Below are 53488 nucleotides of genomic sequence, written 5' to 3'. Positions count from 1 at the left end.
AGTCCCTCAGTCAGCATTCCCTCAGTCAGCATTCCCTCAGTCAGCAGTTTAATCAATATGGAGATAAAAAAAATGAATCAAACCATCAATTTAGCGGATATTCGTAGTGGTCAAATTAAAGATTTAGCGGGGATAGATTTATCAGGTGCTAACTTATCGGGTGCGGATTTAACGGGGGCCAATTTACGGGGTGCTAATTTACGGTGTAACTTACGGGGTGCGGATTTGACGGGGGCTGATTTAAGAGATGCTGACTGTCGTAATGCGGATTTACGGGGAGCGATTTTATTAGATATAGTGGGCAAAAATATCAGTTTAGCAGGGGCTTTTCTGGCGGGGGCAGTATTAAGCCATTTAGACTTAACGAGGGTCGATTTTCGGGGATGTGATTTACGGGGAGCAACCTTAATCGGAACGATTTTACAACAAGCTGATTTAAGCAATACTAATTTATCGGGAGCAGATTTATCTCAAGCAGATTTAGAAGAAGCCATTCTCAATGGTGCGATCCTGAGAGGGACTAATTTCAGTGAGGCCAATTTATTCTGCGCTCAAGTTGAACGAGTTATCTTAGAAGGGGCATCATTAAATGATGCTTGTATTGAAGGCACTCCTTGGGATCTCAGTTTGTGACACTTATCAGCCTTTGCTATATTGTCTGAGAGCAGCAATAAACATCCTTTGGAACAAAGATGGTCAAAGAACCCTTAATTGAACTCAGAGGCGTTTCTAAGTCCTTTGGCGGTAATGTTATTCTTGATGAGATTGATTTAACCATTTATAGTGGAGAGGCCTTAGTCGTTATTGGCCCATCTGGTACGGGAAAATCAACCATTTTACGACTCATTGCCGGATTATTACCCCTAGATCGTGGCGAAATTTACCTGAAAGGAAAACGACGCAAAGGCATTATTGAAGACGGCCATCAACCGATGAGAATTGCCTTAGTTTTCCAACAAGCTGCCCTATTTGACTCCTTAACGGTGGATGAAAATGTGGGCTTTTTTCTCTACGAACATTCTAAACTACCCCGCCCCAAGATTCGGGGATTAGTCGATGCTAAATTAGCTATGGTGGGATTACAGGGAATGGGCGATCGCTATCCTTCCCAACTTTCCGGGGGGATGCGAAAACGGGTTAGTTTTGCCCGCGCTTTAATTGCTAACCCTGAAAATACCCTAGACAACCCCGAAATTGTCCTCTATGACGAACCAACAGCGGGCTTAGACCCCATTTCTTCCACCGTGATTGAAGATTTAGTGCGTCGTCTGCAAAAAGCTCCTGGAGGGTGTGATACCTATGTAATGGTTTCCCACCAAGATAGTACCATTCGCCGCACGGCAGATCGGGTAATCTTTCTCTACGGTGGCAAAATTCAATGGGAGGGGATGGTAGATGAGATTGATAGCACTTCTAACCCCATTGTGCGACAGTTCTTTAGTGCCAGCATCAAAGGCCCAATTAGAGTAATCGATTAAGCTATGGTATGAGGGGATGAAAGATGAACAATCTTATCTATTCCTTGATCATTTTTTGAGACAGTGTGAGGAACAACCATGCTACGAATGCGAACCCTTCAGGAAGGCTCAGTCGGGCTATTTGCTCTTTTAGGACTAATTATGTTTGGGGGATTGGTAATATGGCTTCGAGGGGGTGTCTTAGGCCAACAAACCTATCAAATTATTGCTGATTTTCAAGATGTAAGCGGCTTACAAATTGGGGCCCCTGTTCGTTATCGTGGGGTGGCCGTGGGGAAAATTCTTGGACTCCAACCGAGCAGTAACGGAGTCAAAGTAGCGGTAGAAATATCTTCCACAGAGTTACGCATTCCCAGTGGCTCAAAGATTCAAATTAACCGTGTTGGACTTATTGGCGAGGCCTCCGTGGACATTACCCCCTCCCGTAGTTTGTCGAAGGAGGCCTTAGCCATTGATCCTACTAGCAAAGATTGTGCTGCGGCTCAAAAAATTCTCTGCAATAATGATCAAATTGAAGGGCAGACAGGTTCCCAATTGGTTGAAGCTTTGACCCGTTTAAGTAATGCTTACAGTGACCCCGAATTTGTGGGGAATTTAAGTTCAGCCGCGAAAAATGTCTCGAAAGCAGGGGATAAAATTGCTACACTTAGTGAAGAAGTGACTCGGTTTTCTAAAGCGGCTCGCGGTCAAATTGGTGGGGTATCCGGTGCCATTCGTCGTGCAGATCAAGCGGCTCAAGATGCTTCTCAATTGATGCGAAATGTTAATACAGTCGTCACCGAAAATCGCGCTGATCTCAATCGCACTATTAGCGGTGCTGCTAATTTAATTAATAACCTTGATGGGTTGGTGGCGGAAAATAGAGGGAATGTTGTTAATACTTTGAATAGTCTTGAGCGTACCAGTGATGAGGCGCGAAAGGTAGCAATTAATTTAGGCACAACGGTTAATAGGGTTAATGCTGGCCTTGATGAAGTTAATGTTAAACAAATTGCTAAGGATTTAGAAGTATTGATGGCTAATGCTGCCGAAACTTCTAAAAATTTACAGAATTTTTCCCAAGCAATTAATGATCCACAAGTTATTTTAGGCATTCAAAAAACCTTAGATTCGGCTCGCTCAACTTTTGAAAATGCTCAAAAAATTACCTCTGATGTGGAAGAATTAACAGGTGATCCTTCCTTCCGTGATAATGTTCGTAAATTGATTAATGGACTGAGTAGTTTAGTCTCTTATACGGAACAATTAGAACAACAAGTTTACACGGCCCAAGTTCTTGAAGTAGTTAGTGATCAGGTGGAATATCAATTAGTAACTCAACAAAGGTTAGACACAACTCAAACCCCTCAAAATTACCCGACTGCATTACCTAAACGAATTTCACCCCTGAAACAACCTATCCCTAAAATTACCCTAGATCCGGTTCAAAAACAAGGAGAAACCAGCGAACAAAAAGATAAAATAGATAATTAACCCAATTCTAGACAATTTCATCAGGATTAATGCCCAGTTCTCGCAATTTTTGAGCTAATATAGCTTCACGTCGTTGTGATTCTTCTTTGGCTCGTCTTTCCTCCTCTTTAGCTCGTCTTTCCTCCTCTTTAGCTCGTCTTTCTTCCTCTTTGGCTAATTTTTCCTGTTCCTTGGCTAATCGTTCCTGCAAGGCGGATTCTTGAGGAGTAGGGACTAATTCGCCTTCATTGGTAAAATAGCGTAATTTACCGTCTAATACTCCTAAATATAATCCTAATTCCTTACTCCATAGATAGCCTTGCTCATTGGGTGCGATCGCTTCATATTGTCCATGGGTCAAACTAAACCCTTCAAATTCTAAGGTATTCGGGTCAAACCAGAAATAATCAGGGGTACGGAAAATATTTTGATAAAGGTCTTTTTTGCGGGTTCTATCCACATTTGCCGTAGAATCTGAGAGTATTTCCATAATTAAATTGGGATATTTGCCCCCTTCTCCCCAAACTACCCAACTCTTACGGGGACGTTTTTGAGTGTCTAAAACAACAAAAAAATCAGGGCCACAGAAATCTCGCTTTTTCAGTTGTTCTGCGTTGTAATAAATAGTCAGATTACCAGAAGCATAGTAATCCGTTCTTTCTTGCCATAACCAGTCTAAACAAGCTAACAATAAGATTATTTGTTGTAAATGTAAGTCACTTTCCAAGGGAGGTTCATCACTCCATAAATCGGTGGGAGGACAGATAATTTCAGAAGTCTGGTCTAGGGTTGTCATCTTTTTAACCCGTTGTAATCGTTAAATCAATCATAGCAAATTAAGCTAAAACAGTTTTAAATGTAATCAGTTTGATTGAATCGCTGTGATCGCAACCGTATTAATAATATCTTCAACGGTACAACCTCGACTGAGATCGTTGACGGGTTTTTTTAACCCTTGTAAAATGGGGCCGATGGCAATAGCTCCCGTTTCTCTTTGCACTGCTTTATAAGTATTATTTCCCGTATTTAAGTCAGGAAAGATAAAAACTGTTGCTTGTCCCGCTACTTTTGAATCGGGTATTTTTTGCGCTGCAACAGTCATATCAACCGCAGCATCATATTGTATTGGCCCTTCAAATAATAAGTCAGGACGGCGTTTTTTAGCGATGATGGTTGCTTGTTTAACTTTTTCTACATCTTCCCCTTTTCCTGACTCTCCTGATGAATAAGAAAGTAAGGCAACTTTTGGAATTATCCCAAAAGTTTCGGCTGTTTCTGCGGAAACAATGGCAATTTCTGCTAATTGTTCGGCAGTAGGATTAGGATTAATCGCACAGTCTCCATAGACTAAAACTTTGTCGGGTAAACACATAAAAAAGACTGAAGAAACGAGTTTGTAATCTGGTTTTGTTTTAATAATTTGTAGAGCCGGACGAATTGTATGTCCTGTGGTATGAATTGCTCCTGAAACCATGCCATCTGCATCGCCTTTGTACACCATCATTGTCCCAAAATATGAGACATCTATCATCATATCTTTGGCACTTTCTAAGGTGAGTCCTTTGTGTTTTCTGAGGTCATATAATGTCTGAGTATAATCTTCTAAATATGGACTTTCTACCGGATTAATAATATTTAAGTTATTAAGATCTAATTGAATCCCATTATTTTGAATCGTTTGTTCAATTCTTGCTTTTTCTCCCAATAAGGTTATATTTACAATATCCCGTGATGTTAAAATAGCAACCGCTTGCAAAATACGAGGATCTTTTCCTTCGGGTAAAACAAGATGACGTTTTTTAGATTTGGCCTGTTGAATTAGGTTATAGGTAAATAATTTCGGGGTAATTCCATCAACTTCAATATCATTAATCAGTTGTTCTAATTTTGGTAGATTAACAGATTCATCAAAAATTTCAATACTCCAATTAATTTTTTCTAAATCTCCCGCTTTTAAAGAACTATAAACAGTTTGCAAACGAGAAGCAGTAGGATAGGTATAAGTATCCACCCACAAAATGGGTAACGGATCAGCAAGTCCCCCAATTAATCGGTCAATTGAACTTTCTAATTGACATTCAGTGGTTAGGAGAATACCTGCTAAATTTGGGTAATTTGTAGACTGATGAGCTTGTAATGTTCCAATGATAACATCACCTCTATCTGATGGTGTTACCACTAAATAATTGTCATCTAAGTGAGTAATTGCGTGTTGCATTTGCATGGCAGCAACAAGATAATTAAAGACTAAATTATCTAAACGATTATGTCCATATAAAACTTGGGCTTTTAGTTGTTCTGCAATTTCTCTGACTCTGGGACTATCTAACTTTTTATCATAGGGAATGACTGAGAATAAATAATGATTATCTGTGTAAATTTTTTGTAGGCTATCTTCTAAGGCTTTGACATCATTTAGAGCTACTTTGTTAACAATAATTCCTAAAATCTTGCAGTGTTTTTCTCGGTAAGCATCAGCTACAATTTTGAGAGAAATACTAATATCTTCAATGGATTTTTGATGACCATTACCTAAGATCAAAAAAGAGCATCCTAAGTTTTTAGCAATAGCAACATTAAGATCAAATGCAAAAGCTGCATTTTCTGCTACATAATCAGAGTTTTCACAAACAATAAAATCACAATTTTTCTCTAATTTCTTATATTTAGTGATAATTTTATCTAAAATCTCATCTAGTTTTTCTTGTCCCATCAAATTATTAACTTCTGAATACAATAACCCAAAGGAATCATGGTATGTTTGGGGTAATTTAAAATGAGAGAGAATTAAATCAATATGTTTATCTGGTTGATCATCAATAGGATCTTGAATAATGGGGCGAAAAAATCCCACTTTAGTCGTTTTTCTGAGGATAAGTTCAATAATTCCCAAAGCGATCAGAGATTTGCCGCTTCTGGGTTCAATGGTGCTAATATATAGAGAATTCGTCATAATAAAAGTAATAATAAATGAGCTAAGTTATGGAATTTAAAAAGTTAGCGATCGCTGTTCCTATCCTGTTTAACTTAATTTAGCACAAATTGAGGTTTAAATATAAAAACTACGGTAATAATAAGATGACGAGTCAACTTAATCTAAAAAATTCCTCAACTTTTAAAACCATTCAATCGATAAAACTATTATCATTATCGTTATTATTGACATTTCCATTATAATTTTCTGTTGAAAAACCACCGCCAAATTTAGAATTTTGGAAGTTATTGATAATTTTACTATTATCTTTTGCTGCTAATGTTTTAATAATCTTTAACATTTCAGTATTTTCTTTTCTATTTGATTCTATTTCTTGTTGTAAAAAATTATTGTTAGATTCTAATGATTTAATGTGAGCATCTTTAGCATCTAAAAGAGGTTGATATTGTTTCCAGAAATCAGCTTCTATTGCTGATTTATCTGAATTTTGAGGAACTTCAACTTTAATAATAAATGCACCATTATATTTCTTCTCAATTGCGCTTACAGTAAGATCATCATTAGGAAAATTATCTCGTAATTGATTAAAAGATTGTAGAAATATATGCCAATCAATACCTTGTCCGAAAATTAAATCAACAGTTTCCCTTGAAGTTTCAATTAACCGTTGAAAGTCTCCAGGATTAAATATTTTAGTTTCATCTGATGGGCGACGTTCTAAATATATATAGTCCTTAGTAGTATATCCAGTTATCTTTCGATAAATATATTTACAAATTACGTCATTAAATTTCGTGTCACTATTAATATGCCAATCTTCGATACAAGCACCTGTCAAAGTCGCATTTTCAAAGTTAGTACCTAACGCTTCAACCCTGGCTAAATTTGCATCACTAAGATTAGCGAAATTAAAGCTCTGATCACTTATAATTTGTCCACTTAAATCAGCTTTATGTAAATTAGCTCTACTGAAGTTAGCTTGTCTAATGTTTGCTTGACGAAAAACATCTAATCCCTGATTTGGAACTCTTCCAATGAGACTTGCACTCTCCAAATTAGCTTGAGTTAAATTAGCAAGGTGAAAATTGGTATTGATAAATGTTGCCCCTAAAAAATTAGCCTCTGCTAAAATTGCGAACTGAAAATCAGTATACATTAAACTGGTTTTTCTTAAATTAGCCCTAATTAATTTAGCCTGTATTAATTTAGAACGTGCTAATGTAGAATCACTCATATCTGCATCATTTAAAATAGCTCCATTAAGATTCAAATTACTTAAATCAGCCTGACTAAGATCTATTTCAACATGAGGATTATCTTGTCGCCACTTATTCCATTCTTGAACACTAAGTTTAAGTATTTCTAACTGTTCTCGATTTGCCATTGCTTTCTTGCAATTAAACTTTGGAGTATAATCATATTATAGTTTATTTTATAATTTTTCTAGTTACTCAAACAGAAACATGATAGTAATTTGAAGATGAAAACACAACTTAATCTACGAAATGAAACGACTGATGAACAAATTTTTATCATCCCAGGATACCAAACCTCTGCTAACTCTGGTTTTACTGCTAATGTAGCTTCAAAACACTGGAGGGATTTCTCATACTCTTTCCTCTCTAATAACAATAATCCCTCTTGATAATTCACTTCTGCTAATACAAAAAAGGCTGCGAAGGCAGCCTTGATTTGTGTAGTATCAAATTTTAATCTGTTGATAATTGATTAATCAATTTCAGGGGCAATAAATACCGTTGAGGCTAATTCTTCCTGAATATTGTTAGGACGAGAAATATTTTGCTGTTGGGCAAAAGTTGGTAAAGCGGAACGAACTTTAGAGGCCACTTCTACGGTTTTTACATCATAGGTAGTCGTCGCTAATTTAGGATACAAACCTATACCAATGATGGGAAGTAATAAACAAGCAGTAATAAACACTTCACGGGGTTTGGCATCTAAGTTAAATTTCGGCAATGTTAACGCTTCATTCTTCTCACCATAAAAGACAACGCGCAACATGGAAAGGAGATAAATAGGGGTTAAAATTAAGCCCACTGCGGTTAAAAAGATAACCACTGTCTTAAATGTCGCACTGTAAGCATCACTATTAGCAACGCCTAAGAATACGGTTAATTCTGCCACAAAACCACTCATCCCAGGCAACGCTAAAGATGCCATAGAAGCTGTCGTAAATAAGGCGAAGGTTTTGGGCATTTTCTGAGCTAAACCGCCCATTTCATCCATCATCAGGGTATGGGTACGCTCATAAGTGCTGCCACAAAGGAAGAATAAGGCTGCAGCAATTAACCCGTGAGATACCATTTGTAATACTGCCCCATTCATCCCTAATTCGGTGAAAGAAGCAATACCAATCAACACAAAACCCATGTGAGAGATAGAAGAAGAAGCAAGACGGCGTTTGAGGTTAGTTTGACCAAAAGCAGTAAATGCGCCGTAAACGATGTTAATAACCCCTAAAATGACCAACAGAGGGGCAAATTTAATATGAGCATGGGGTAACATTTCAACGTTGAAGCGAATTAACCCATAACCACCCATTTTGAGCAAAACACCCGCTAAAATCATGGAAACAGGGGCTGGAGCTTCGCTATGGGCATCTGGTAGCCATGTATGTAGGGGAAAAATAGGCAGTTTTACCCCAAAAGCAACCAAGAAACCAGCATAAGCTAAGACTTCTAAAGCTAAGGGAAAATCTTTCATCCCTAGTTGGGCCATGTCAAAAGTCACGGTATCACCATAAAAGGCCATGGCGAGGGCCGCAACCAAGATAAAAATAGAAGCGAGGGCAGTGTATAAAATAAACTTGGTGGCTGCGTAGAGACGCTTTTGGCCACCCCAAATAGAAATTAATATATAAACAGGTACTAACTCTAGTTCCCACATAAAGAAGAACAAAAGTAAGTCTTTAGCCGCAAATACGCCCATTTGTGCGCTGTATAGCACTAACATGAGAAAGTAGAACAAACGAGGCTTTTTATCGACTTTCCAAGACGCTAATAAGGCTAAAGTCGTAATTAACCCCGATAAAACCATTAAAGGCATCGATAAACCATCGATGCCTACTGACCAGTTTAATCCGATTTGGGGAACCCAAGAATAGGTTTCTTCTAATTGAAAATTGCTGTTATTGAAGTTGTATTGATTAGAAACGGCGAATATAGTTAAGGCAAAGTTGAATAAACCTACGCCTAATGCGTACCAACGGACGGTTTTGCCTTCTTTATCGGGAATTAGGGGAATGGCCAAGGCAGCCAGTAGGGGAAAAAGGATGATCGCTGTAATCCAGGGAATTTCTGTGATAACCATAAGTCCTAGTAATAAATACTCAGGTTTGCTTCTGCTATTATATTAAGTTTTGTTGCATTTTGAAAAGAGGTGTAACAAAAAAAATTTTTATTCCTTTTAGATAGACAAAAGTCTATGGTTTATTTTTAATAAGTTGTTATAAATCTATAGTCAACCTATTTCAATAATAAACCATTACAATGGGAAAGCTTTTTTCACCTTCTTTCCTTAATTGTTGCCCCATGACTCCCCTACCCTCTGCTGGTTGGCTTCGCCCCGTGAAATCTGGAATATTTGGCCTTATCGCCTCATTAACCTTCGCTTTGCCGAGTTACGCTGCCGAAAAAATCTCCTTTGTTTTTGACTCCCTTATTCTTTCTATTCCCGTCAGTGACTTAGAAACCTACGCTACACAAGGGAACTTAAGTCAACAGTTAACCCGATATTTCAGCTTAGCGGGAGCAACGGAAGAAGATAAAGCCGCTTTTCGGCAAGCTTTGTTAAAAAAGGCTCCAGTTGACCCCTTATTAGTATCCCGTCTCCTGAATACAGAAGAAGGGGAACGTCTCCTGAGCTATTTTGGCAAAGTGATCAATGTGCAAGGGGGACGTAATGGCAAGTTTTTGCTGCGGGGGGCCATTGTCAAAGCAGCTTTAGATCCAGAAGGATTAACCTTAATCAATGTTCTTAATAACCTATCTACCAATGTACAGATCGATCTCAGACAAGCACTGAATTTAGCCCAACAGATAGATCTTATTGTTAATGCAACCTCTCTGTTTGTAGGGGAAGTGGATAGATTAGCGCAGGTAGAAGCAGAACAAACAAAAAACGTCAATTTTTCCCAATTAAGTGATCCCCGTCAACGAGGGCCTTTTGAGGTCAAAAAACAAACCTGGAATTTAACTGATGAAAAACGTCAGCGTAGATTTTATGTTGATGTTTATCAACCCCAAACATTGCAGTCTGAAAAAGTTCCTGTAATTATTATTTCTCATGGCTTAAGTTCTCGTCCTGAAGATTTTAGTAGATGGGCCCAACATTTAGCTTCTTCTGGTTATGTGGTAGCTCTTCCCCAACATCCAGGCAGTGATATTAAACAAACAAAAAACTTGATAGAAGGGTTATCTAGGCAGATTTTTGTGAGAAATGAATTTATTGATCGCCCTCTTGATGTTACCTATACAATTGATGAGTTAGAAAGACGCAATAAAAGTTCTTTTGAAGGACGTTTAAACCTAAATAATGTTGGGGTTTTGGGTCATTCTTTTGGGGGTTATTCAGTTTTAGCCGTGGCTGGTGCAATTCCTGATTTTGATCGCCTTGAAGAAGTTTGTAATTTAGAAATAGGATATTTGAATACAGCCTTAGTCTTACAATGTCGGGCCTTAAAATTGGAGCAAAAAGATTATAATTTTAAAGATCCTAGAGTTAAAGCCGTGTTTGTTATTAATCCGGTTAATTCTGGTCTTTTTGGTAGTAAATCCCTGGGCAAAATTGATGTTCCGGTGTTTATTAGTGCAGGAAGTTATGATCCGGCAACCCCTTTTATTTTTGAACAAGTTATCTCCTATCCTCGCTTAAATGTATCCGATAAATATCTTCAATTGCAAGAAGGACAAGCCCACGTTGATTTTTCTCAACTTGATGCTGGTATTACAGATATGTTAAAAATGGCGACGGATTTAACCCTTCCCAGTCCTCAATTATTGGATGATTATACCAATTCAATGACCCTATCTTTTTTTGAGGTTTATCTTCATAAAAATCCTGAATATCTTCCTTTTTTATCCTCTGCTTATGCAAACTATTTAAGTGAAGGACAAGAATTTAAAACTCATTTGATTACCGAAAAATCTTCCGAGAGTTTAAATATATCCATTGAAAAATTCATTCGAGATAATAATATAAAAGTTCCTCAAAATCGTTGATTTTTTCATGTTTGTGATATGGCAAAAGCCTGTTTAACTTTAGGTTGATAGAGATAGTATAGGATGAAACCTGCGATCGCAAGACTTAAGATTGAGCCTAGTATATTTCTACCATTCAGAATACTGGTAATATAAGTCAGTATGTAGACAAATTGTATGATGATCGCCATTGCCCAAGCCCAAGTTTTCATCATAAATAGACCATAACTAACGCCTAAAGAGAGAAAACTATTAATCACACCAATTATAGCTGTTATTACCATAAAAAAGCTTGTTCCGGCAAAGTCTGCTTGTCCAGAAACAAAACCGCCTAAAGTTCCCACGCTACCTAACAAGAAAAAGATAAAACCAAAGACAATACCTAGTATTCCTCCAAGTAAGTTCAGTATTGCTAAAATTATCACACCTTTAGGACGTTCCATCTTTAATTACTCCTCTGAATGAATAGTTTTAGGGTTGTAATGGCTAGTTTATTCTTAGTTTAGCATAATTTCCATCCTTCAATTAAATCGACAACAATTGCACCCACAGGGTTCGTTTTTAGTCCTTAGAGTAAACCTTAAAATTATTCACAAAATTTAATACTTATGTATTGACAGTATTCTTTTATCAAGTTATTTTGAAATTAATCCACAATCATTAAATAACTTGATTATCAACGATGTCTAATAATGATTATATTAAATCACCTTCTAGTAAACGCCTAGAAAAATTTTTAGAAACAGTTGTCAAAGAAATACATAATTTACAAAAGAATTTTGATGAAAAAATAGATTTAGAAAGTCCTTCTTTTCAAACAACTTTGATCTATGCACTTCAAATTGCTAGTCGTAATCATCAAGACGAAAAGATTAATGCACTAAAAAATGCAGTTTTAAATTCCATGTTAATTAACTCAATAGATGCAGATAAACAATCAATTTTTTTAACTTATATTGATGAATTAACTCCATCACATTTGAAAGCATTAGATATTATCAATAATTTCTCTCAATATGCTAAAACTATTATTGTTCCTTATATTTCTGAAGCAAAAGGGAAAGCAAGTAAAATAAGAACAAGTATACCTATTCTAAAAGAACTTAAAAATAATGAAGATTTTTATAATAAAATCATCAAAGATTTAGAAGATAAAAGCTTAGTAAACTTTGATGATTGTAGAATACGAAAAAATACATTCAGTTTAAGTCAAGAAGTTCGTAATATTAGAATACCCCAAGTCAACTCGTTAGATGATTCAAAATTGACAGAGTCAATCAAAAATATTATTGAAGTTCAGAAAAAACTAGCAGATTACATGGAATCAATTCCTGTTACTTCTCTAGCATAAAACCCATCTTACTAGAAGGCTGTGTTACTGTTTATATCTTAAGGGAAAATAGACGTTTTTATGAGAGTGATTAACATACTTAAAAGCAAAGAACCCAAGAGAATTCCAGCACACCAATAAGCTAAAATTTTACCTCCAATTATAGCAGTCATTCCCACTTTAACCATACTATTCATGGCGACAGCTAATAAAGTGCCAATCATGCCTACTTTTATAGACATATTATCATTAACTGCCTGGGCCAAAGAAATACCTACCGCGTCCACATCGGCCAGTCCAGAAATAGCCGATAAGACATAAACCCCTCCTTCTCCAAACCAATCTTGCGCCCCATGAACTAACACTGATAAAATAGCTAATAAAGCTGCATATTGTAGGGCTGCTCCTAATTCTACAGGATTTGATAACTTAAGAGGAGTCATAGACTTGGAGGGGGATAACCGCCAAACTAGAACCGCAGCACAAATTAAGGGGTTAATTCCTAACACAATTAAAGGTAACATCAATTGTTGGGCTAAAGCGGGATTAATGAGGGCAATTTCTATCAGTAAACGGGGGGCCATCATGCCATTAGCAAGTGCAATTCCTGCGGCCAATAAAATTGTTATATCCTCTCGTTCTTTAGCTAAACGAGAAAATGCCAAAGTTAAGGCAGTAGATGAAGCAATGCCGCCAAATAATCCCGTTAATAAGAGTCCAACATGACTACCTAAAATGCGAATCGAAAAATAACCAATATAAGAAATTCCGGCAATTAATAACACTAATAAACCGATAGAACGGGGATTAATCGCCTGCCAAGGCCCCATCGACTGATTAGGTAATAAAGGCAGAAAAACGGCTGCAATTAATAATAATTGTAGGGTGGCAATTAATTCTTGACGCTTCAGTAAAATGAGATAACGATGTAATTCTTCTTTGAGTCCCAATAACCAAGAGATGATCACTGCGATCGCCACAGCTTCCAGCATCCAACCACTAACCACCATGGCCCCTAATGCAAAGGTGATTAATAGGGCAATTTCTGTGGTTGTGCCGTAATCTTGGGATTTTTGAGCCGTTAAGAAATAGGAAATAGACACTAAGGCGGATAGTCCTAAAAAGATCACCCCTAGGATCATAATTCCCCATTTCGCAGCTAATAAGGCAGCAATACCGCCAAATAACCCGCTTAATCCAAAATTCCTTATTCCCCCATCTCCGTGGCCTGTGGGGTTTTCACGGGTCTTCCAGCCTCGTTCAATGCCAATAATTAACCCGATGATTAAGGCGATCGCTAATTGAGTCGCAATGGTTAAGTCCATTCTTCAGCATAGCTCACCAAAGGCACGATTAAATTAAATCGTGCCTTTAATGGCAATTTATGACATGACCTGAATCATGTAATCAAAGTAAGGAGCAGTTTCGGCTGCATCTTCGTTATTGAGCAGGCCCAAAGCCGCTTCTTTGAGACAGCGAATGGCTTCTACCATACCAGGAACAGGCACATTAAGGGAGTTATACATCTCCTTAACGCCAATTAACCCAATTTTTTCAATGGGTTCTTTGTCCCCTGCTAAAACCCCATAAGTGACTAAACGAAGATACCAGCCATAATCCCGTAAACATTGATTATACTGGCGTTGACCATAGGCATTGCCACCAGGGGCCCGGAAATCAGGACGTTTCTGAAACAACCGTTTCTGAGCTTGATCAACAATTTTCTTTTCGTTTTCGGCGAGAGTCTCAGCGATACGGACACGCTGTTCTCCGGTACGCAAAAAACTTTGGATACCCTTGAGTTCACCACTGCTAGGATATCGGAGTTCATCGTCTGCTTTGAGGATAACTTGGCTAACTACACTCATGATGGTATCAACAAAAATCTTATATCATACTGTAGTTTATCTTGAAAGGGGGGATAAACATAGAGGAATAGGGTTTACACTGTGGGTTGTCATTGCCAATCTAAGTCGTTGACTTTATGCATGACTGGGTTACTTGGTTTCAACGTCCCTAGTGAGTACATTTAACCTAATCCATAACTGGCGATCGGCTAACTTAACCAAAACTCATTTTACTTCCATCCATATCCCACACTGATAACTCAAAACTAGGGTATTTCAGGCTTCTGGTTCTATCCCTAATTCCCTTAATTGGGCAGCCAACTGCTCAGCCCTTTGTTGTTGCTGCTCAGCCCTTTGTTGTGCCTGCTCAGCCCTTTGTTGTGCCTGCTCAGCCCGTCTTATTTGTTGTTGTGCATCTTCTTCTGGTGTGGGAACAAGTTGACCTTCTAGGGTAAAATATCGAAGCTGTTGTTGATAGAGTCCCAAATATAACCCTAAGCTTTCACTCCATAACCAACCCGACTCATTCGGACTAATTTCTTCATATTGTCCTTGACTCAAACGAAAGCCAGCAAACTCTAAAGTATCTGGTGAAAACCAAAAATATTCTGGAGTACGAAATCGATTTTGATAAAGATCTTTTTTAACCGTTTTATCAACATCTGCCGTTGACTCTGACAATAATTCAATAATTAAATCAGGATATTTGCCTTCTTCTTCCCAAGTTACCCAAGATTTTCGGGGGTGTTTTTCGGTTTGTTTAATTAGGAAAAAATCAGGGCCACGAAAGTCTTTATTTTTGAGTTGTTGGCGATTAAAGTAGATAGTGAGATTAGCCCCAATAAAATAATCATTTTTATCACGCCACAGCCATTCTAAACAGGAAACTAATAAAGCTAACTGAAGATAATGTAAACTACTTTCCATTTCCGGCTCATCACTTTCAACTTGAGTGGCATCGGGCATCAACTCTGCTAATTGTCGGGCGGTTATAGACATCAGCTATTTTCCTATCGGATGTTGAGAGCTTTTCTTAAGTATAATCAATCTCAGGAATTTCTACCATTTATTCATGATTTGACTGATCAATAACTTCTAAAGATTCTGTTTCGGTTAACTCAGATTCAGTCTCAGACACTTCTTTTCGATGAAGACGAACTTGTAATAAACGAGGCCCTTCAGATGCGATTACAGTAAACTCAAAAGACTGATAAGCCAAAGTTTCCCCCACCGTCGGAATTTTTTGCCATTGATATAACAAAAAGCCCCCCAAGGTTTGATATTCATCAGTTAAGGGTAAATCTAACCCTAAAACATGATTTAATTCTTCTAAATTAATTTGTGCTTCCACTAAAAAAGTTTGTTCATCAATCATTTGTAAGGCAACTTCTTCTTCCCCTGTTCCTTCCAAATCATTGCCTAAAATTTCCGCAATTAAGTCTTGTAGGGTAATTAAGCCTGATGTTCCCCCAAACTCATCCACCACCATCACCATTTTTAACTGCGATCGCTGCATTAAGGCCAATAATTCATCAAGAGGCATGGACTCAGAGACAAATTTTACAGGTTTAATCCATTCCTCAATGGTAGAAGTCGGGGTTAATGCACCTTGAGCAAGGGGTTGGGCTAAATTCTTAAAATCAATCAGACCTAAAATATCATCGAGGGAGTCTCCCTCAACAGGGTAACGAGAATGACCAGCTTGAGCAACTTCTGCTAAAAATTCCTCAAAAGTTGCGGTTTCGGGAATAGCGATTAATTGAGTGCGGGGAACCATCACTTCCACTGCTGTCACTTCCCCAAATTCAAACACATTCTTTAATAATGCCCGTTCTTTGGCTTCTAACCCCGTTGACTCCCCCTCAGTGGCAATAATTAATTGCAGTTCTTCTGAGGTGACTTGATTATATCTACCTTCACCCGTGTAAGGAATGCCCACACTCCTTAATAACCAGCGGGTTGATTGATTTAAAATCCAGATAAAGGGGTTAAAAATTTGGGCAATTACCCCAATGGGTGGCCCTAAAAAACGGGCTAATTGTTCCGCATAAAGTAAGGCCACAGATTTGGGACACAATTCCCCTAAAACAATTTGTAAATAAGCTAGGGAAAAGAAGGTAATGGGAATGGCAAAACTATGAGAAATGCTGGTGGTTAATAGGGGAGGTAAAGGCAGCTTGGCCAAAACTTCCCCCACCAATTTCGCCATGGTACTTTCTCCAATCCAACCAAGAGCTAAACTAGAGAGAGTAATGCCTAATTGGGTTGTTGAAAGTAGACGCTCAATACTGCGTTGTAGGGATTGAACCGTTTGGGCCTGAATATCCCCCGCTTCCACTAATTGGCTAATCCGCGATCGCCTGACTGATACCATGGCAAATTCTGCGGTGACAAAAAAAGCGTTGATGGCGATCAGTAACAAAATTGATAATGCCCTGATTAAGATGTCTGGGGCTGTCATGAAGATTAATTATTTAGAGCATTTTCTAGATAACGGGATTATCTAACTACCGGAATTTTGGCTAAACTTAACTTAAGTTTTTGGTCGGGATAATCGGTTAAATTCAGGGAAAGGCTTGTACTTTTGCCCACTAGAGCGATGGGAATTTTAATCATACCGACAAAATTCTCGCTGTTTGGGGGTAATTCTTCAGGGAGTCCCTCGGTAATGGCACTCACCGCATTACCTTGAGCATCTTTAACTTCTAAAAAACTATAGAGAAATTTAACGGGTTTCGTCCCTTCATTTTTGAGATTAACTTTTAAAGATAAGGTTGTGCCTTGATTAGTCGCTTCATTGACTTCTAATTTAACTCCCTTATCTTCCGTCTTCAAGGGAAAGCCCGCAGCTAATTGAGTCGGGTTTTCCTGGTTATCCTTATTTTCAAGGGATTGACTGGTTTCTTTTTCCTCTTTTTTAACCTCTTTCTCTGGTTTTTTCTCTGAGTCACCCGGAGTAGGGGACTTTCCTTTATTATGGACGTGATCGTAAACTTTAACTAAAATTGTCTTTTCATCAACGGGTTTAAATTCCGTCGGTTCCGTGGAGGTTTTGGGCGCATCAGTCAGCTTTTTGGTAGGGTTAATATCCGGTTGACTGATTCCTTTCAGGGCTGCATGGCCAGCATGATAAGCAAAATAAGCACTGGCAGTTCCGGCCCCTGACATCACCAATAATAGTAATACTGTTAGTTTAATGGTTGAGTTAATCTTCATTGTGATAATAAATGAATAAAATTTCTCTTGATTATAAGTTAATTAGGGAATATGTCACGCAACGATTGATGCTCTAAGGGCTATAATTAGAAATGGCTCTCAGGAGAGAGCATTACCAGGGTTGGCCGAGCGGTTTAGGCAACGAACTCATAATTCGTGCTAGGCAGGTTCAACTCCTGCACCCTGGATCGGCAAGAGATGAACCTGATCAATTATCCTAGGGGATAATCGGAATTTGCTGTCGATTAATTTCCATCTGCCGTAAACTTGGGGGTTCCGTCTGGATATATTGAGGATTCCCGTTTAAGGAAGAATTATAGGGATTAATAATGTCTGGAGTCCGAATTCTGGGGCCGGCAGTTTGTTGGTCAAGTCCATCCCGAAAAACAGCCTCTAAGGTTTTCCCGTCGTTGGCGATTTGATTATCAAAGAAAGATCCAGGGGCATACCGCCAACCAAAAATCTTGTTCAGTTGCCCAGAAATGTCAGTATTGTCATAAAATCGCAAACTTTCGTTAGAAAAGGCGCGATTCATGACGTTGACAAAGTGTTCTCCTGGTTCCGTCGGGATGGCTTGTACCCCAGGCTGAGTTCCCATATAACCAGCTTGTCCCTGGCTACGAGCTTCGAGTAAACGCCTTTCTAACTGCTCCATACAAGCGTTTAAACCGGCCGCAAATTCATTACGACTTAAAGGGCGATCGCCACGAAAAGTCCGATCAGGATATCCCACAATACAACCGTAATTTTCTACCAAGTTTTTTAGAGCTTGATAAGACCAATCGATCGGGGAGACATCTCGCAGTTGTTGAATACTATTCAACTGCTGCAAAATTGTTTGATAATCAGAGGTCGGATAGACATTGGTTTCTTGGGCTACTTCCCCTAGGGTTGGGCTGGCCATGGGAGCAAGAGAGGGGGAGGGGTCATCGGCATAGGCCGGGAAGCTTGTCACACTTCCTAGTAACAGTGACCCTAATAATAAAGCAGGTAAGGGGGGTCGATACATCATTTAAACTTCTCCTCACGGTAAAATTTAACCGAGTTGGCTAACTTTTTGGGGTCAACAGGGTCATTTTATCGGATGACTCTATCAGTTTTGTGCCGTTTTTCGGTAGAGTATTAGGATATTTCTAAACCCCATAACTAACCCTTTAGACCCTGTTTGACCAACCGTATTCTAGCGAATTTTTCAACCCGCGTCTTTTGACTTAAAGTTTTTTCCCAATATATTGTTATGTCTTCTGATTCTTCCCCTATCATTTCTCTGGCAACGGCTGAGTTCTCAGATTTACGTTCTTATCTTCTTAATCTCTTAGTTGATTATGCTTACAAAGAAGGAGATTTTGTCTTGTCATCGGGTCAACCGAGTTACTATTATATCAATGGCAAACAAGTGACCTTGATGGCTCAAGGGGCTTTGGCCACGGGGCGGCTCTTATTATCTTTGTTGCCACCGGGAACCCAAGGAGTCGCGGGCTTAACTCTGGGGGCTGATCCTTTGGTGACGGCGGTGAGTGTGGTTTCTGCTTACGAAAATTGCCCAATTCCGGCCCTAATTATTCGTAAAGCGGCCAAAGGCCACGGCACACAAGCTTATATTGAGGGGCCAACCTTGGAACCAGGGACTGCCATTGTGGTTCTTGAAGATGTGGTGACGACGGGAAAATCAGCCATGTTGGCGGTGGAACGATTGCGGGCCGTGGGTTATCGGGTACAGACCATTATTGCCTTGGTGGATCGAGAACAGGGAGGAGCGGCCTTTTATCAGGCTCAAGAATTAGACTTTATCCCTTTATTTTCGATTCGGGAAATTCAAGGAACTTATGCACAAAAAATGTCGTCTTAAGCTTGGTTAAAGATGGCATTTAATGTTTCCCGCAATTCATGATTCATGACTTAAGGCTAAACGAATTCGCCCTTCATCCATTTCATACATGAGTAACTCTAAGGCCTCATAATCAACATCAGAAATGTATCCTAAGCGCGTCAATTCATGATTAATGGCGGTTTCTATTTCGGGGGTTAGTTGTTTAAGATATAAGGCTTTTTCGACTAATTGGCGAATTAAAGGAGGTGTATTCACAGATTTAATCTCCGCTCTTGACAACGGGGCATTTTAGGCTAAGTTGGTATATGGAGCCAAAAAATATTTGGACAATGACTCTTGGATCATAGGCTTTAGGCTCTTTTGAGCATGACTATGATCTTAGTAAATCATTATTAGGGATCAGTTTTTTGTAGCTTGCTTAACTTTTTTTAACAAAAATTTTGATATAATGCTAAACTATCAGTCAGATTGACCAAGATCCAAATAGTTTAAGGGACAAATTAGTCCAACTTTGAGAAAAATCTTACTGTATTTAATGCAGTGCCTCAGACTTAAACTATGATCAAAATTAACGGTTAAGATTCCTCAAGGAATATTAACCAACCGTTAAACAATGGTTAAGCTCCTATTTAAAATTGTATCACTGGAGCCAATCAAAGGATCATTGCAAGACAAACTGATTATAATTTAGTCAGTATAAAACAGAATCAACGTTTGAAAAGAAGGTAAAGCAAAATGATGGGGAGCAAATTGATCAGTTTTAAAACAGCCATTCTTGAGCCTAGTGGTTACATTACTGCGGCAAATGTCACAGAATTTCAGCAAGAATTAACTAAATTTATCAGTGCCAATGATTATTCTACTTTTTTAGTCGATATGCACAGAGTTGAGTTTATGGATAGTGCAGGGTTAATGGCCTTAGTTTCTGCTTTTCGTCTGTCCCAAACCCTTAACAAACGGTTTAGTGTTTGTTCCTTAGCTCCCTCAGTTCGTATTATCTTTGAATTAACCCAGTTAGATAGAGCTTTTGAAATCTATGAGACACGCCAAGCTTACGAAATAACGTTAGGAGAAACTATCGCTGCTTAATACCACAAAACCAACAATTATATTAAGTGCTGCTGACTCCTCCACACTTCCGGTATATTAGAGAGGCTAAGGGTTAACAGCCCGGTATCGGAGGTTTGTTTGTGACCATTGCTGTAGAAAAACTCATCACCGCTGACATTGCGAAACCTGCACGTTATCTCGGCAATGAATTAGGGGCCAAACATAAACCTTGGGGCAGTGTCAATGTCCGCTGGGTGCTTACCTATCCAGAAGTTTATGAACTCGGTGCTTCTAATTTGGGTCATATTATTCTTTACAACATCTTAAATGCCCAACCCCGTCAACTGTGCGATCGCACCTATTTACCTGCCCTTGACTTATCAACTAAATTACGGGAAACTAATACCCCCTTATTTGCCCTAGAGTCCCGTCATCCCCTGACAGATTTTGATATCTTGGGATTTAACCTCAGTTATGAGCTAGGAGCAACCAATATTTTAGAAATGCTCGATTTAGCGGGTATTCCCTTAACCTGGCAAGAACGGGAACTTGGGAACTATCCGCTAATTTTTGCCGGAGGCCAAACGGCAACCTCTAACCCTGAACCTTTTGCCGACTTTTTCGACTTTATGGCCTTAGGAGACGGAGAGGAATTATTACCCGAAATTGGCTTAATTATTGAACAAGGAAAAGCTAACCAGTTAAGCAAAGAAGCCTTATTATTAGATTTAGCACAGGTTCCAGGGGTTTATGTTCCCCGTTTCTATGATGTCACTGACGCGGGTTCGGTTATTCCCAACAGGCCCGATGTTCCTAATAGAATTTTACGCCGTGTGGCTGATCCTATGCCAGCCTATGCCATTGGGTTAGTGCCATTTATTGAAACTATTCATGATCGCTTAGTAGTAGAAATTCGGCGCGGATGTACTCGCGGCTGTCGTTTTTGTCAACCAGGAATGTTAACCCGTCCCGCAAGAGATGTCAAACCCGAAGATGTGATCGAAACCATCGAACGGGGAATAAGAGAAACGGGACATAATGAGTTTTCTTTATTGTCTTTGAGTTGTTCTGACTATTTGGCCCTTCCGGCCGTGGGAACGGAGATTAAAAACCGTCTCAAAAATGAAAATATTACCCTTTCCTTACCCAGTCAACGGGTTGATCGCTTTGATGAAAATATTGCCAACATTATTGGGGGAAACCGTAAGTCAGGGTTAACTTTTGCACCCGAAGCAGGAACCCAGAGAATGCGGGATGTGATCAATAAGGGGTTAACCAATGAGGAGTTATTGCGCGGTGTTAAAACTGCCGTTGAACAAGGTTGGGATAAGGTTAAACTCTATTTTATGATTGGGTTGCCAGGAGAAACCGATGTGGATGTCCTGGGCATTGTGGAGACGGTGCGCTGGTTACGTCAAGAATGCTACATCAAGGGACGCAAACCCCTGCAATTTACTATTACCGTCTCTAATTTTACTCCGAAACCTCATACACCCTTTCAATGGCATTCCGTGTCAACCACAGAATTTAAGCGCAAACAGCAATTATTAAGGGAGGCTTTTCGCTCTTTAAGAGGGGTTAAAGCCAATTATACCGATGTGCGAATTTCGGGTATGGAAGACTTTGTGGGCCGGGGTGACAGACGCTTATCTTCTGTGATCCGTCGTGCTTGGGAATTAGGGGCAGGGATGGATGCTTGGTGGGAAAGCACAGAAAAGGCTTATGGTGCATGGGAACAGGCGATCGAGGAAGCGGGGTTAAGTTGGAAATATCGTCAGGTGGAAAGTGGGGAATGGAATATTTTTGATGTTCCTAATACCTCTGGGGACGAAGGCCCTTTACCCCCTACCTATGACGCGCCGTTACCTTGGGATCATGTTAATACGGGAATTGACAAAAAATGGTTACAAGAGGACTTACAAAGGGCTTTAGAGGCGGCTACGGTTCCTGACTGCGCGTTTGAAGGATGTTCTCATTGTGGAGTCTGTGGCTTAGATTTTGGCCATAATATTGTGGTGGAACCCCCTCCTATTCCTGGGTTTAGCGGTCATTTCCAGGCTAATACAGAACGGTTGCAACGGGTTCGGGTCTTTTTTGGCAAAATTGGCGAAATGGCCTTAGTTAGCCACCTTGATTTAGTTCGGCTATTTGATCGGGTGGTGCGTCGTGCAGCTTTACCGATTTCTTTTACGGGGGGATATCATCCAGGCCCCAGAATTTCTATTGCTAATGCCTTAACTTTGGGGGTGACAAGTAATGGGGAAATTGTGGATTTTGAGTTAACAAAGGTGATGGATGTTGAAGCATTTCGTCACGCTTTAGCAGCAAATTTACCGTCAGATATTCCGGTTTATCGGGTTGAAGAAGTGCCGATTAATTCTTTAGCAGCAACCCGTTTATTAGAAAGGGCAGAGTATTTAATTACGATGGGAAGCGATGAGTTAATTTCTCAGGAAACTTGGCAAAGTTGGGTTAATAATGTGTTAGAAAGGACTGATATTAATTGGGAAAAAACTACTAAGTCAGGGAAAAAGACAATAGTTAATTTACGCGATCGCTTATTTTCTTTGTCTTTAGAATCAACGGATCATAATACTGCTGTTTTGAGGTATGTAGGAAGTTGTCGTAATGATGGAACAATGTTACATCCTGAACAGGTTATTTTGATGTTAGAACAGGTTTCAGGGAAAGAGTTACAGTTGTTAAAAGTGCATCGTCAACAGTTAATTTTAGGGGTAGATTAACTCAGATTTTGCACATGATATTAAAAACCCGATTTTTATCTCGCGCAAAGACGCAAAAACGCAAAGGATGGCTGTTTCATACTCTGATTCAGCAACACCTGATTCTGTGTAACTATAGATTCTCAGAATAGTATTTGTCGGAAATTATGGTTTCATTTCGTAAATTAAAAATATATTTTTCTGAACTATCTGGGTTATTCATTACCAGATTAATTTTGTTTATTATTTGTTCTAAAAAATATCTATTATGACTGGTAATAGATCGATTCTGATCATTGCTAATTTTAAAATATAAAACATATTCATATTCTCTTTGTGTTTCAGATAAATACATACTGTCTTCATTGTTACTAGATCTATATAGAATTTCTCTTTCTGATAAATTTAGATTAGTAATGTTAGAAAGTGGGTAAATATAATGACCAATTTTTAAAGTTTTTGGAGTCACTACTAAAACATCAGAAATCCGTATTTTAAAGTTTTGCAACCTCTTTGTCTCACCACAAGCAACAAAAATTATTCCTAAACCAACAGTCAAAGCAATAATAAATACTGATGGATTTCCCCCTGTTAATAATAACATAATCATAAATCCAATAAATACCTGAGTCGTTTGTTTAACCAAAGAACTCAAAGTAGATTTTGCATCTTGATAGAGACTTATTTTGTTATGATTAAGGGGGATCATTGTTATTTCCTCTATTATTCGACCAAAGACTTTTAAAATCTACGATAAAACGACCTAAAATACGACCTGCTAAAACAACCCAAAGTAAAAAGTCTGATGTCACAATTATAAAACAAGCATATCGAGATGAACCTAAAGCATTTTCTGCTAAACAGACATCATAACTAGAAAACTCTTTACCAATAATTACTTTTCCAATTAAACTAGGAATTTGTAGGAGTAAACTTAAAGCGATCGCGTCTTGAACTGATTCATAAAATGTCCTCCATAACGATCCTAACAATTTTTGACCAATTAAGTCTAAAGGTTCCCAGATATTTTCTATAATTTTCTCAATTCGTCGGCCCCAAGGAGTTTGTGGTGGTTGAGTCATAGATATAGCAATCAGTAATGATATGTGAGAAGCAAAAACATACTAGGACATAATGGTATTATGTCCCTACAAATATACCCTTGTAGGGATTTAACAGTGTTAAATCCTCCTCCTAATTTTCTCACAATTGAAACCTGATTGCTATAAATTATCAGTCTTTAACCTCATTGTCACCTTCTCAGGTCATTATTTTAAAAGCTTTTCGATTTTTTGAATCAATTGAGGATTTTTTTGACGATAATCTGCTTGCTCAGTGCGAAGTATTTCTAAATGTTTTTCAATATTATTTTGGTCGATAACTGTGCCAAAATCTTGAGTAATATTTGCACTTGTTTGAGTATTATTAAGCATTAATTCTAATATCAAATCCCCTACTTCTGTATTGTAATGAGATGAGTCTAGATACCATTTCATTGGTACTTTTTGAGATAATTCAGGAACTCTTTCTGTTGTAATACTATTGTAACCACTAAAATCCCATAAGTGGATGCTATCTGAATCAAGAGAATTATTGTTAGCTTTAGCCAAAATTTCCACTAAATCTCGGCTCTCCCGTACCTGTGGTGATAAGTAAAGCTTATAATTCGTAGGGTGGGTTAGACGCGGCAACGATTTTGAGGAAAAACTAATAAGTTTTAATCCGCGTCGTAACCCACCATCTTAAGTATTGTATCTGATTATACATTTTATACCAAGATGTCGGTAGAGCCATAATAGCTTTAAGGCGATTGATGGAACGATTAGGACGGGGTGGATACAGAGGAATGGCAATCACACCCGCATACAGACAGCCAAAAAAAGCCACAATAAAATCTAGACCTGGCGGATATAAGAGTAATGCGCGATCCCCAGGTTCGGTAAAATTTTGTAAATGATTGGCAATTTGTTGGGCAAGATTGTCTAACTTTGTATAAGTTAATCGACAAGATTCTGTCTTTCCATTATTTAGAAAAATAAACTCTTAACTAAAAAAAATAAAAATAGATCAAATTAATTCTTTTTGTCCAGGTCGGGATAATTTTCCCGATTTTATCAATAAGTTTTCTACTTTATGAACAGTTCGACAAACCATCGATTCTGAGACTCCCCAATCGCCTCCAATGTGAAAACAAGTTCGATACTCCCGCCAGTATTAATTAAATAAAAATACTATTCTTACAAATCAACTTTTAAATTTAGGGGAGAACAAAAGTCATCAATTCCTATCTTTAACACATAGAAGATCACAGGTATTACTAAAAGATCGGGGCCGATTTTTGCTTGGATAAGATGATTAATAACGGGAATAATATGCCCTTGGGATAATTCTTGTTGTATCTGCTCTTGACAAATTTCCACTCGATACCTCTTGGCCAAACCTTCTAACCAGTCAGTGCGATCTGGCAGTTGTCCGACGGCGATCGCCAGATTGATGGCAGCATCTTCTAAGTCACCATCACAGGCCACAATTTCATCCAGAGCTATCATAGCATCAGGATATTCTGTTAATTGGGAACGATAATAGGTAATTTCTGAAAGGGTTAAAGATGGCATAATTTGTCAGGATAAACAGAAGAGTGGTGATTGTTGAAATAACTTTGATAGTCATTATTTTCTCAAGTTTAACATTATTCTAAATTTTTAAAACTATCCTTGAACATTAATTAATAATAAAAAACTCCCTGATTAAAAAGTAAAGAAAGAAGGGAGCTAAAAGAGTTTTTATTACAGAAATATCCTAACAGAATGAATTATAGAGTTCTATCTCGCTACAGGTTTTACTAAAATCACCTGTCGCCATTGCTTGATCGACAACAAAATTAAGAGAGATCACACAAGCAAATAAAAAGGCAACAGTAACTTTTAGGAGTGAGTAAACTGTTTTCATCGGGAATTTACCTCAATTAACTATTAGAATTGTCAAATTGTCAACATCTAAAAATTTGATAATGACAAATCTGCTAATATTATCCATCTTTGTGATTGCTTTTGATCAATTTATTAGAAATTATTTATAATGAAGAGAGGTAAACTTTTTTATCGTTTTCTAAAGAAATTCTGAAGAATGACCAGACAACCGAAAACGTCCTTCCTCTCAACCCCCTTAGACTGTGATCTCGCCATTGTGGGTGGGGGTATTGTCGGAGCAACCTTAGCCATGGCACTCAAAAATTCAGGGTTAAAAATTCTCATGATTGAGGCGCAGCCCCTAGAAAAAGCAGCCTCTAGAGAGCGTTCTTATGCCCTTTCTCTGCTGTCTGGACGCATTTTTGATTCCCTTGGAGTTTGGTCAGAAATACTGCCCCAAATAGCTCAATTTAGTCATATTCGTCTTTCAGATGCGGACTATCCAGGAGTCGTAAAATTTCAAACTGAGGACTTAGGAACAGACTATCTTGGTTATGTGGGGGAACATGGAGTCATTTTAAACACCTTACAAAAGGCGATCGCGGATTGTTCTAATATTGAGTGGTTATGTCCGGCCCAAGTCGTTAACGTCACCTATGAAGACACAGAAGCCATTATTACCCTGGAAAAAGATGGGATAACCCAACAATTACGCACAAAATTAGTGATAGGGGCAGATGGCCCGCGATCGCCCATTCGTACTTTAGCAGGGATTAAAACCCAAGGCTGGAAATATTGGCAGTCTTGTGTCACTTTTACCATTAAACACACCGCCCCGCGCAATGATGTGGCTTTTGAACGATTTTGGTATACGGGCCCCATGGGCATTTTACCCTTACCTGGAAACCGTTGTCAGATAGTTTGGACAGCCCCCCACGCTCAAGCAAAAGAGATTCAAGAATTAAACAAAGCAGACTTTATTGCTAAATTACAGGAACGCAGCCAAGGATCATTAGGCGAGATAGAATTAGACAGCGATCGCTATTTATTCCCCGTGCAGTTAATGCAGAGTCAACGTTATACCCAGTCTCGACTCGCTTTAGTGGGAGATGCGGCCCATTGTTGTCATCCTGTGGGGGGACAGGGGTTAAACTTAGGTATTAGAGATGCTGCGGCCTTGGCCCAAGTCTTACAAGCGGCCCATGAAAAAGGGGAAGATATTGGAGACTTACAAGTATTAAAACGCTATGAAAATTGGCGCAGATGGGAAAATTGGCTGATTTTGGGCTTTACTGACTTTTTAGATCGGTTCTTTTCTAATAATTGGTGGCCTGTGATGGTGGTACGTCGGTTAGGATTAAGGTTAATGGCTTGGTTGCCACCGTTGAAAAAGTTGGCTTTACAATTGATGACAGGGTTATTAGGCAAACATCCTCAACTCGCTAAGAACTAAATTCATAGTAGGATCTAATGTGTCACAAAATTCATTAAAACCTCACTAAAATTATGGCAACTTTGACTGTTTGGAAATTCAATACTGCTGATGGGGCCGAAAAAGCCTTAACTAAATTAGCACCCTTGCAAAAAGAGCATGTCATTGAAATTAAGGATGCAGCTACCGTTTCTTGGCCAGAAGGCAAAAAGAAACCTAAAACCAAACAGGCTATCAATTTAGTCGGTTTAGGTGCCTTAGATGGAGCTTTTTGGGGATTACTATTTGGGTTAATCTTTTTCTGTCCCATTTTCGGGATCGCCCTTGGTGCCTCGATGGGAGCTTTAGGGGGTTCTCTCAAGGATTATGGCATTAATGACGACTTTATTAATGATGTCAAAAGCAAAGTAACGGAAGGGACATCTGCACTCTTTTTATTCACGGGTAATGTAACTCTTGATAAAGTAGAAGAAGCTTTAGGTGACACAACTGCCGAACTAATTCAGTCTAATTTATCCAATGAAGAAGAAGCTAAACTGAGAGAGCATTTTAGCCCAGAGGTTTAGATTTTTGATCAGGGAAGCTAACTGAATATCCCTATAAAGTTAGCTTCTCTGAATTAATATGGTAAGTAAAATATGGAAGAAATTTTGATTGAATTTGTGAACACACTTGATTTATCATTTAAAAAACTTCAAGAGGAAGTGGGAAGCACTTCCGGTGTTTTACCACTAACCATCAGTCAATTTCAATATATCGACGCAATATATGAGCTAAAATAAAATTATGAAAAAGAAAGAGGAGGTTTTTGTAATTGAGAGGTTAAAGGTTGTTCATTATTAATCATTAATCCGATTAAAGCATTAGCAAAAGCGGGAATGATCTTGTCTTGTTCTTGAGAAAACATTATCCAACGACTTCCTGGGGGAAGACTGTTGAAAGTTGCCGGATTTTCTGTAATCCAAATTAAAGGTATCTTGGGCAAATCAGGGTCTTTTCTCCCTTCTTCTGTTTCTACTGCGGCTAGGGTTTCTAAAACTGTACGATTACCATGAATTAACCCCGTCTTAGCTGTCCATAATTTAACATTAAGTTGGGCGCGACTAGCATAAAAATACAAAGAGGCCGCCACAATAACCCCCTGTTCAAAATTATCTGATGTCCATTGAGAACCACTATCCAAAGCGATCAGAATTTCTTCTCCCCCTGTGATCACTTCTAATTCTCGCACCTGAAACTCCTCAAAACGCGCACTGGTACGCCAATGAATCATCCGCATCGGATCACCATAACGGTAGGGCCGTAACGCCTTCGTGACCCCTTCATTCGCCGCTTGATAACGGCGATCGCTTTGCATCTGATCATTTTCATCTTGGCCCAAAGTATCCACCAAAGGACATCGACTCAGGGGCAAAATTTGGGGATAAATGACCGCTTTGGCCGGAACTTCTTGAGTCCGACGACACCAAAACAGTCCCAAGGGTGAACCACTGCGTAATTGTACCTCATGCCAATGATAAACCCCTCGTCTTTCGGTGGGAACATAATAAGTCCAATGATGTTCTCCTTGGGGGGGAATGACTTCTATGGCGGTTTTTTGGGGTTTATTGATGACGCTCGGCAGCATATCCCCTAATTGTAGTAAATTTTTCGGGCTTTTTGTCGTATTTTGAATGATGATGTCAATGGTGAGATCGTCCCCCGCACTCACTGCGGTAATGGGATGACGACGCACCTGCAAATGATTGAGCGATCGCATTGAAAGTATCGCCCCTAAACCCAATAAAGCGGCAATAGTGCCACTTAAGACGTATAACCATCCGGCCATGGTATTAGTGGCCGCCCCAAAAAAACAAAGGGCCAGGCCGGCCAATAACCAACCACTAAATGCAGGGGTGGCCCAGTGGGTTTCTAACCATTCCGTGATAGAAAAAGACGCTTTACTGGCCATGGGATAACTTGATAAATTGTGGCGTTATTTAGTTGCTTTTTGTATCATAGCAAGGGATGAACTAATTTAAAGTTAAGTTTGTTATTATTAACCTTAGCAACCCAACAAAACCAGTTAATTATAATGTTCCCAGCAAAACCAGATTGGGTACGCCTAGATAAAGCCCTCTCCATTGAAGCAGAAAAAGGATTTACCAATTTACAGGGTAATCAATATCGTTTTCATGAGTTTTTATGCCTTAATTTTGGTGAAACTCCTCCCATGGGAACTCCGATCAGCGATCACACGAGATGGCAAGATTTTGCCACTCAATATGCTAATTACGATCAATTAACAGTAACACAACGGAAAGCCTTAATCATCCAAACCCGTCAATTTTTATATCAATTAAGACGGACATTAGAAACCCCGACGGAACCCCCACCGCCAAAGTTACCAAAAACCGCCCCTATTACTGATAATAAATCTGCTCCACGTCCTATTACTTTAGATCAATCTTTAAGTACCTTAGCAGAAGTGGGTAATTACAAGGGAGAATTATTAAAACGTTTAGGATTATATACGGTTAAAGACTTATTATTTTATTATCCCCGTGATCATATTGATTATGCGCGTCAAGTGACTATTTCTAATTTAGTTCCTGGGGAAACAGTGACGATTATAGGAACAGTGAAACGTTGTAATTGTTTTAGCAGTCCTAAGAATCAAAAACTGAGTATTTTTGAATTAATTTTAAAAGATAATACGGGACAAATTAAATTAAATCGCTTTTTTGCTGGCCCCCGTTTTACTAATAGGGGATGGCAAGAAAGACAAAAAAGATTGTATCCTTTAGATGCCGTGGTTGCCGCTTCAGGGTTAGTTAAAGAAAATCGTTATGGACTAACCTTAGAAAACCCAGAAATTGAAGTCTTAGACAGTGCAGGAGCAAGTATTGAATCTCTGAAAATTGGACGAGTTTTACCTGTTTATCCCTTAACGGAAGGGGTTGCTGCTGATTTGATTCGTAAGGCAATTGTTGCCTGTTTAGAGGCAATAAAACAGATTCAAGATCCCTTACCTATGGGGTTAAGAAATGACTATGGATTAATGGGTTTAAAAGAGGCAATTACTAATATACATTTTCCTGAAACTCCTGAATTATTAGCCCATGCGAGACGACGATTAGTATTTGATGAATTCTTTTATTTACAGTTAGGATTTTTGCAACGTCGTCAAGCGCAAAAAGAAACAGAAAAAAGTGTTATTTTTTCCCCAGAAGGACACCTAATTAAACAATTTAATGAGATTTTACCCTTTAAATTAACCAATGCTCAAGAACGAGTCATCAATGAAATTTTAGAGGATTTAACCTTAGAAACTCCCATGAATCGTTTAGTACAAGGAGATGTAGGTGCAGGGAAAACAATTGTTGCTGTTTTTGCTATTTTAGCGGCCTTACAATCAGGTTATCAAGCTGCTTTAATGGCCCCAACGGAGGTATTAGCAGAACAACATTATCGTAAATTAGTAACTTGGTTTAACTTATTATATTTACCTGTAGAATTGCTGACAGGTTCCACAAAAACAGCAAAAAGGAGAGAAATTCATCGTCAATTAGAAACCGGAGAATTACCCCTATTAGTGGGAACTCATGCTTTAATTCAAGACCCCGTAAACTTCCAAAAATTAGGCTTAGTTGTCATTGATGAACAACATCGCTTTGGGGTACAACAACGGGCTAAATTATTAGCTAAAGGACAAGCTCCCCATGTTTTAACGATGACAGCAACCCCCATTCCTCGCACCTTAGCTTTAACTTTACATGGGGATTTAGATGTGAGTCAAGTTGATGAATTACCTCCAGGAAGACAACCGATTCAAACCACAGCATTAACGGGAAAAGAACGCACTCAAGCTTATGATTTAATTCGTCGAGAAGTGGCTCAAGGGCGACAAGTTTATATCATTTTTCCTATGATTGAAGAATCAGAAAAATTGGATGTTAAAGCAGCAGTAGAAGAACATCAAAAACTCTCAGAAACCGTTTTTCCAGACTTTAAAATCGGCCTATTACATGGACGTATGAGTTCAGCAGAAAAAGATCAAGTATTAACTGCTTTTCGAGATAATGACTATCAAATTATTGTCTCAACAACTGTTATTGAAGTCGGGGTTGATGTTCCCAATGCAACCGTCATGTTAATTGAAAATGCGGAACGGTTTGGCCTATCACAATTACATCAATTAAGAGGTAGAGTGGGACGAGGTTCTCATAAATCCTATTGTTTGTTAATGAGTAGTAGTAAAACCCCTGATGCAAGACAAAGATTAAGTGTATTAGAACAGTCTCAAGATGGCTTTTTTATCTCAGAAATGGACTTAAGATTTCGGGGGCCAGGAACAGTTTTAGGAACCCGTCAATCTGGTTTGCCTGATTTTGCATTAGCGAGTTTAGTGGAAGATCAAGAAGTCTTAGAATTAGCAAGAATTGCAGCAGAAAAAATTATATTTCTTGATAAAAATTTAGGGGGAATGTATTCTTTGAAAAAAGAATTAGAAGAACGGTATAAAAAGCTGATGGGAGGGGAAATTTTAACATAAGTGCAAGCCAGAGGGCGCAAGCATTGCGCCCCTACAAGCGGACAAATTGGGACGTAGGGGTGTATGGCATACGCCCTCTCTTTTTGATAATTTAATTATCAAACTTCAACCGTTATTTTAAGATTACTCGGTTTAGGCAAAGTTTTATTTCTAGCTTTATAATCTTCGATTAAAAGTTCTAACATTTCTTGAGCATTTTTTAAAGCTTCCTCATAACTATTACCATGAGTATGAGCATAAGGACCAAATTCGGGTAAGCTAACGATATATTTTTGATCTTCATCTGACCATTGAATAACAATACTATATTGATAGTTCATTGATTTACTCCTGTAATCAATCTAAGATAATATAATACACCTATTAAAATAGGATTAAAGATAGAAGTTGAATTAAATCATGCCTAGTCTTCCTGGAATTAACCATCAACGAGCAATTAAAGCTTTTGAAAAAGCGGGGTTTCAGATCGTTCGACAGGGAAAACATATTACGATGACAGATGGAGAATATATTTTAACTATTCGGGGAAGCAGAAAGGGTAATAATTCCCTGAATATCGATTATAATAATTCATAATTGTTTTTATTATGGGGAAAAAACAGATGTCAGTGATGATTGAACAAAACCTCAGCGAAGTTTTAGCAGAAATTAATCAAAAATTAGATAATTTACAAAAAGATGTTACAGACATCAAAATTGAGTTAACGGAAGCGAGCAGAATTAAAACAACAAGTCGTTAACGAACAAATTCGCCTACAAAGTCAAAGCATTAATCAAAATTTGATGCAGAGAGATAAACTAACTCCCTACGTTCAAGATCACAGTTATCTTAAGGAATATCAACAAGAGTTAGATACTTTTATCGCCGAAAAAATTACTCCTTATGACCCCATCTTTAGCCTAACGCAAAAAGTCCAACCGATTCCTTTTAAAGAGATTAAATCTTTAACCGATAACTCAACTTGTCTGCTGCAATGGTATATTACTGGTGAAAAGATTTTAGCCTTTATTGTCTCTGCGGATGAAACGGTTAAAGTTTGGCAATCTTCCGAAGAAGACGGAAAGCAATTACTTGATACTGTCAATAATTATCGACGGCTTTACTACTCCGAAAGAGGTAAAAAAGAATGGATTAATCAACTTTCCAACTTATTACAAACTTTTGCCGATACTCTACACATTAACGAGATTATTTCTCTCATTCCCGAAACCTGTCAACGCTTAATTATAATTCCCCATTGGTTTCTGCATATTCTACCCCTTCATGCCTTACCCATCACTAACTCCCCCCTTAATAAGGTTTCTACCTCTAACTCCCCCCTTAATAAGGGGGGTTGGGGGGGATCAATTCTACAGGATAAATATGATATAAAATATGCCCCCAGTTGCCAACTATTGCAAATTACTAAACAACGTCCTTTAAATGAATTAACTAACCTTTTCGCCATCCAAAACCCCACCAAAGACTTAATTTTTACGGACTTAGAAGTTAATATTATCTCAACTTTCTTCAATCAAAAAGAAATTATTGCCAAAGATGAAGCTACTGAAAACACCGTTATAAACCATCTTAAAGCATCAGGAAGCCATTGTTACCACTTCTCTTGTCATGGAGGATTTAACCCTAATAATCCCCTAGAATCGGCTTTAATATTAGCTAATAAAGATGAATTAACATTAGGAGAAATCTTTGAATTGAACTTTAAAAAATCTCGCTTAGTCGTCCTTTCTGCTTGCGAAACAGGCTTGATTGACTTAAAATCAATTAGTGATGAATATATTGGCTTACCTGCTGGTTTTCTATTCGCAGGAAGTTCAAGCGTTGTTAGTAGTTTGTGGACAGTTAGCGACTTATCTACAGCATTTTTAATGATGAAATTCTATGAAATTGTCTTAGATAAAAGTCAAAATATTTCTGTTCCTGTTGCCTTAAAAATGTCTCAAAATTGGTTAAGAAACTTAACCGTTAAAGAATTTGAAGAAAATTTAGAGAAAACAACTTTTAAACAGGTATTAAATTATTTACAAGAAACATTATCCTTTGGTGATTTCTTTGAACTAGAAGATGCAATCACAGTTACTTGTGAGAGAATCAAAAAGCTTTCACCAAATGAAAAACCCTTCAAAAATCCTTTCTATTGGGCTGCATTTGCAGCAATGGGTATCTAAAAACAGTTTTTAATCTTCTGACTCTAATTGCTTTTGCTTACAAAACTTTGCTAGAGATGTTTTAACAATATAACTAGCGCAAGGCGTAGCGACAGCCACTAAAAGAGGATCACCAGCAGTAACTAAAGCAGCAATAACACCACTAATTAAATCAGGTGCTAAACCGTCTTTAAAATTATCATTACAAATCACCTCACGCGCTTGGTTCAAAGCAGTTTCCCAAGTGATTCCTGCTCTAACTTCTTCAAAATCTGCTCGACGCGCTAAAATACGGGTAGCTTGCTCTAAGTTTCCGCCACATCTTTCAATGATATTTAACTGAGCGATCGCTTCAGGATTATCCTTTAATTGTTCCCGATATTGCTGAATTTCTTCAGGTGTTAACTGAGTTGCATCTGTCATAACTTTACTAATCTGTTACTGATGACAAATAATGTGTCACTGTACATCAATAAATGGGTCGCCTGGGATTCGAACCCAAGACCGATCGGTTAAAAGCCGAGTGCTCTACCGCTGAGCTAGCGACCCGTTATGTTTTCCACACACGATTTCTAATCATAGCATGGAATTTTAGAGAAGGCAAGGGGTTTTCTAAATAGAAGCCACATTCATCTCTATTAAAGCCTCACAGCTTGCTCCTGGGTCAAGTTCCGTGAGATTTTCTCCCGTTGCGATCGCATTACGGGGCGCACTCCAGGGTTCCAAACAAATATAATCTTTCCCTTTCAATGTCCAAAACACAAAGGTAGAATAGGAATCTGACCAATTCAGAGTAAGTTTTAGTCCCCGTTGATGATCGGTCATACTGGCAGAAGAACGGGTTAAAGATTTAAAAGCTACATCAATTTCATCTGCATCAAAATCAAAGTTTCCCTCAAAAGGAACAATTTCTGTGCTGCTTTTTTCTTGATATGCTGATGAAGGAATATCAAAGGCTAATTTTGTTTTATCTTTTACCAAAAAATAGGGATGAAAACCAAAAGAGAAAGGCATTATTTTGTCAGATTTATTAATGTATTGCTGACGAATTCGTAAAATTTTTCCCTCAAGTTCGTAGGTAAATTTTAATTGAAATTTAAAGGGATAAACGTTAAGAGTTTTGTCATTACTGCTTAAGCTTAGCGTTAAACTAGCACAAGAACTTGTTGATTGATCAATCACTTCCCAAGGTAAATCTCGCGCAAATCCATGTTGTTTTAAGGTGTAAGTTTTGCCCTGGTAAACATAAGTATTATCGGGCAAATTACCACAGATAGGAAAGAGAATAGGAACCCCACCCCTGACACTTAATTCTGGGTTAGTAAATCGTTCTTCATCGAGAGAAAGAATCTCTTGACCTTGAATTGCCCAACGAGTAATAATTCCCCCTCTTTCGGGAACAACTTCTAGACGAGATAACGCCTTGTCATCAGAAAGAATATAGGTAGAATATTGCTTAGGGTTGACAGAGATTGAAAATGCCATAATTGTCTTTTTTCCTTAAGATAAACCATGAATTAAATAGAAGGCGAGAAAAGCACTACCCAAGGGAACACTTAAATTATCAATTCCCAGTGCAGAAAAGGCTTCTAATCCCATTGCTACCATAGCAACAATTAAAGAAATTATCATCGTTATGAGGAATGATTCTCCCACCGACAATAAAATTAGACTGGTAACGAGAAAACTTACCCCCATCATAGTCAAAGACCCCTCCCAACTTTTGTTAACTCCTAATATTTGATAAGGGTGTCGTCCAAACTTTTGGCCAATAACAGCGGCCATTCCATCTCCCCAGGCCATTACCAGGATACCAATAGCGAGATATTGGGGTTGTTGTCTTGACCAAAACCCCTGGGCTAAAATGCCAATACTAACAGCATAAAAGAAAGTGCCTAAGCTTTTTCGTCCCACACTATTAATACTGGGAAGAATGGGCAAAAAATAAGAAATTAAGGCAATAATACTCGCAATAAAAGAAGCCCCCACTAATACCCAAGAGGGAAGTTGTAGCCACCAGGCAATTAAAACAACGTTTCCTGACCCAATATGAACGATTTTACGGGTAAATTCCGCATTAGTTCCCCGTAAACGGTTTAATCCTTCAGCCAGGGCAATAATAGCCCCTAAATAGAGAATAACAAGACTGAGGGGATACCAAAGGGAGAGGAGAGGGTTCAACAAAGAAAGTGAATCAGACAGCAATGTACAAGTAAGGAAAGGATCTACTCTTACAGGTTATCAAAAATAGAGTGCTAAAATTTTATCTCAGGACTTACTCACAGATCTTATCGTAGGGGGAATTCATGAATTCCCCCTACCAAAAACTTGTCCCTATTTAACCAATTCGCAGAATTGATTGGTTTCAACTACTTCCTCTAAGTTTAATCCCAGTGCTTTTGTAATACTGATAGCATTGGAAATATCTATCGCTTTTCCGCGAAAAAATCGCTCAATGGTACTTCGAGACACATGAAAGTCTAATAATTCTTCTATCCCTTCATAAGTAATTCGTTGGCCACTTTTTAAGGTTTGGGCTTCTCTAAGTTTGCGTTTTCCTGCGGGAGTTGCAGCAATACTTCGTTTGGTTTTGTGTGCTTGTGCCATAGTAGTCAATCTTGGTTTAAGCTGAGATCTCTATGGCTAGTATTCCCTATAAATTCGCAAAACTTTCAGATCATTCAAATCAATATTTTATCCGTAATTTTGACTAAAAACCCCTCATTAAAATTACTGAGAAAAAATTTTTGAGTGAGAATTCTTAAAACATTTGTATATTGCTTTACTCTACTAAATCATCAACAAATCATGACAATTTAGGTAAATCTTAAGGTTTACAAATCAAAAATGTATAGTATCATTCAGATCGGGAGATAAATTTGCTTCAGGTGTGATGGATAGTTAAAATTATCCCTATCAAGAATCGAAGGAAAATAAATAAGTATGATTGCCACAGCACCCGCCTCCAATGGAACGAACATTCAAGGATTAAAACCAGAATTACCCCCAATCAGTGGTTGGGAAGCAGAAATCACCTCAATTGTTCAACACAATGATCCGGTTTTCTTACCCACTTCCAACATCAATTTAAGCAATATTAAAGCGGGGTTTGCTTGCGCCCTTCATATGCACCAACCAACCATTCCCGCTGGTGCCAACGGAGCGTTAATTAGTAACCTCCAAAATATGTTTGACAATCAAGGAATGGGCGATAATCATAACGCAGGGGTTTTTGCCTGGTGTTATAGCCGCATGGGTGATTTTATTCCCGAATTAGTAGCTAATGGCTGTAATCCTCGCATTATGTTGGACTATTCCGGAAATCTTTTCTGGGGACTCCAACAAATGGGACGGGATGACATTCTTAATAACCTCAAGCGCATTGCTTGTGATCCCCAATACCAGCCTTATGTAGAATGGTTAGGAACCATGTGGAGTCATGCAGTAGCTCCTTCTACCCCCATTCCTGACCTGAAATTACAAATTCAGGCTTGGCAACATCAATTTGCCTCTATGTTTGGTTATGATGCCCTAAAACGGGTTAAAGGCTTTTCTCCTCCAGAAATGCACTTACCTAATAACCCTGATACCCTCTACGAATATATCAAAGCTCTTAAAGAGTGCGGTTATCGTTGGTTATTGGTGCAAGAACATTCCGTCGAACGCTTAGACGGTGCTAACCTATTGGGTGATGATAGATATGTTCCTAACCGTTTAGTGGCCCGTAATTCTCATGGTGAAGTCATCAGTATTACGGCGTTGATCAAAACTCAGGGATCTGATACTAAATTAGTCGCCCAAATGCAGCCCTATCATGAGGCTAAATCACGGGGACGGCAAAAAATTGGGAATGTAGAAGTACCTTGCTGTGTTTCCCAAATTGCTGACGGGGAAAATGGCGGTGTGATGATGAATGAATTCCCCAACGGATTTAATCCTACTTGGCATAACATCAAGGATAATTCTGATGTGGTGGGATTCAATGGCACTGAGTATATTGAACTGTTAGAAGCCAATGGTGTCAATCCTGATGATTATCCCGTTTGTCAGGCCAAAGGACAACACAAAATCTGGAACAAGGTAGATATTAATAATGTTACCCCAGAAGCCGTTGCCAATGCGATCGCAGATTTAAACGCCAACGATCACCAATTCCACATGGACGGTGCATCTTGGACAGATGATTTAAGTTGGGTTTCCGGTTACGAAAACGTTCTAGAACCCATGAACCAACTCAGTGCTGATTTTCACGCGAAATTCGATTCTTTAGTTCAACAAGATCCAAATATTACCAGAACTCCTGAATATCAGGAAGCTCTGTTATACACCTTATTAGTGGAAACTAGCTGTTTCCGTTATTGGGGCCAGGGAACTTGGACAGACTATGCCCGTGAACTTTATAATCGCGGCGAAAAGTTAGTTAAATAAGTTTCGTTATTGTTGGGTACATTAAAGGCGATCGCTTATCTTATGATAGAGGGCGATCTTTTTTTACGATGGAAAACTTACTTATGTCAGTGGTGATACAATGCGAATACTATTGAAAAATCACCGATCTACGGGTAACAAAACTTAACAAAAGTGACATATGAAAGAAGAAAATGTCATCGCAAGAATTACAGTAAATCCTAAGATATTTAACGGTAAACCGATTATTAGAGGTCATCGTTTAGCCGTTGAACATATACTAGGAATGTTAGCGGCAAGGGACAGTCCAGAAACAATTTTAGAGGGTTATCCCTGGCTAGAAAGGGAAGATATTCAAGCCTGTTTAATCTATGCTTATCAGTTAGTTAGCCATGGGCGATCACCTCTCAATTTAAAAAGCGATCGCGGTGCTAAATCTTAACTACTTAACTTAAAAGCTTCCACCCCCCTTTTTTTAGGCGAGTTGGGGGGATCAACGACTTTGAGTAGTGACAACTTGATTAAGGGGAACGGGAAATTTTAAAGGTTTTAAGCCGATAAAATTACAGGTATTGAGCAAAAAATTGGCAATGGTGATGTAGTGAACTAACCGTTGTAAGGGAGTCATGGGAAAATCCTCTATAACTTGACAATCTCATCATCGAAAAAATGACATTAAATCTCCAGACAATTTAAGGCAGATAACAAAATTAAAATTCTCCTAACTGCCTTTTCTGTTCTCTTTGAATTGGGTTAAACTAAATCAATACAGTCATCAAAACTTAGTTGAGTTATGCCTACACAGCGCACTAGAGGGATCACCGCAACCGTTGCGGGACTGCAAAAACTTCGTGAGGTTAAGGCCTCTGGCGGAAAGGATGGAACCCGTTTGACCTTTGAAGGCATTGCTGATCGTATTTCTCGGAACGCTCAAACTTCAGTTGACACAAGCACGGTGAGACGATTTTTTAATGGTAAAGGTATGGATCGAGATTCTATCCTAGCAATTTGTAGGGCGTTGGGTTTAGAGGTCACAGAAATTGTTGATCCGAATGAATGGCATCCCGTTAGGTCTCGTCAAACTTCTCAACCCGTAGCAACCTCAGTAATTCTCAATACATTTTTAGAAAACATAAACTCAGAATCTTTATCCATGCTTCAATTACAAACGTACTTTACAGAATCTATAAATGAATTAGGCTTTAAATTTTGGACGTACATACAACTTGACAAGAATAATCATCTTCAATCTCAAGTACGTGAGATTGTTTCTAACTATCCTAACTATTGGGTAGAACACTATTCAAATAAAGACTATCAAAGCGTCGATCCCGTCATTAACCAAGCTGTTAATGAGGCACAAGCTTGGCGTAGTAGTACCGTCTTACAAAAGTCGATAAACTCAGAACAAAAAGAACTGTTTCGTGATGCCCAAGAGGTCGGAATTTATATGGGGTGTAGCATTCCTGTTACTTCTATTTCTGACAGAACCAACCGCTCGCAATTTGTCACTCTTGTTAAAGAGAAAGAGGTTTCTAATTGGGAACAAGATTTTTTGTATGTTAGTAATACATTAACGTCTTTAGCTTATAAATTTTACTCCAAAATGTATCAGATCAAAAATAGAGAATTTGATGATTTTTAAAGTGCGATCGCGGATCTTGTAGGTTGGGTTGAGGCAACGAAACCCAACAAATCCCATATAATGGTTATATAAACATAATTGATCAAATCAAAACCAATGGATATTATTTTAAAGCCACAACAAGAACAATTAATTCAAGCGAAGATAAACAGTGGTAAATATATAACGGTTGACGAGGTGATTGCAGAAGCCTTGCAATTATTAGACGAAAGAGATAAACACTATCAAAAATGGGTGGAGGACACTCGCCAGAAAGTAGCTGTCGGTTTAGAACAACTAAACAGAGGTGAAGGAATTGAGGTACAAACAGTTATCAATAAACTCAAAGAAAAAGTTAACTTTGCCAAAGAAATAACAAAATGAGAACTTGTTTAATTTCTCCAGAAGCCACAGAGGATTTGGATGAAATCTTTGATTATTTTGCTAGTAAGAATGTGGAAGCTGGCGAAAGATTTGTTATTACTTTTGAGAAGAAATGCGAAAAATTATTACAATTTCCCAATATGGGAAGAAGTTATGGGGATATTGAACCTTCATTAAGAGGTATTCCACTTGATAATTATATTATTCTCTATCGTTTAATAGGTAATGGTGTTGAGATTGTGAGAGTCGTTAGCGGATATCGTAATTTAGAATATCTTTTTGAATAAATAGGAAACGCTGGCTCACCACTGGTAGTTGTTTATACCCTGCGAGGTGAGGTTATTCGACTGATTTCTGCTCGTCGCGTCACAAAACAGGAGATAAAAGCTTATGAGAAAGGAATATGATTTTTCTAAGGGAAAACGAGGAGCGGTCATTCCCTCTCATGGAAAAACACGCATTACTATTTATCTCGATGATGAAATTTTCGATAAATTTCGAGAACAGACTGAAATGACTGGAATTGGTTATCAGACTCTAATTAATGAGGTTTTAAAGAAATATCTCCAGTCCCCTTGTGATCAACCTCTCACCCAAGGGGATCTACGCCGTATTCTTCGTGAAGAATTATCATTGCGATCGCCCAGCTTGTAATGCTATCGCGGATCTTGTAGAGTGTAGGGTGCATTAACGAAGTTTAATGCGCCTTTTTCTATGGCATGATGAGTTCGGTACCCCATAATCTGCCTTCCGTGCCAACGAACAACTCTGAAATACAGAACCAAGCAAGAAACATTTTGGATGCAATTGCGTTTACTCCCTTTGAGCAATGCCAACCCTTGAGCCGTGATTTTAGCGATATTCCCGATCGTCCTGGTATTTACGCAGTCAGGCATAGATCTCAGGGATTGCTTTACATTGGTAAAACCAAAAGCTTACGAGGTCGTTTTAAAGGTGGACACAAAGCTTTTTTGTGGGCTTGGCTTGATCAATATAAAAGTGAAGATGTACGAATTGCGGTGCAGACAATACCTTACTCGAAAAACCCTGCGCTACTATTAGAACTAGAGGCGATCATTTTGAGAGCGACTGAGCCACCGTATAATGTTCAAATTCCTATGGAGTCCTAACCCATGCAAGTGAAACTTTCGGAGCAAATCTCGTCCTCTGACGCAGAAACTATTTTAAGGCATTTACCAGATTGGATTCAGGATGCTCTGATTGCTCGCGCTACTGAAATTGATTATCCCGTTGAAGCAATCATTGAGATGGCGATCGCCAGTTTTCTAGACACAGAGGCATTAAGTTTTGCCGACTGTAAGCCGAGGCGAGGTCAATAAGTCTAACAAATCACTGCACCCGACCCAATGATAAACTATTATAATCATCCAAAATTACTAGCTGCGGTTGAGCTAGACCGTTATGCCTAAAATCTCCAGACAAAATATCTTCGTCTATGGGAATAGATATAGTTTTTTTAGTGATAGGTTTAACCATTTTAGCCTTTTCCCAGAATTGGTCATCTAATTCAGGAATATCAGAAGTATCAATTGCCTCATCTGGAATATTCTGTAACTCTTTAAGTCGTTTGTCTGAGATACTCATAGTATTGTCTTCTTTCTTTTGGGGTAGCTTTTCGGGCAGAAATTAGGCGAATCTTATTCTGTCTTTCTGTTGTACAAAATGGATATATTAATCTTAACCTAATTTTGTAATTATCAAGTTATTTTAGTCACATTTAAAGAAGTAAATGCTGTTGAAACAATAAAAAACCCCGATAATTAATCGAGGCCAAGTAGGAGAATATCAATGAGTTCATAGAAGACATCGGGAGAAAAAAACTAATAATTAAAATAGTTTTGATAGGTCAAGTCTTTATCTAAGCTGACTGGATTTAACTAAACTTAGTATGCCCAGAATTCTAGAAATTATTAACACTATTGTCTAAATGATTTAATTACGAAGGCTAAAACCCTTGTCTTACGGTAGGGGCGAACGGCCGTTCGCCCCTACGGGAATTTTGTCCAATTACTCATAGCAAAAATTCTTCCCCAACATAGTAATTTCGATCACAACATTGGGAACACTAAGTAGGTAAGCAGCTATGATTACTGCCTTATGACTTATTCGCCTTCTTCAAAACGCAGTCGGGCCGTTGCCCTGCGGAATTACTTTTCTCCCTTTGGTAACAAACTGATCGAAGCAGGTTTTGTCGGCCCAGATCAGATGAAACAAGCTCTTGTCGAAACCCGTAAGACTGGTCGTCCCTTGACAGATGTCTTACAAGTGATGACAGGTAAACAGTTACCCCCCGATCTAATCCGACAATACAAAAAACACCACTTATTTGAACTGAAAATTCTGTACGGTGTCGATTCCATCGATCCAGAGGTGTCTCCTGTTGCTGATCGACAGATGGCCGAATTAATTAACTCATTAATTCCCTTTGATATTTGTCGCCGTCACAAACTTTTGCCCCTTTCCAAACATGATGGCATACCCCCATCGGTTTTGGTGGCCATGGTTGATCCTGATAACTTAGCAGCACAGGATGAACTTAACCGTATCTTACGGGCTAGAAACCTGGATTTGCGACGGATGGTCATTACCCAAGAAGATTATGACGGATTATTAGAACAGTATCATGAACTTCAAGGGGAAATTGATCAAGAAAATGAACGCTTAACCAAAGAGCAAGCCCTCCAAAAGATGGCTGATCTCACCGACATCGTGGGCAACCTCGATGCTAGTATGGCTGAGTCCAGTGATGAAAGTCATGATGCCCTTGACTCCACTGATGCCCATGAAGCCCCCGTTATTAATTTAGTTAATAAAATTCTGGCCAAAGCCCTTCAAGAAGGCACATCAGACATTCACATTGAACCCCAAGAAGAAACCTTAAGAATTCGTTTCCGTAAAGATGGGGTACTGGTTCAAGCTTTTGATCCCCTGCCCCGAAAAGTAACCCCGGCGGTGGTTGCGCGGTTCAAAATTATGTCTGATTTGGATATTGCTGAACGTCGTTTACCGCAAGATGGGAAGATTCGACGCATTTATCAAGGACGAAAGGTAGACTTTCGGGTTAACACCCTACCTAGTCGCTATGGTGAGAAAGTCTGTTTACGGATCTTAGATAACTCTGCCACCCAATTAGGGTTAGATAAATTAATTACGAATGAAGAAACCCTACAAATTGTGAGAGACTTGGCCAGTCGTCCCTTTGGTTTATTGCTGGTAACGGGGCCGACGGGAAGTGGTAAGTCTACCAGTTTGTATTCTGTGTTAGCCGAAAGAAATCATCCAGATGTTAACATCAGTACCGCCGAAGATCCCATTGAATACTCCTTACCTGGCATTACCCAAGTTCAGGTGATTCGGGAAAAAGGCATGAACTTCTCCTCGATTTTACGGGCATTTATGCGACAAGATCCTGATGTCATTCTGGTGGGGGAAACTAGGGACGTAGAAACGGCGAAAACGGCGATTGAAGCTGCGTTAACGGGTCACTTGGTCTTAACTACCTTACACACCAATGATGCTGCTGGTGCGATCGCCCGTTTGGATGAAATGGGGGTAGAACCCTTTATGATTTCTGGGGCTTTATTAGGGGTCTTAGCACAACGGTTAATGCGACGAGTTTGTAGTGAATGTCGCGTTGCTTATAACCCGAAAAAAGCTGAATTAGCCCGTTTTGGTTTATCGGCCTCCAATGAAGAGGAAGTGACCATCTATAAAGCCAATAAATTAACCCCAGAAGAAATTACAGAAGCTAAAACCAACGGAACCATTTGTCAAAAATGTGGCGGTGGTGGTTACAAGGGACGGGTGGGGGTTTATGAAGTGATGCGGAATACGGAACGCATTCAAAGTTTGATTAATGAAGGAGCCACTACCGATCGCATTAAAGAAGCGGCCGTTGAAGAAGGGATGATAACCATTCTGGCTTATAGTTTGCAACTGGTACAAGAGGGCTATACCACTCTAGAAGAAGTGGAAAGGGTCACGTTTACTGATACGGGACTAGAAGCAGAATTAAAAGCCAAGCGCAAGAGTTCCCTCGAATGTAAAACCTGTTCCGCAGAATTACAACAGGAATGGATGGACTGCCCCTATTGTATGACACCCCGATTTACTAATTCCTAAATAAGGAGACAAGATCATGGCAATGGATATGATGATTGAAGATTTGATGGAGCAACTCGTTGAAATGGGTGGCTCTGATATGCACATTCAAGCGGGTGCGCCTATTTATTTTCGTATTAGTGGGAAATTGGCCCCCATTGATGAAGAACCACTTTCCCCCCAAGAAAGTCAAAAACTCATCTTTAGTATGCTTAATAATACTCAACGGAAAGAGTTAGAACAAAATTGGGAATTAGACTGTTCCTATGGTGTTAAAGGGTTAGCTCGGTTTCGGGTCAATGTTTATAAAGAACGGGGTTGTTATGCTGCTTGTTTACGAGCTTTATCTTCTAAAATTCCTAATTTTGAACAGTTAGGTTTACCCACAATTGTCCGAGAAATGGCGGAACGTCCACGGGGTATGGTGTTAGTTACCGGACAAACTGGGTCTGGAAAAACGACAACCCTCGCCGCTATTTTAGATTTAATTAATCGCACCAGAGGCGAACATATTCTAACAGTAGAAGACCCGATTGAATACGTTTTTCCTAATATTAAAAGCCTCTTTCACCAACGGCAAAAAGGGGAAGATACGAAATCTTTTGCCAATGCTTTAAAAGCTTCTTTAAGGGAAGATCCAGATATTATTCTGGTGGGGGAAATGCGGGATTTAGAAACCATTGCCTTAGCCATCACAGCCGCAGAAACTGGACACTTAGTTTTTGGTACTTTACACACTAATTCAGCCGCAGGTACAATTGATAGGATCGTTGACGTATTTCCTGCTAACCAACAGGCTCAAATTCGGGCGATGTTATCTAACTCTTTGATTGCCGTATTTAGTCAATGTTTAGTTAAGAAGAAAAGCCCCAAACCAGGAGAGTTTGGACGAGCAATGGCCCAAGAAATTATGATTGTTACCCCTGCTATTGCTAACCTGATGCGAGAAGGAAAAGCTGGTCAAGTTTATTCTGCTATTCAAACAGGGATGAAATTAGGAATGCAAACTATGGAACAAGCTTTGGCTGGTATGGTTGTCAGTGGTATGGTTTCTTTTGAAGAAGCCGTCTCTAAAAGTGGTAGACCTGATGAATTACAAAGGTTAATTGGAGGCGCAACTACTGGCATAAAAGCTAAGTCACGCATCTAATTTTAAGAATTAATAATTAATTGTTTCATTACCTCAAAAAAAAATGCCTACTTATATTGCTCAAGTTAAAGACGCGAAAGGAAAAATTTCCAAAACAAAAGTAGAAGCAATGTCTCCTGAACAAGCTAGGGCAATGCTTAGACAACAATATCCTGCTATTGGTAAAATTAAAAAAGCAGGAATGGAAATTGACTTTTCTGGCATAGAATCTATGCTAAATACTGTTAAAGTCAAGGACAAAGCAATCTTTTCTCGTCAGTTTTCTGTCATGATTAATGCCGGGGTTGCTATTGTTCGTTGTTTAGGGGTTTTATCAGATCAAGCTAGTAACCCTAAATTAAAAAAAGCCTTAGTTGCTATTAGTGCTGAGGTGCAACAAGGGGTTAGTTTATCAGAAGCTTTGTCCAAGCATCCTGACTGTTTTGATCAGTTATATGTCAGTATGGTGGAAGCTGGAGAAACTGGGGGGGTTCTTGATGAAGTTCTCAACCGTTTAGCAACACTTTTAGAAGATATGGCAAGGCTACAAAACCAAATTAAATCAGCGATGGCCTATCCGGTTACAGTTGGCTTTTTAGCTGTGGTGGTTTTCTTTTGCATGACTGTCTTTTTAATTCCTGTTTTTGCCAAAATTTTCCAAGATTTAGGGACAGAATTGCCAGCTTTAACGCAATTTATGCTCTACCTTAGTGGTATTATGCGGAGTTGGAAAATTTTGATTCCTATTGGTTCAGTTATGGGCTTTGTGTTTGCCATTAAACAATACTATAAAACCCCTATGGGTCGCTTACAAATTGATAAATTTTTCTTAAAAATGCCTCTGTTTGGTGACTTAAATGAAAAGTCGGCAGTAGCTCGTTTTTGTCGAGTTTTTGGGACTTTAATGCGTTCAGGGGTTCCCATTTTAACCTCTTTAGAAATTGTCTGTAATACCGTCGGAAATAAGGTAATTGCTAATGCCATTGCCGGGGCCCAAGCAGAAATTCAACAAGGGGGAATGATGAGTTTAGCCCTACAAAATGCTAATGTTTTCCCGCAGTTAGCTATTCAAATGATTTGTATTGGGGAAGAAACGGGGGAACTGGATGCAATGATGATGAAAGTTGCTGATTTCTACGAGGATGAAGTTGAACAAGCTGTTAAAGCATTAACCAGTGTTATTGAACCGTTGATGATGGTTTTAATTGCTGGTTTGGTAGGGGTAATTCTCTTATCAATGTATCTACCAATGTTCAAAATCTTCGATAAACTTGGTTAAGAAATCTAGAGAATTTAAGCAATATAGAGATGTTTCCTATAACGTCTCTATAAACGTTTAAACATAAATTTTGATTGTCTATTATGTCTATTAAAGCATCAAATTACGAAAAACTTTTATGTGAATATAGCGATCGCACTGGGGCTATTTCTTTATTAAAACAGCATCGTCCTTATTTAGAAATGTTGCCTAGTTTACGTCGTCCTCAAGATAGTTTAATTACCATTCCTTTACCCGTTGTTAAAGTTCGTCAACCGCAACCTTTAGGTGAAAGTCGTCTAACTTCCCCCAATATTCAAGAAGCTATTCATTTACCTTGTGATCTTGCTATTATTATGTGTGACCCTGAATGGAAGATTAAATTAGGGTCAGAAATTATTGTTTTTATTCATCGTCCCCATGAAGATTTTTCCCATTTATTAACCCGTTGGCGACAAACTCAAATCCATTTAGATAAAGATTATGAATGGTTAATGCCCCCAAAAGAACAACATATGTTTAGTGAAGGTGCTGATAAAGTTTATCCTTTATTTGTGTTATTTGAAAACACCTTAGAGAGAATCAAAAAAGGATTAAAAGGGGCTTGTTTGCCTTATATTGTTCAAACTTCTATTGCTGAAGAAACTGAAGAAGTTTTGGAGATGGTTTCAGAATAAATCAGTAATTTTTCCCAAAACGGCTATTTTAAGATATAATTATTGTGGATTTTTATTTTTCAAAAAGCAATGATATATTATTTAATAGTAAAATTATCTCTCAATAATTAGCTGGACAACGGAAACCTGTTCTTAAACCCTTAGAAGTTTTACCAGATAGGAAAAATTGATCAACAATGAACCATGAAACTCCCTCAAAATTAACCAAAATTTTCGGTTTAGATTTACGCTCCTTGGCTGTTTTTCGCATTGGGTTAGCTTTAATTGTTATGGCTGACTTGTTCAGTCGAGCTAGGGGAATTAATGCCCATTATACCGATGCAGGAGTGCTTTCTAGAGAGGCTTTAACAAAAGAACTACTTCATCCTTGGTATTGGTCTTTTCACTTGATTAATGGTAGTTTTTCCTGGCAAGCATTTCTATTTTTAATCGCTTTTTTAATTGCCTTATCTCTATTAGTAGGTTATCGGACAAGACTCGCAATTATTGCTACTTGGGCGTTAAATATTTCATTACAAAATCGGAATCCTGCCCTTATTTTTGCGGGCGATGATGTCTTAAGAGCCATGTTATTTTGGGCAATGTTTTTGCCGTTAGGTTGTTCTTATTCCTTTGATAGTGCCTTAAATTCTTCAAAGAAACTCTTACCCAAACGAGTAATAAGTGGGGCAACCTTTGCCTTTATTATTCAACTCATATTCATTTATACTTGGTCAGCAGCTTATAAAACAAAAAGCTCGCTTTGGTGGCCTGATGGAGATGCGGTTTATTACTCTTTAAATTTTGATCAATATGCTACAGAATTCGGTCATTTTTTATTAGGTTTTCCTGTCCCTATTTTACGAATTTTAACCTTTAGTGCGTTAATTTTTGAATGGGTTGGCCCCTTTATTATCTTAATTCCTTTTCGTACCAGCTTTTTCCGTTGTGTAGCAATTATTTCTTTTGTTTTATTACATCTTGGCTTTGAATTATCCTTTTCTATTGGGGTTTTAAGTTATCTAAGTGTGGTTAATTGGTTAACATTAATTCCCACAGAATTATGGGATAGGGGAACTCAAATCATTAGTACCACTGCTCGCAAAGGATTAACTATTTATTATGACGCAGATTGTGGATTTTGTAAAAAAGTTGTTCATTTTATTAGGACATTTTTAATTTTACCAGGAACTCCTTTATTAATTGCTCAAGATCATGAATCTATCTATGCTGATATGTTAGAAAAAAATTCTTGGGTTGTGGTTGACTGGGAAAATAATCGTCATTATAAATTTGAAGCGATCGCCTATGTGGTTAGTTTATCGCCTATTATCTATTTTTTGGCCCCATTATTACGTTGGCAACCTATAATGAATGTGGGTACAAAATTCTATCAAACCATTGCTTCAAATCGTAAATTTGCAGGTAATTTTACTCGTCCGTTTAAATTTCGTTCTTTAGAAATTAAGTCATCTTTACCGTTTAATTTAATCACTTTATCTCTGCTATTTTTAACCACAATATTTAATTTAAAAAGCTTTGTCGATCAAACTGTTGTTCGTCGTCCCTTTAAGGATGATTGGATTAATAAGACTCATCAAGTTTTTACTCGTAGAACCTTTCAAACAATTAATATTATTGGTTATATTACCCGTTTAGATCAGTCTTGGAGTATTTTTGCTCCTGCACCCCCAAGAGATGACGGTTGGCACGTTATTGTCGGAAAATTAAAGGATGGAACAGAAGTCAATCTTCTTGATGAAACCCGTCCCATTAGTTGGGAAAAACCTACTCTAAAAGAGCGTCAAAACATCTATCAAACCATTCAATGGCGAGTGTATTATATCAATCTAAATCGAGCAATGGGTAAAAAACTATATCCCCATTTTGCTGATTATCTTTGTCGGGAATGGAATAAAACAAATTCAGAAGATAAACAATTAGAAAGTTTTGAGATATATTTTATGGATGAAAGAACTGTTCCCCCAGGAGTAACCCAGATGGTTGAAAAGAAAAAAGTTTGGCAACAATCTTGTTCTGGTTCCTAAGGCGATCGCTTAATCTCTTTCAAAGCTAATAAGTATATAATTTCAATTGATTTTAATTTATGAGTTCCTTTAATATCGTATTTGACTACCGCTTTGACACGGCCGGCTTCTTCAATGACCCCCAGAGGCGTGCAACCCTAGAAGCAGCAGCCAATATTTGGGAAAGCTCAATCCTTGATGAGTTTGCTAATATCCCTGTCGGCATCAGCTTTACGGTAACTGACCCCCAGACAGGGACACTTAATCAACAGATTGTCCTGACTGAAGAAATTGACGACTTGCTCATCTTTGCCGGGACTCGCTCTCTAACGCAGGCAATCGGCTTGGGAGGATTTGATGGAACCAACGCATCAGGGACGATTTTTCGCAACCGCATCCAAGGCTCTAATTTTGAACCTTGGGTTGGTACGATCACCTTTGATTCTACTCCTTCCTTCAGCAAGGGGACGGCAGCACCTTGGTTTTTCGATTCAACCCCAGAAACCGCCGATGACATCCCCGCAGACAGGACTGATTTTCTGTCAACTGCTTTACATGAAATCGGCCATGTTCTGGGAATTGGGACATCTGATATCTTTGAACAACTCGGTCAAAGTGGCTCCTTTGTTGGAGTAAATGCCCAAGCTGCTAAGGGCGGGGTTACTGTTCCCCTAACGAGCGATCGCAGTCATCTTGAGGAAGGGACGTTAAGTCAGGGACAAGAAGTTTTAATGGACCCAGTTATCAACAATGGGCGAATCCTGCCAACCCGTCTAGATTTGGCACTCTTGGCTGATATTGGCTACCAAATTCAGGATTACAATGGTTTTCAATTTACGTCTCAAGGAGAGACTCCACCTATCGCAACAGCAGGAGCAGACACAATCTTTGGCACAGATGTGGCTGATATTATCGATGGTTTAGGAGGCCACGATATGATCCAAGGGGAGGGCGGTAATGATACTCTCAATGGCGGTTTGGGCAACGATCTGCTCTTCGGGCAAGAAGGAAGCGATCGCCTTTTGGGGGGTGAGGACAACGATCAGTTACAGGGAGGAATCGATGCAGATTTCCTTGACGGCGGTTTGGGAAACGATCTGCTCTTCGGGCAAGAAGGAGAGGATGCCTTTTTCTTTGCAGCCAATAGCGGTCGAGATCAAATTCTGGATTTTGAGATAGGCACAGAGAAAATTATCATCGCTCCGAGTCTTGGATTCACCTCATCCCTTCAAGTCTTCAACACCTTCAGCCGTCCTTTTACCAATGTGACGCAATTTACCCTCAGTTCGGGCAACACGATCGATGTTTTCCATGCCGACAACTTGAATCTTTCTCAGACTCCCCTAACTGCTGCCAATTTTGTCATCGGCAATGCCTCACCTCCGATTAATGATGATTCTTCTAATATTACCCTAGCTTTAGCTCAGACAATTGTTAGCGAAGACGGCACAAATAACCTTATTTACACCTTCACTCGTGAGGGAAATTTAACCAATGCTTTAACAGTTAACTATACAATTAGTGGCACAGCAACTAACGGCACAGATTACACTAATATCGGTACAAGTGTTGATTTTGCGGCTAATTCTGCGACAACTACAGTAATAATAGATCCCACAGTTGATACAATCTTTGAAAGCGATGAAACTGTAGCGTTAACCTTGGCTTCAGGGACAGGTTATACCCTAGGAACAACTACAGCAGTTACAGGAACAATTATTAATGATAAGTTAACCCTAGATATCGATGGTAATGGTCAACTAGAACCATCAGACTACACTTTAATCAATTTATATGCTAGTTTTGGTAATGATCCTAACTTGTTTGATGTCTTTTTAGGCAATAATGCTGATGTTTTGTTAGGACAAGGAGCAACTCGAACCACAGGAGATTTATTAACGGATTATCTAACTGCTGCTGAAAATACCTTCTTTGATCTTGATGGCAATGGGACAGTGGAAAGCTCTGATTATACTTTATTAGACCTTTATAGTAGTTTTGGGGCAGATCCCCAACTCTTGGACATCTTCTTAAAACAAAATAGGGATGTCTTGTTAGGACAAGATGCGACTCGAACCACTGGTATTGAGCTTGTCAATTATTTAGCTCCATACTCAATTTAGATGAGTTTTCATTTATGGGTACAATTACAAGATTGAGGGACGAAACTCAAACGAACAAAAACGATTTCTTCCCCTTTAATCTAACCAATATGCAGTTTAAATGCACAATAGCTTATTTTATTTTTGAACTTGACAAACAGTACAAATAACTCTAAGATCACATTCTAACCCATAACCTTTAATGATAAGTTTATGGTTTTGTGTTAATAGTTATAGGGTTGAATTGTTTATTCATGTCATTAAATACTAAAGAGGGATTATTAAGCGATGACCATTGAACCTATTATTAAAACTCCCATTAGTGATCTTATTGTTTCAGAAAATGCAGCCAATACAATTCTAAATTTACTGGATAATTTTGATGATCCATCCACTACAGGTGAAGTAGTAATATTTGAATTGTATGATACATCTATTGCTGGAGGAATTATTAATGTTTTATTATTTGATCAACAAGAAATAGGCGCACCTTTAACTGTTGATAATTTCCTTAATTATGTTAATGATGGTGACTATTCTAACACAATTATTCATCGTTCAGTTCCTAATTTTATTATTCAAGGAGGAGGATTTACCGTTAATGATTTATCATTAGGAGTGGTTCCCAGTGATCCGGCAGTTCAAAATGAATTTAGTGCTGATCGCTCTAATTTGCGCGGAACTATTGCCATGGCAAAACTGGGAAATGATCCCAACAGTGCCACTAATCAATGGTTTTTTAATTTGGCTGATAATTCGGAGAATTTAGATAATCAAAATGGCGGATTTACGGTTTTTGGTCAAGTCTTATCAGAAGATGATTTAGCAGTTATTGATGGTATAGCTAATATCACAACTTACCCAGCCACTAATATCCATCCGGCTTTCACTGATTTACCTCTATCAATAGATCCTAACAATCTTGTTATCGATAGTGATGATGATTTTGTTCGTTTTCAAAGTATTACTGTTTCTAGCTTAAATGAATTAACCTTCTCAGTTGTAAGTAATTCTGATCCTGACTTAGTTAATGCAAGTATTAATAATAATCAGCTTATTCTAGACTACTTCGATAATACAATAGGAACAGCAGATATTACTATTAGAGGAACAAGTTTATTGGGTGAAACAGTAGAGGACACCTTTACAATCAGTGTTGAATCTAGTAATCAATCTCCTACTAATCTCAGTCTAAGTAACAGTAGTATTAACGAAAATCAACCTATCGCCACAGTTATTGGTGATTTAAGTACCACAGATACAGACATAGGAAATACCTTTACTTATAGCTTAGTCACTGGTACAGGTTCAACAGATAATAATCTATTTACTATCAGTAATAACCAACTGAAAACTAACGAAGTATTCGACTTTGAAACTAATGATAGTTATAGTATTCGAGTGCGTACTACTGATCAAGGGGGATTATTCTATGAGAAAGAATTAATCATTAATGTTACTGACGTTAACGATAATGTTATCCCTAATATTACCCTAGCTTTAGCTCAGACAACTGTTACCGAAGACGACACAAATAACCTTATTTACACCTTCACTCGTGGGGGAAATTTAACCAATGCTTTAACAGTTAACTATACAATCAGTGGTACAGCAACTAATGGCACAGATTACACAAATATCGGTACAAGTGTTGATTTTGCGGCTAATTCTGCGA

Annotated in this window: 56 protein-coding genes, 2 tRNA genes and 1 pseudogene; 31 read left to right on the top strand and 28 right to left on the bottom strand. The window is 38.5% G+C overall.

The genetic code is table 11. From position 1 onward, the window contains the following. Positions 1-72: 72 nt before the first annotated feature. From VB691_RS10980 to VB691_RS10970, 3 genes are all read left to right on the top strand, one after another. The gene (locus VB691_RS10980; protein ID WP_323291534.1) at positions 73-633 is read left to right on the top strand and encodes a pentapeptide repeat-containing protein; all 561 of its coding nucleotides are present in this window, start codon (positions 73-75) and stop codon (positions 631-633) included. Positions 634-692: 59 nt separating this feature from the next. After that, positions 693-1478, top strand: coding sequence for an ABC transporter ATP-binding protein (locus VB691_RS10975; protein WP_323291533.1), 786 nt, complete (start codon positions 693-695; stop codon positions 1476-1478). Positions 1479-1556: 78 nt separating this feature from the next. Beyond that, positions 1557-2951, top strand: coding sequence for an MlaD family protein (locus VB691_RS10970; protein WP_323291532.1), 1395 nt, complete (start codon positions 1557-1559; stop codon positions 2949-2951). Between the two features lie 7 nt (positions 2952-2958). Here VB691_RS10970 and VB691_RS10965 read toward each other — a convergent pair whose 3' ends face one another. From VB691_RS10965 to VB691_RS10950, 4 genes are all read right to left on the bottom strand, one after another. Further along, entirely contained in the window at positions 2959-3726 is a 768-nt protein-coding gene (locus tag VB691_RS10965; protein ID WP_323291531.1) for a Uma2 family endonuclease, read from the bottom strand. Positions 3727-3792: 66 nt separating this feature from the next. Next, on the bottom strand, positions 3793-5883 hold the full coding sequence (gene pta / locus VB691_RS10960; RefSeq protein WP_323291530.1) for a phosphate acetyltransferase: 2091 nt from the start codon (positions 5881-5883) through the stop codon (positions 3793-3795). A 172-nt stretch (positions 5884-6055) separates the two neighbouring features. Continuing rightward, positions 6056-7249 carry a pentapeptide repeat-containing protein gene (locus VB691_RS10955; protein ID WP_323291529.1) on the bottom strand — a complete coding sequence of 398 codons (1194 nt, stop codon included), beginning with the start codon at positions 7247-7249 and terminating at the stop codon, positions 6056-6058. A 344-nt stretch (positions 7250-7593) separates the two neighbouring features. Further along, a complete protein-coding gene (locus VB691_RS10950; protein ID WP_323291528.1) occupies positions 7594-9195 on the bottom strand; it encodes an NAD(P)H-quinone oxidoreductase subunit 4 in 1602 nt (533 codons plus the stop codon). Positions 9196-9416: 221 nt separating this feature from the next. Between VB691_RS10950 and VB691_RS10945 the strand changes: the two genes are divergently transcribed. Continuing rightward, positions 9417-11105: an alpha/beta hydrolase gene (locus VB691_RS10945; RefSeq protein ID WP_323291527.1), complete on the top strand. Its 1689-nt coding sequence runs from the start codon at positions 9417-9419 to the stop codon at positions 11103-11105. A gap of 5 nt (positions 11106-11110) precedes the next feature. On the opposite strand, the gene VB691_RS10940 is transcribed toward VB691_RS10945, so the two are convergent. After that, positions 11111-11527, bottom strand: a complete 417-nt coding sequence (locus tag VB691_RS10940; RefSeq protein ID WP_323291526.1) for a hypothetical protein — start codon at positions 11525-11527, stop codon at positions 11111-11113. Between the two features lie 239 nt (positions 11528-11766). Here VB691_RS10940 and VB691_RS10935 point away from each other — a divergent pair, with 239 nt between their 5' ends. Next, complete coding sequence (locus VB691_RS10935; protein WP_323291525.1) at positions 11767-12435, top strand: hypothetical protein; 669 nt, start codon at positions 11767-11769, stop codon at positions 12433-12435. 38 nt (positions 12436-12473) lie between these two features. Here VB691_RS10935 and VB691_RS10930 read toward each other — a convergent pair whose 3' ends face one another. From VB691_RS10930 to VB691_RS10910, 5 genes are all read right to left on the bottom strand, one after another. Continuing rightward, on the bottom strand, positions 12474-13739 hold the full coding sequence (locus VB691_RS10930) for an MgtC/SapB family protein (protein ID WP_323291524.1): 1266 nt from the start codon (positions 13737-13739) through the stop codon (positions 12474-12476). Between the two features lie 57 nt (positions 13740-13796). Further along, positions 13797-14282: an allophycocyanin subunit alpha-B gene (locus VB691_RS10925; protein ID WP_323291523.1), complete on the bottom strand. Its 486-nt coding sequence runs from the start codon at positions 14280-14282 to the stop codon at positions 13797-13799. A gap of 255 nt (positions 14283-14537) precedes the next feature. Beyond that, a complete protein-coding gene (locus VB691_RS10920) occupies positions 14538-15260 on the bottom strand; it encodes a Uma2 family endonuclease (RefSeq protein ID WP_323291522.1) in 723 nt (240 codons plus the stop codon). Positions 15261-15327: 67 nt separating this feature from the next. Then, complete coding sequence (locus VB691_RS10915) at positions 15328-16722, bottom strand: hemolysin family protein (protein WP_323291521.1); 1395 nt, start codon at positions 16720-16722, stop codon at positions 15328-15330. 38 nt (positions 16723-16760) lie between these two features. Beyond that, positions 16761-17477, bottom strand: a complete 717-nt coding sequence (locus VB691_RS10910; protein WP_323291520.1) for a hypothetical protein — start codon at positions 17475-17477, stop codon at positions 16761-16763. Between the two features lie 115 nt (positions 17478-17592). On the opposite strand from VB691_RS10910, the gene VB691_RS10905 reads away from it, so the two are divergent. Further along, positions 17593-17665: transfer RNA gene (locus tag VB691_RS10905), tRNA-Ile, on the top strand. Between the two features lie 29 nt (positions 17666-17694). Here VB691_RS10905 and VB691_RS10900 read toward each other — a convergent pair. Beyond that, the gene (locus VB691_RS10900; RefSeq protein ID WP_323291519.1) at positions 17695-18489 is read right to left on the bottom strand and encodes an iron uptake porin; all 795 of its coding nucleotides are present in this window, start codon (positions 18487-18489) and stop codon (positions 17695-17697) included. A 225-nt stretch (positions 18490-18714) separates the two neighbouring features. Here VB691_RS10900 and pyrE point away from each other — a divergent pair, with 225 nt between their 5' ends. Beyond that, positions 18715-19326: an orotate phosphoribosyltransferase gene (pyrE, locus tag VB691_RS10895; RefSeq protein ID WP_323291518.1), complete on the top strand. Its 612-nt coding sequence runs from the start codon at positions 18715-18717 to the stop codon at positions 19324-19326. A 36-nt stretch (positions 19327-19362) separates the two neighbouring features. Here pyrE and VB691_RS10890 read toward each other — a convergent pair whose 3' ends face one another. Continuing rightward, positions 19363-19563: an acetylglutamate kinase gene (locus tag VB691_RS10890; protein ID WP_323291517.1), complete on the bottom strand. Its 201-nt coding sequence runs from the start codon at positions 19561-19563 to the stop codon at positions 19363-19365. 480 nt (positions 19564-20043) lie between these two features. On the opposite strand from VB691_RS10890, the gene VB691_RS10885 reads away from it, so the two are divergent. Both VB691_RS10885 and VB691_RS10880 read left to right on the top strand, forming a co-directional pair. Beyond that, entirely contained in the window at positions 20044-20397 is a 354-nt protein-coding gene (locus VB691_RS10885) for an STAS domain-containing protein (RefSeq protein ID WP_323291516.1), read from the top strand. Positions 20398-20498: 101 nt separating this feature from the next. Further along, positions 20499-23102: a TIGR03960 family B12-binding radical SAM protein gene (locus tag VB691_RS10880; protein WP_323291515.1), complete on the top strand. Its 2604-nt coding sequence runs from the start codon at positions 20499-20501 to the stop codon at positions 23100-23102. Positions 23103-23214: 112 nt separating this feature from the next. On the opposite strand, the gene VB691_RS10875 is transcribed toward VB691_RS10880, so the two are convergent. The 7 genes and pseudogenes from VB691_RS10875 to VB691_RS10845 form a co-directional block, all read right to left on the bottom strand. Then, a complete protein-coding gene (locus VB691_RS10875; RefSeq protein ID WP_323291514.1) occupies positions 23215-23790 on the bottom strand; it encodes a hypothetical protein in 576 nt (191 codons plus the stop codon). Further along, complete coding sequence (locus VB691_RS10870; RefSeq protein ID WP_323291513.1) at positions 23777-24163, bottom strand: hypothetical protein; 387 nt, start codon at positions 24161-24163, stop codon at positions 23777-23779. Before VB691_RS10870 ends, VB691_RS10875 begins: the two co-directional genes overlap by 14 nt. A gap of 186 nt (positions 24164-24349) precedes the next feature. Beyond that, complete coding sequence (locus VB691_RS10865) at positions 24350-24772, bottom strand: hypothetical protein (RefSeq protein WP_323291512.1); 423 nt, start codon at positions 24770-24772, stop codon at positions 24350-24352. Between the two features lie 16 nt (positions 24773-24788). Further along, on the bottom strand, positions 24789-25118 hold the full coding sequence (locus VB691_RS10860; protein WP_323291777.1) for an AMP-binding protein: 330 nt from the start codon (positions 25116-25118) through the stop codon (positions 24789-24791). Positions 25119-25154: 36 nt separating this feature from the next. Then, positions 25155-25295 (bottom strand): annotated as a pseudogene (locus VB691_RS10855) (helix-turn-helix domain-containing protein); the annotation flags it as partial. A 23-nt stretch (positions 25296-25318) separates the two neighbouring features. Then, on the bottom strand, positions 25319-25696 hold the full coding sequence (locus tag VB691_RS10850; protein WP_323291511.1) for a hypothetical protein: 378 nt from the start codon (positions 25694-25696) through the stop codon (positions 25319-25321). Between the two features lie 184 nt (positions 25697-25880). Next, entirely contained in the window at positions 25881-26030 is a 150-nt protein-coding gene (locus VB691_RS10845) for a hypothetical protein (protein ID WP_323291510.1), read from the bottom strand. Positions 26031-26207: 177 nt separating this feature from the next. Here VB691_RS10845 and VB691_RS10840 point away from each other — a divergent pair, with 177 nt between their 5' ends. From VB691_RS10840 to VB691_RS10830, 3 genes are all read left to right on the top strand, one after another. Further along, positions 26208-27443 carry an FAD-dependent hydroxylase gene (locus VB691_RS10840; protein WP_323291509.1) on the top strand — a complete coding sequence of 412 codons (1236 nt, stop codon included), beginning with the start codon at positions 26208-26210 and terminating at the stop codon, positions 27441-27443. Between the two features lie 53 nt (positions 27444-27496). After that, positions 27497-27988: a DUF1269 domain-containing protein gene (locus tag VB691_RS10835; RefSeq protein ID WP_323291508.1), complete on the top strand. Its 492-nt coding sequence runs from the start codon at positions 27497-27499 to the stop codon at positions 27986-27988. Between the two features lie 72 nt (positions 27989-28060). Next, complete coding sequence (locus VB691_RS10830; protein WP_323291507.1) at positions 28061-28204, top strand: hypothetical protein; 144 nt, start codon at positions 28061-28063, stop codon at positions 28202-28204. A 2-nt stretch (positions 28205-28206) separates the two neighbouring features. Here VB691_RS10830 and VB691_RS10825 read toward each other — a convergent pair whose 3' ends face one another. Next, the gene (locus VB691_RS10825) at positions 28207-29373 is read right to left on the bottom strand and encodes a DUF58 domain-containing protein (protein WP_323291506.1); all 1167 of its coding nucleotides are present in this window, start codon (positions 29371-29373) and stop codon (positions 28207-28209) included. Between the two features lie 123 nt (positions 29374-29496). On the opposite strand from VB691_RS10825, the gene recG reads away from it, so the two are divergent. Continuing rightward, complete coding sequence (gene recG, locus VB691_RS10820) at positions 29497-31956, top strand: ATP-dependent DNA helicase RecG (protein ID WP_323291505.1); 2460 nt, start codon at positions 29497-29499, stop codon at positions 31954-31956. Positions 31957-32054: 98 nt separating this feature from the next. On the opposite strand, the gene VB691_RS10815 is transcribed toward recG, so the two are convergent. After that, positions 32055-32276, bottom strand: a complete 222-nt coding sequence (locus tag VB691_RS10815; RefSeq protein WP_323291504.1) for a type II toxin-antitoxin system HicB family antitoxin — start codon at positions 32274-32276, stop codon at positions 32055-32057. A gap of 79 nt (positions 32277-32355) precedes the next feature. Between VB691_RS10815 and VB691_RS10810 the strand changes: the two genes are divergently transcribed. The 3 genes from VB691_RS10810 to VB691_RS10800 are packed head-to-tail and all read left to right on the top strand — an operon-like array spanning position 32356 to position 34125. Next, a complete protein-coding gene (locus VB691_RS10810) occupies positions 32356-32532 on the top strand; it encodes a type II toxin-antitoxin system HicA family toxin (RefSeq protein ID WP_323291503.1) in 177 nt (58 codons plus the stop codon). A 26-nt stretch (positions 32533-32558) separates the two neighbouring features. Next, on the top strand, positions 32559-32696 hold the full coding sequence (locus tag VB691_RS10805) for a hypothetical protein (protein WP_323291786.1): 138 nt from the start codon (positions 32559-32561) through the stop codon (positions 32694-32696). A gap of 43 nt (positions 32697-32739) precedes the next feature. Continuing rightward, positions 32740-34125, top strand: coding sequence for a CHAT domain-containing protein (locus tag VB691_RS10800; protein ID WP_323291502.1), 1386 nt, complete (start codon positions 32740-32742; stop codon positions 34123-34125). 9 nt (positions 34126-34134) lie between these two features. On the opposite strand, the gene VB691_RS10795 is transcribed toward VB691_RS10800, so the two are convergent. The 5 genes from VB691_RS10795 to VB691_RS10775 form a co-directional block, all read right to left on the bottom strand. After that, complete coding sequence (locus VB691_RS10795) at positions 34135-34527, bottom strand: hypothetical protein (RefSeq protein ID WP_323291501.1); 393 nt, start codon at positions 34525-34527, stop codon at positions 34135-34137. A gap of 54 nt (positions 34528-34581) precedes the next feature. Next, a tRNA-Lys gene (locus VB691_RS10790) sits at positions 34582-34653 on the bottom strand. Between the two features lie 63 nt (positions 34654-34716). Beyond that, positions 34717-35589, bottom strand: coding sequence for an aldose epimerase (locus VB691_RS10785; protein WP_323291500.1), 873 nt, complete (start codon positions 35587-35589; stop codon positions 34717-34719). A 15-nt stretch (positions 35590-35604) separates the two neighbouring features. Continuing rightward, positions 35605-36309, bottom strand: coding sequence for an SEC59/DGK1/VTE5 family protein (locus VB691_RS10780; protein ID WP_323291499.1), 705 nt, complete (start codon positions 36307-36309; stop codon positions 35605-35607). 129 nt (positions 36310-36438) lie between these two features. Further along, positions 36439-36711: a helix-turn-helix transcriptional regulator gene (locus tag VB691_RS10775; RefSeq protein ID WP_323291498.1), complete on the bottom strand. Its 273-nt coding sequence runs from the start codon at positions 36709-36711 to the stop codon at positions 36439-36441. Positions 36712-37047: 336 nt separating this feature from the next. On the opposite strand from VB691_RS10775, the gene VB691_RS10770 reads away from it, so the two are divergent. Further along, on the top strand, positions 37048-38532 hold the full coding sequence (locus VB691_RS10770; protein WP_323291497.1) for a glycosyl hydrolase family 57: 1485 nt from the start codon (positions 37048-37050) through the stop codon (positions 38530-38532). A 160-nt stretch (positions 38533-38692) separates the two neighbouring features. After that, positions 38693-38953 carry a DUF433 domain-containing protein gene (locus tag VB691_RS10765; protein ID WP_323291496.1) on the top strand — a complete coding sequence of 87 codons (261 nt, stop codon included), beginning with the start codon at positions 38693-38695 and terminating at the stop codon, positions 38951-38953. Between the two features lie 51 nt (positions 38954-39004). On the opposite strand, the gene VB691_RS10760 is transcribed toward VB691_RS10765, so the two are convergent. Then, positions 39005-39139 carry a hypothetical protein gene (locus VB691_RS10760; RefSeq protein WP_323291495.1) on the bottom strand — a complete coding sequence of 45 codons (135 nt, stop codon included), beginning with the start codon at positions 39137-39139 and terminating at the stop codon, positions 39005-39007. Positions 39140-39304: 165 nt separating this feature from the next. On the opposite strand from VB691_RS10760, the gene VB691_RS10755 reads away from it, so the two are divergent. From VB691_RS10755 to VB691_RS10730, 6 genes are all read left to right on the top strand, one after another. Beyond that, on the top strand, positions 39305-40156 hold the full coding sequence (locus VB691_RS10755) for an autoinducer binding domain-containing protein (protein WP_323291494.1): 852 nt from the start codon (positions 39305-39307) through the stop codon (positions 40154-40156). Positions 40157-40252: 96 nt separating this feature from the next. Beyond that, positions 40253-40519 carry a ribbon-helix-helix domain-containing protein gene (locus tag VB691_RS10750; protein ID WP_323291493.1) on the top strand — a complete coding sequence of 89 codons (267 nt, stop codon included), beginning with the start codon at positions 40253-40255 and terminating at the stop codon, positions 40517-40519. Next, on the top strand, positions 40516-40806 hold the full coding sequence (locus VB691_RS10745; RefSeq protein WP_323291492.1) for a type II toxin-antitoxin system RelE/ParE family toxin: 291 nt from the start codon (positions 40516-40518) through the stop codon (positions 40804-40806). The genes VB691_RS10750 and VB691_RS10745 overlap by 4 nt, the downstream gene beginning before the upstream one ends. A gap of 103 nt (positions 40807-40909) precedes the next feature. Further along, positions 40910-41173 (top strand): BrnA antitoxin family protein, encoded by a 264-nt coding sequence (locus tag VB691_RS10740; RefSeq protein ID WP_323291491.1) that lies wholly within the window; start codon positions 40910-40912, stop codon positions 41171-41173. A gap of 143 nt (positions 41174-41316) precedes the next feature. Beyond that, positions 41317-41649 carry a GIY-YIG nuclease family protein gene (locus VB691_RS10735; RefSeq protein ID WP_323291490.1) on the top strand — a complete coding sequence of 111 codons (333 nt, stop codon included), beginning with the start codon at positions 41317-41319 and terminating at the stop codon, positions 41647-41649. Positions 41650-41652: 3 nt separating this feature from the next. Further along, a complete protein-coding gene (locus tag VB691_RS10730) occupies positions 41653-41859 on the top strand; it encodes a hypothetical protein (protein ID WP_124969734.1) in 207 nt (68 codons plus the stop codon). Positions 41860-41869: 10 nt separating this feature from the next. Here the strand turns inward: VB691_RS10730 and VB691_RS10725 are convergent, their stop codons facing one another. Beyond that, the gene (locus VB691_RS10725) at positions 41870-42124 is read right to left on the bottom strand and encodes a 3-oxoacyl-ACP synthase (RefSeq protein WP_323291489.1); all 255 of its coding nucleotides are present in this window, start codon (positions 42122-42124) and stop codon (positions 41870-41872) included. Positions 42125-42637: 513 nt separating this feature from the next. Here VB691_RS10725 and VB691_RS10720 point away from each other — a divergent pair. The 7 genes from VB691_RS10720 to VB691_RS10690 form a co-directional block, all read left to right on the top strand. After that, positions 42638-44662 carry a GspE/PulE family protein gene (locus VB691_RS10720; RefSeq protein WP_323291488.1) on the top strand — a complete coding sequence of 675 codons (2025 nt, stop codon included), beginning with the start codon at positions 42638-42640 and terminating at the stop codon, positions 44660-44662. 22 nt (positions 44663-44684) lie between these two features. Next, positions 44685-45791, top strand: a complete 1107-nt coding sequence (locus VB691_RS10715) for a type IV pilus twitching motility protein PilT (protein ID WP_323291776.1) — start codon at positions 44685-44687, stop codon at positions 45789-45791. A gap of 43 nt (positions 45792-45834) precedes the next feature. Further along, positions 45835-47049 carry a type II secretion system F family protein gene (locus VB691_RS10710; protein WP_323291487.1) on the top strand — a complete coding sequence of 405 codons (1215 nt, stop codon included), beginning with the start codon at positions 45835-45837 and terminating at the stop codon, positions 47047-47049. A gap of 83 nt (positions 47050-47132) precedes the next feature. Beyond that, on the top strand, positions 47133-47705 hold the full coding sequence (locus tag VB691_RS10705) for a hypothetical protein (RefSeq protein ID WP_323291486.1): 573 nt from the start codon (positions 47133-47135) through the stop codon (positions 47703-47705). A 176-nt stretch (positions 47706-47881) separates the two neighbouring features. Further along, a complete protein-coding gene (locus VB691_RS10700; protein ID WP_323291485.1) occupies positions 47882-49732 on the top strand; it encodes a DCC1-like thiol-disulfide oxidoreductase family protein in 1851 nt (616 codons plus the stop codon). Positions 49733-49791: 59 nt separating this feature from the next. After that, the gene (locus VB691_RS10695) at positions 49792-51834 is read left to right on the top strand and encodes a Calx-beta domain-containing protein (RefSeq protein WP_323291484.1); all 2043 of its coding nucleotides are present in this window, start codon (positions 49792-49794) and stop codon (positions 51832-51834) included. Positions 51835-52101: 267 nt separating this feature from the next. Next, on the top strand, positions 52102-53488 hold a 1387-nt coding region (locus VB691_RS10690), incomplete at its 3' end, for a peptidylprolyl isomerase (RefSeq protein ID WP_323291483.1).

Origin of the sequence: Crocosphaera sp. XPORK-15E (genome assembly GCF_034931425.1) — a bacterium.
Taxonomy (GTDB): Bacteria; Cyanobacteriota; Cyanobacteriia; order Cyanobacteriales; family Microcystaceae; genus UHCC-0190.
The sequence above is the reverse complement of the archived record's forward strand: the minus strand, read 5'-3'. Positions and strand labels throughout refer to the sequence as shown.

What these genes read in the sequence shown, in the direction of transcription:
- VB691_RS10740 (WP_323291491.1), top strand. Translation starts at nt 40,910, where the DNA reads ATGAGAAAGGAATATGATTTTTCTAAGGGAAAACGAGGAGCGGTCATT.
- pta (WP_323291530.1), bottom strand. Translation starts at nt 5,883, where the DNA reads ATGACGAATTCTCTATATATTAGCACCATTGAACCCAGAAGCGGCAAA.
- VB691_RS10725 (WP_323291489.1), bottom strand. Translation starts at nt 42,124, where the DNA reads ATGAGTATCTCAGACAAACGACTTAAAGAGTTACAGAATATTCCAGAT.
- VB691_RS10925 (WP_323291523.1), bottom strand. Translation starts at nt 14,282, where the DNA reads ATGAGTGTAGTTAGCCAAGTTATCCTCAAAGCAGACGATGAACTCCGA.
- VB691_RS10715 (WP_323291776.1), top strand. Translation starts at nt 44,685, where the DNA reads ATGGATATGATGATTGAAGATTTGATGGAGCAACTCGTTGAAATGGGT.
- VB691_RS10850 (WP_323291511.1), bottom strand. Translation starts at nt 25,696, where the DNA reads ATGCCATCTTTAACCCTTTCAGAAATTACCTATTATCGTTCCCAATTA.
- VB691_RS10935 (WP_323291525.1), top strand. Translation starts at nt 11,767, where the DNA reads ATGTCTAATAATGATTATATTAAATCACCTTCTAGTAAACGCCTAGAA.
- VB691_RS10845 (WP_323291510.1), bottom strand. Translation starts at nt 26,030, where the DNA reads ATGAAAACAGTTTACTCACTCCTAAAAGTTACTGTTGCCTTTTTATTT.
- VB691_RS10805 (WP_323291786.1), top strand. Translation starts at nt 32,559, where the DNA reads ATGTCAGTGATGATTGAACAAAACCTCAGCGAAGTTTTAGCAGAAATT.
- VB691_RS10775 (WP_323291498.1), bottom strand. Translation starts at nt 36,711, where the DNA reads ATGGCACAAGCACACAAAACCAAACGAAGTATTGCTGCAACTCCCGCA.
- VB691_RS10930 (WP_323291524.1), bottom strand. Translation starts at nt 13,739, where the DNA reads ATGGACTTAACCATTGCGACTCAATTAGCGATCGCCTTAATCATCGGG.
- VB691_RS10810 (WP_323291503.1), top strand. Translation starts at nt 32,356, where the DNA reads ATGCCTAGTCTTCCTGGAATTAACCATCAACGAGCAATTAAAGCTTTT.
- VB691_RS10980 (WP_323291534.1), top strand. Translation starts at nt 73, where the DNA reads ATGAATCAAACCATCAATTTAGCGGATATTCGTAGTGGTCAAATTAAA.
- VB691_RS10730 (WP_124969734.1), top strand. Translation starts at nt 41,653, where the DNA reads ATGCAAGTGAAACTTTCGGAGCAAATCTCGTCCTCTGACGCAGAAACT.
- VB691_RS10700 (WP_323291485.1), top strand. Translation starts at nt 47,882, where the DNA reads ATGAACCATGAAACTCCCTCAAAATTAACCAAAATTTTCGGTTTAGAT.
- VB691_RS10835 (WP_323291508.1), top strand. Translation starts at nt 27,497, where the DNA reads ATGGCAACTTTGACTGTTTGGAAATTCAATACTGCTGATGGGGCCGAA.
- VB691_RS10695 (WP_323291484.1), top strand. Translation starts at nt 49,792, where the DNA reads ATGAGTTCCTTTAATATCGTATTTGACTACCGCTTTGACACGGCCGGC.
- VB691_RS10950 (WP_323291528.1), bottom strand. Translation starts at nt 9,195, where the DNA reads ATGGTTATCACAGAAATTCCCTGGATTACAGCGATCATCCTTTTTCCC.
- VB691_RS10830 (WP_323291507.1), top strand. Translation starts at nt 28,061, where the DNA reads ATGGAAGAAATTTTGATTGAATTTGTGAACACACTTGATTTATCATTT.
- VB691_RS10910 (WP_323291520.1), bottom strand. Translation starts at nt 17,477, where the DNA reads ATGAAGATTAACTCAACCATTAAACTAACAGTATTACTATTATTGGTG.
- VB691_RS10795 (WP_323291501.1), bottom strand. Translation starts at nt 34,527, where the DNA reads ATGACAGATGCAACTCAGTTAACACCTGAAGAAATTCAGCAATATCGG.
- recG (WP_323291505.1), top strand. Translation starts at nt 29,497, where the DNA reads ATGTTCCCAGCAAAACCAGATTGGGTACGCCTAGATAAAGCCCTCTCC.
- VB691_RS10915 (WP_323291521.1), bottom strand. Translation starts at nt 16,722, where the DNA reads ATGACAGCCCCAGACATCTTAATCAGGGCATTATCAATTTTGTTACTG.
- VB691_RS10945 (WP_323291527.1), top strand. Translation starts at nt 9,417, where the DNA reads ATGACTCCCCTACCCTCTGCTGGTTGGCTTCGCCCCGTGAAATCTGGA.
- VB691_RS10760 (WP_323291495.1), bottom strand. Translation starts at nt 39,139, where the DNA reads ATGACTCCCTTACAACGGTTAGTTCACTACATCACCATTGCCAATTTT.
- VB691_RS10705 (WP_323291486.1), top strand. Translation starts at nt 47,133, where the DNA reads ATGTCTATTAAAGCATCAAATTACGAAAAACTTTTATGTGAATATAGC.
- VB691_RS10900 (WP_323291519.1), bottom strand. Translation starts at nt 18,489, where the DNA reads ATGATGTATCGACCCCCCTTACCTGCTTTATTATTAGGGTCACTGTTA.
- VB691_RS10875 (WP_323291514.1), bottom strand. Translation starts at nt 23,790, where the DNA reads ATGATCCCCCTTAATCATAACAAAATAAGTCTCTATCAAGATGCAAAA.
- VB691_RS10745 (WP_323291492.1), top strand. Translation starts at nt 40,516, where the DNA reads ATGAGAACTTGTTTAATTTCTCCAGAAGCCACAGAGGATTTGGATGAA.
- VB691_RS10800 (WP_323291502.1), top strand. Translation starts at nt 32,740, where the DNA reads ATGCAGAGAGATAAACTAACTCCCTACGTTCAAGATCACAGTTATCTT.
- VB691_RS10920 (WP_323291522.1), bottom strand. Translation starts at nt 15,260, where the DNA reads ATGTCTATAACCGCCCGACAATTAGCAGAGTTGATGCCCGATGCCACT.
- VB691_RS10940 (WP_323291526.1), bottom strand. Translation starts at nt 11,527, where the DNA reads ATGGAACGTCCTAAAGGTGTGATAATTTTAGCAATACTGAACTTACTT.
- VB691_RS10840 (WP_323291509.1), top strand. Translation starts at nt 26,208, where the DNA reads ATGACCAGACAACCGAAAACGTCCTTCCTCTCAACCCCCTTAGACTGT.
- VB691_RS10720 (WP_323291488.1), top strand. Translation starts at nt 42,638, where the DNA reads ATGACTTATTCGCCTTCTTCAAAACGCAGTCGGGCCGTTGCCCTGCGG.
- VB691_RS10885 (WP_323291516.1), top strand. Translation starts at nt 20,044, where the DNA reads ATGATGGGGAGCAAATTGATCAGTTTTAAAACAGCCATTCTTGAGCCT.
- VB691_RS10765 (WP_323291496.1), top strand. Translation starts at nt 38,693, where the DNA reads ATGAAAGAAGAAAATGTCATCGCAAGAATTACAGTAAATCCTAAGATA.
- pyrE (WP_323291518.1), top strand. Translation starts at nt 18,715, where the DNA reads ATGTCTTCTGATTCTTCCCCTATCATTTCTCTGGCAACGGCTGAGTTC.
- VB691_RS10755 (WP_323291494.1), top strand. Translation starts at nt 39,305, where the DNA reads ATGCCTACACAGCGCACTAGAGGGATCACCGCAACCGTTGCGGGACTG.
- VB691_RS10965 (WP_323291531.1), bottom strand. Translation starts at nt 3,726, where the DNA reads ATGACAACCCTAGACCAGACTTCTGAAATTATCTGTCCTCCCACCGAT.
- VB691_RS10815 (WP_323291504.1), bottom strand. Translation starts at nt 32,276, where the DNA reads ATGAACTATCAATATAGTATTGTTATTCAATGGTCAGATGAAGATCAA.
- VB691_RS10770 (WP_323291497.1), top strand. Translation starts at nt 37,048, where the DNA reads ATGATTGCCACAGCACCCGCCTCCAATGGAACGAACATTCAAGGATTA.
- VB691_RS10870 (WP_323291513.1), bottom strand. Translation starts at nt 24,163, where the DNA reads ATGACTCAACCACCACAAACTCCTTGGGGCCGACGAATTGAGAAAATT.
- VB691_RS10825 (WP_323291506.1), bottom strand. Translation starts at nt 29,373, where the DNA reads ATGGCCAGTAAAGCGTCTTTTTCTATCACGGAATGGTTAGAAACCCAC.
- VB691_RS10975 (WP_323291533.1), top strand. Translation starts at nt 693, where the DNA reads ATGGTCAAAGAACCCTTAATTGAACTCAGAGGCGTTTCTAAGTCCTTT.
- VB691_RS10710 (WP_323291487.1), top strand. Translation starts at nt 45,835, where the DNA reads ATGCCTACTTATATTGCTCAAGTTAAAGACGCGAAAGGAAAAATTTCC.
- VB691_RS10955 (WP_323291529.1), bottom strand. Translation starts at nt 7,249, where the DNA reads ATGGCAAATCGAGAACAGTTAGAAATACTTAAACTTAGTGTTCAAGAA.
- VB691_RS10750 (WP_323291493.1), top strand. Translation starts at nt 40,253, where the DNA reads ATGGATATTATTTTAAAGCCACAACAAGAACAATTAATTCAAGCGAAG.
- VB691_RS10970 (WP_323291532.1), top strand. Translation starts at nt 1,557, where the DNA reads ATGCTACGAATGCGAACCCTTCAGGAAGGCTCAGTCGGGCTATTTGCT.
- VB691_RS10785 (WP_323291500.1), bottom strand. Translation starts at nt 35,589, where the DNA reads ATGGCATTTTCAATCTCTGTCAACCCTAAGCAATATTCTACCTATATT.